General features: G+C 69.6%; 39 protein-coding genes and 2 pseudogenes (1 of these 41 running past the window's edge). 23 read left to right on the plus strand and 18 right to left on the minus strand.

Annotated features, from left to right (window positions below; all coding sequences use genetic code 11):
* Positions 1-100: pseudogene (locus tag ACWCXB_RS04630) on the plus strand (IS481 family transposase); the annotation flags it as partial.
* A gap of 149 nt (positions 101-249) precedes the next feature.
* On the opposite strand, the gene ACWCXB_RS04635 reads toward ACWCXB_RS04630, so the two are convergent.
* Positions 250-696, minus strand: coding sequence for a DUF2785 domain-containing protein (locus tag ACWCXB_RS04635; protein ID WP_450718975.1), 447 nt, complete (start codon positions 694-696; stop codon positions 250-252).
* A gap of 411 nt (positions 697-1,107) precedes the next feature.
* On the opposite strand from ACWCXB_RS04635, the gene xylA reads away from it, so the two are divergent.
* From xylA to ACWCXB_RS04660, 5 genes are all read left to right on the plus strand, one after another.
* A complete protein-coding gene (xylA, locus tag ACWCXB_RS04640; protein WP_450718977.1) occupies positions 1,108-2,280 on the plus strand; it encodes a xylose isomerase in 1,173 nt (390 codons plus the stop codon).
* 161 nt (positions 2,281-2,441) lie between these two features.
* Positions 2,442-3,737 carry an ROK family transcriptional regulator gene (locus ACWCXB_RS04645; protein ID WP_450718979.1) on the plus strand — a complete coding sequence of 432 codons (1,296 nt, stop codon included), beginning with the start codon at positions 2,442-2,444 and terminating at the stop codon, positions 3,735-3,737.
* A gap of 244 nt (positions 3,738-3,981) precedes the next feature.
* Entirely contained in the window at positions 3,982-8,775 is a 4,794-nt protein-coding gene (locus ACWCXB_RS04650) for a DUF6531 domain-containing protein (RefSeq protein WP_450718981.1), read from the plus strand.
* Between the two features lie 33 nt (positions 8,776-8,808).
* A complete protein-coding gene (locus ACWCXB_RS04655) occupies positions 8,809-9,888 on the plus strand; it encodes a hypothetical protein (protein WP_450718983.1) in 1,080 nt (359 codons plus the stop codon).
* Positions 9,889-10,048: 160 nt separating this feature from the next.
* A complete protein-coding gene (locus ACWCXB_RS04660; RefSeq protein WP_450718985.1) occupies positions 10,049-11,419 on the plus strand; it encodes an FAD-binding oxidoreductase in 1,371 nt (456 codons plus the stop codon).
* Positions 11,420-11,503: 84 nt separating this feature from the next.
* On the opposite strand, the gene ACWCXB_RS04665 is transcribed toward ACWCXB_RS04660, so the two are convergent.
* From ACWCXB_RS04665 to ACWCXB_RS04675, 3 genes are all read right to left on the minus strand, one after another.
* Positions 11,504-16,273, minus strand: a complete 4,770-nt coding sequence (locus ACWCXB_RS04665; RefSeq protein ID WP_450718987.1) for an HAD-IC family P-type ATPase — start codon at positions 16,271-16,273, stop codon at positions 11,504-11,506.
* 76 nt (positions 16,274-16,349) lie between these two features.
* Positions 16,350-16,907, minus strand: a complete 558-nt coding sequence (locus ACWCXB_RS04670; RefSeq protein ID WP_450718989.1) for a hypothetical protein — start codon at positions 16,905-16,907, stop codon at positions 16,350-16,352.
* A gap of 347 nt (positions 16,908-17,254) precedes the next feature.
* The gene (locus tag ACWCXB_RS04675; RefSeq protein ID WP_450718991.1) at positions 17,255-17,680 is read right to left on the minus strand and encodes a hypothetical protein; all 426 of its coding nucleotides are present in this window, start codon (positions 17,678-17,680) and stop codon (positions 17,255-17,257) included.
* 88 nt (positions 17,681-17,768) lie between these two features.
* Between ACWCXB_RS04675 and ACWCXB_RS04680 the strand changes: the two genes are divergently transcribed.
* Complete coding sequence (locus tag ACWCXB_RS04680) at positions 17,769-18,440, plus strand: helix-turn-helix transcriptional regulator (RefSeq protein WP_450718993.1); 672 nt, start codon at positions 17,769-17,771, stop codon at positions 18,438-18,440.
* A 287-nt stretch (positions 18,441-18,727) separates the two neighbouring features.
* Here ACWCXB_RS04680 and ACWCXB_RS04685 read toward each other — a convergent pair whose 3' ends face one another.
* Complete coding sequence (locus ACWCXB_RS04685) at positions 18,728-19,327, minus strand: TetR/AcrR family transcriptional regulator (protein ID WP_450718995.1); 600 nt, start codon at positions 19,325-19,327, stop codon at positions 18,728-18,730.
* 217 nt (positions 19,328-19,544) lie between these two features.
* Here ACWCXB_RS04685 and ACWCXB_RS04690 point away from each other — a divergent pair.
* Positions 19,545-20,135, plus strand: a pseudogene (locus tag ACWCXB_RS04690) (ATP-binding protein); the annotation flags it as partial.
* A gap of 533 nt (positions 20,136-20,668) precedes the next feature.
* Here ACWCXB_RS04690 and ACWCXB_RS04695 read toward each other — a convergent pair.
* The gene (locus tag ACWCXB_RS04695) at positions 20,669-20,803 is read right to left on the minus strand and encodes a hypothetical protein (protein WP_450719551.1); all 135 of its coding nucleotides are present in this window, start codon (positions 20,801-20,803) and stop codon (positions 20,669-20,671) included.
* Positions 20,804-20,958: 155 nt separating this feature from the next.
* Positions 20,959-21,255, minus strand: a complete 297-nt coding sequence (locus ACWCXB_RS04700) for a hypothetical protein (protein WP_450718997.1) — start codon at positions 21,253-21,255, stop codon at positions 20,959-20,961.
* A 71-nt stretch (positions 21,256-21,326) separates the two neighbouring features.
* Here ACWCXB_RS04700 and arfA point away from each other — a divergent pair, with 71 nt between their 5' ends.
* Positions 21,327-22,844, plus strand: coding sequence for an arabinosylfuranosidase ArfA (gene arfA, locus ACWCXB_RS04705; RefSeq protein WP_450718999.1), 1,518 nt, complete (start codon positions 21,327-21,329; stop codon positions 22,842-22,844).
* A 127-nt stretch (positions 22,845-22,971) separates the two neighbouring features.
* On the opposite strand, the gene ACWCXB_RS04710 is transcribed toward arfA, so the two are convergent.
* The gene (locus tag ACWCXB_RS04710; RefSeq protein WP_450719001.1) at positions 22,972-24,222 is read right to left on the minus strand and encodes a helix-turn-helix domain-containing protein; all 1,251 of its coding nucleotides are present in this window, start codon (positions 24,220-24,222) and stop codon (positions 22,972-22,974) included.
* Positions 24,223-24,378: 156 nt separating this feature from the next.
* On the opposite strand from ACWCXB_RS04710, the gene ACWCXB_RS04715 reads away from it, so the two are divergent.
* From ACWCXB_RS04715 to ACWCXB_RS04725, 3 genes are all read left to right on the plus strand, one after another.
* Positions 24,379-25,884, plus strand: a complete 1,506-nt coding sequence (locus tag ACWCXB_RS04715) for a class I adenylate-forming enzyme family protein (RefSeq protein WP_450719003.1) — start codon at positions 24,379-24,381, stop codon at positions 25,882-25,884.
* Between the two features lie 103 nt (positions 25,885-25,987).
* Positions 25,988-27,793: a DUF3556 domain-containing protein gene (locus tag ACWCXB_RS04720; RefSeq protein ID WP_450719005.1), complete on the plus strand. Its 1,806-nt coding sequence runs from the start codon at positions 25,988-25,990 to the stop codon at positions 27,791-27,793.
* Positions 27,790-29,217 (plus strand): phytoene desaturase family protein, encoded by a 1,428-nt coding sequence (locus ACWCXB_RS04725; protein ID WP_450719007.1) that lies wholly within the window; start codon positions 27,790-27,792, stop codon positions 29,215-29,217. The genes ACWCXB_RS04720 and ACWCXB_RS04725 overlap by 4 nt, the downstream gene beginning before the upstream one ends.
* Positions 29,218-29,365: 148 nt before the next feature.
* On the opposite strand, the gene ACWCXB_RS04730 is transcribed toward ACWCXB_RS04725, so the two are convergent.
* On the minus strand, positions 29,366-32,209 hold the full coding sequence (locus ACWCXB_RS04730) for a glycoside hydrolase family 3 C-terminal domain-containing protein (RefSeq protein WP_450719009.1): 2,844 nt from the start codon (positions 32,207-32,209) through the stop codon (positions 29,366-29,368).
* Positions 32,210-32,632: 423 nt separating this feature from the next.
* Between ACWCXB_RS04730 and ACWCXB_RS04735 the strand changes: the two genes are divergently transcribed.
* The 7 genes from ACWCXB_RS04735 to ACWCXB_RS04765 all read left to right on the plus strand — a co-directional run bounded on the left by ACWCXB_RS04735 (position 32,633) and on the right by ACWCXB_RS04765 (position 43,604).
* Complete coding sequence (locus ACWCXB_RS04735) at positions 32,633-34,312, plus strand: extracellular solute-binding protein (protein WP_450719011.1); 1,680 nt, start codon at positions 32,633-32,635, stop codon at positions 34,310-34,312.
* On the plus strand, positions 34,312-35,364 hold the full coding sequence (locus ACWCXB_RS04740) for an ABC transporter permease (RefSeq protein WP_450719012.1): 1,053 nt from the start codon (positions 34,312-34,314) through the stop codon (positions 35,362-35,364). The genes ACWCXB_RS04735 and ACWCXB_RS04740 overlap by 1 nt, the downstream gene beginning before the upstream one ends.
* Positions 35,361-36,287 carry a carbohydrate ABC transporter permease gene (locus tag ACWCXB_RS04745; RefSeq protein ID WP_450719013.1) on the plus strand — a complete coding sequence of 309 codons (927 nt, stop codon included), beginning with the start codon at positions 35,361-35,363 and terminating at the stop codon, positions 36,285-36,287. Before ACWCXB_RS04740 ends, ACWCXB_RS04745 begins: the two co-directional genes overlap by 4 nt.
* Before the next feature lie 168 nt (positions 36,288-36,455).
* A complete protein-coding gene (locus tag ACWCXB_RS04750; RefSeq protein WP_450719015.1) occupies positions 36,456-38,681 on the plus strand; it encodes a 1,4-beta-glucanase in 2,226 nt (741 codons plus the stop codon).
* Positions 38,681-40,675: a beta-galactosidase gene (locus ACWCXB_RS04755; RefSeq protein WP_450719017.1), complete on the plus strand. Its 1,995-nt coding sequence runs from the start codon at positions 38,681-38,683 to the stop codon at positions 40,673-40,675. The genes ACWCXB_RS04750 and ACWCXB_RS04755 overlap by 1 nt, the downstream gene beginning before the upstream one ends.
* Positions 40,672-42,855 carry a glycosyl hydrolase family 95 catalytic domain-containing protein gene (locus ACWCXB_RS04760; RefSeq protein WP_450719019.1) on the plus strand — a complete coding sequence of 728 codons (2,184 nt, stop codon included), beginning with the start codon at positions 40,672-40,674 and terminating at the stop codon, positions 42,853-42,855. Before ACWCXB_RS04755 ends, ACWCXB_RS04760 begins: the two co-directional genes overlap by 4 nt.
* Before the next feature lie 35 nt (positions 42,856-42,890).
* Positions 42,891-43,604 carry a glycoside hydrolase family 12 protein gene (locus ACWCXB_RS04765; protein WP_450719021.1) on the plus strand — a complete coding sequence of 238 codons (714 nt, stop codon included), beginning with the start codon at positions 42,891-42,893 and terminating at the stop codon, positions 43,602-43,604.
* Positions 43,605-43,830: 226 nt separating this feature from the next.
* Here ACWCXB_RS04765 and ACWCXB_RS04770 read toward each other — a convergent pair whose 3' ends face one another.
* From ACWCXB_RS04770 to ACWCXB_RS04810, 9 genes are all read right to left on the minus strand, one after another.
* Positions 43,831-45,900 carry a glycoside hydrolase family 31 protein gene (locus ACWCXB_RS04770; protein ID WP_450719023.1) on the minus strand — a complete coding sequence of 690 codons (2,070 nt, stop codon included), beginning with the start codon at positions 45,898-45,900 and terminating at the stop codon, positions 43,831-43,833.
* A 158-nt stretch (positions 45,901-46,058) separates the two neighbouring features.
* The gene (locus ACWCXB_RS04775) at positions 46,059-47,075 is read right to left on the minus strand and encodes a LacI family DNA-binding transcriptional regulator (protein ID WP_450719025.1); all 1,017 of its coding nucleotides are present in this window, start codon (positions 47,073-47,075) and stop codon (positions 46,059-46,061) included.
* Positions 47,076-47,348: 273 nt separating this feature from the next.
* Positions 47,349-48,146, minus strand: a complete 798-nt coding sequence (locus ACWCXB_RS04780) for an ISAs1 family transposase (RefSeq protein WP_450719509.1) — start codon at positions 48,144-48,146, stop codon at positions 47,349-47,351.
* 220 nt (positions 48,147-48,366) lie between these two features.
* Positions 48,367-48,696, minus strand: a complete 330-nt coding sequence (locus tag ACWCXB_RS04785; protein WP_189473819.1) for an OB-fold protein — start codon at positions 48,694-48,696, stop codon at positions 48,367-48,369.
* Between the two features lie 15 nt (positions 48,697-48,711).
* Complete coding sequence (locus ACWCXB_RS04790; RefSeq protein ID WP_450719553.1) at positions 48,712-48,921, minus strand: hypothetical protein; 210 nt, start codon at positions 48,919-48,921, stop codon at positions 48,712-48,714.
* Positions 48,922-49,017: 96 nt separating this feature from the next.
* A complete protein-coding gene (locus ACWCXB_RS04795) occupies positions 49,018-49,881 on the minus strand; it encodes an oxidoreductase (protein WP_450719027.1) in 864 nt (287 codons plus the stop codon).
* A gap of 389 nt (positions 49,882-50,270) precedes the next feature.
* Complete coding sequence (locus tag ACWCXB_RS04800) at positions 50,271-51,383, minus strand: hypothetical protein (protein ID WP_450719029.1); 1,113 nt, start codon at positions 51,381-51,383, stop codon at positions 50,271-50,273.
* A 13-nt stretch (positions 51,384-51,396) separates the two neighbouring features.
* Positions 51,397-52,755, minus strand: a complete 1,359-nt coding sequence (locus ACWCXB_RS04805; protein ID WP_450719031.1) for an FAD-dependent oxidoreductase — start codon at positions 52,753-52,755, stop codon at positions 51,397-51,399.
* A 455-nt stretch (positions 52,756-53,210) separates the two neighbouring features.
* Positions 53,211-54,001, minus strand: a protein-coding gene (locus ACWCXB_RS04810) for an IS5 family transposase (RefSeq protein WP_450719511.1) whose coding sequence is annotated in 2 segments (ribosomal slippage) — positions 53,211-53,686 and positions 53,686-54,001 — 792 coding nt in all. Because the reading frame shifts where the segments join, the coding sequence is not laid out codon by codon here.
* Positions 54,002-54,355: 354 nt separating this feature from the next.
* Between ACWCXB_RS04810 and ACWCXB_RS04815 the strand changes: the two genes are divergently transcribed.
* The 4 genes in view from ACWCXB_RS04815 to ACWCXB_RS04830 are tightly spaced (at most 47 nt apart) and all read left to right on the plus strand, a layout consistent with a single transcriptional unit that may run on beyond the window.
* Positions 54,356-54,865, plus strand: a complete 510-nt coding sequence (locus tag ACWCXB_RS04815; protein WP_450719033.1) for a PhzA/PhzB family protein — start codon at positions 54,356-54,358, stop codon at positions 54,863-54,865.
* A gap of 47 nt (positions 54,866-54,912) precedes the next feature.
* A complete protein-coding gene (locus ACWCXB_RS04820; protein ID WP_450719035.1) occupies positions 54,913-56,079 on the plus strand; it encodes a 3-deoxy-7-phosphoheptulonate synthase in 1,167 nt (388 codons plus the stop codon).
* A gap of 24 nt (positions 56,080-56,103) precedes the next feature.
* The gene (locus ACWCXB_RS04825; protein ID WP_450719037.1) at positions 56,104-56,727 is read left to right on the plus strand and encodes an isochorismatase family protein; all 624 of its coding nucleotides are present in this window, start codon (positions 56,104-56,106) and stop codon (positions 56,725-56,727) included.
* Positions 56,724-57,671: the 5' portion of an anthranilate synthase family protein gene (locus tag ACWCXB_RS04830; RefSeq protein WP_450719039.1), read on the plus strand. It continues 918 nt past the right edge of the window; 948 of the gene's 1,866 nt are visible here — the first part of the coding sequence; its start codon is at positions 56,724-56,726; its stop codon lies beyond the right edge, outside the window. Before ACWCXB_RS04825 ends, ACWCXB_RS04830 begins: the two co-directional genes overlap by 4 nt.

Below are 57,671 nucleotides of genomic sequence, written 5' to 3' on the forward strand. Positions count from 1 at the left end.
AGACTTCCTCCACACCTACAACCACCACCGCTGCCACACCGCAATCGGAGGGCAACCTCCGATCAGCCGCGTCAACAACGCTGCGGGTCAATACACCTAGGGCCTGTCCGGCGGAGGTTGTGGCCGATCCGGGCCCGCGGATCGCTGCCGGCATAGGGCCGGGGTCTCGCTCGGCCGGCGGTAGTGGTTGCCGCCTGTTGCCGTCCGGAGGGACCCCCGGAGCTGGCCGGCACGTTGGTGACGGAAGGATCAACCCTTGATCGGGAAGTCCTTGACCGGTGGGTGCCCGAAGACGAGTGCGAGCACTTCGGCGAGCCGGATCTTGACCGCCTCACGGTGCGTGACGGGGTGCGGCGGCCCGAAGGGAATCCGCGGGGCACCCTGATCGGCCAGCAGGTAGAGCATCCGAAGCGTCCGCATCGCATTGGACACGTACACCGGCATCATCGACCTGCGGCCGACCACGTCGAAGTCGGCCTCGACCACGTCGAGCCATGACGTCGACGTCTGCACGGTCAGGTCCGGGCGAGTCAGAACTCGGGCGATGGCACCGGCGAGGCGGTCGTCCTCCTGCTGGTCATAGACGTAGCTGGTGCGTGTCAGCATGCGCCTGGCCGCAAGGTCCAGCATGCTGCCCGGGTCGACCTGCGGTAGCTGCCCGAAGGTTCCCAGCAGGTCGGCTCCATGGGCGACCATCGGGACCGCCTCACCTCACCCATGCGTCCCTCGATCGTTGAGCGACAGGCTCAGCGCGCCGCCCGCGCCAAGCACCCGCCCGCATCGCCGAGTACCGCCTCGATCCGGTCCCACTCGCCCGTCCCGGCGGCCACCGCGATCAGGGAGCCGGGGGCCGGTCGGGGCCGCTTCGAGCATCTGAGCCCGGTCCTTTTGGTCATACGAACAACAAAATATGTCCACGTCGGGGCGGGACCGTCAAGACGCCGCCAATCAGCTGAATGCCTGGCGTCGACAGGGGATCGTGGCGTGCTCCCAGGGGCTCTCGGGGGCTCTCAGGGGCTTCGTCAGGAGCTTGGCGGGACATCTTCCATGAGGTATTGGTTAGAGGGCAAACAAATTCCGAGCCGCCGTCACCCAAGGGGCCGCACCATGCCGGAGCAGTTCACTCCCACCTCGCAGGACAAGTTCACGTTCGGTCTGTGGACCGTCGGCTGGCAGGGCCGCGACCCCTTCGGCGAGGCCACCCGCCCGGCCCTCGACCCGGTCGAGTCCGTCGAGCGCCTGGCCGGGCTCGGTGCGTACGGCGTGACCTTCCACGACGACGACCTGATCCCGTTCGGCTCCTCGGACGCCCAGCGCGAGACGGCCGTCAAGCGCTTCAAGGACGCGCTGGAGCGCACCGGTCTCAAGGTGCCGATGGCGACCACCAACCTCTTCACGCACCCGGTCTTCAAGGACGGCGCCTTCACCGCCAACGACCGCGACGTGCGCCGGTACGCCCTGCGCAAGACCATCCGCAACATCGACCTGGCCGTCGAGCTGGGCGCCACCACCTATGTCGCCTGGGGCGGCCGCGAGGGCGCGGAGTCCGGTGCCGCCAAGGACGTGCGGGTCGCGCTCGACCGGATGAAGGAGGCCTTCGACCTCCTCGGCGACTACGTCACCGAGCAGGGCTACGATCTGCGCTTCGCCATCGAGCCGAAGCCCAACGAGCCCCGCGGCGACATCCTCCTGCCGACGATCGGCCACGCCCTCGCCTTCATCGAGCGCCTGGAGCGCCCCGAGCTGGTCGGCGTCAACCCGGAGACCGGCCATGAGCAGATGGCGGGCCTGAACTTCCCGCACGGCATCGCCCAGGCACTGTGGGCGGGCAAGCTCTACCACATCGACCTCAACGGCCAGTCCGGCATCAAGTACGACCAGGACTTCCGCTTCGGCGCGGGCGACCTGCGGCAGGCGTTCTGGCTCGTCGACCTGCTGGAGACGGCCGGCTACGAGGGCCCGCGCCACTTCGACTTCAAGCCCGTGCGCACCGACGGCTTCGACGGCGTGTGGGAGTCCGCGAAGAACTGCATGCGCAACTACTTGATCCTCAAGGAGCGCGCCGCCGCCTTCCGTGCCGACGCCGAGGTCCAGGAGGCACTGGTCGCGTCCCGGCTCGACGAGCTCGCTCTGCCGACGGCTGCCGACGGCCTCAAGGGGCTGCTCGCCGACGCCTCCGCCTACGAGGACTTCGACGTGCAGGCCGCGGCTGAGCGCTCGATGGCCTTCGAGCGCCTCGACCAGCTCGCCATGGAGCACCTGCTCGGGGTGCGCCGCTGACCGGCGGATAGGTTGGCCTGTCGTCTCTGACCGGTCGTCCTTGTCCTGTGGTCCTTGACGTTCAGTCGTTGGCCCTCGTCGTCGGCCCCTCGTCGATCGGGAGCCGCGATCCCCCCCGGTCGGTCCGTCCGGTCAGGCGAGAGCAGTTAGGGAGTGAGTACGTGCCACTGAGCGCCGCCGAATCGGCTCGCTCCCACGAGCCGGCCCCCGCCGACCAGGTGGCGGTCCGCCGCGGCAACCTCGTGCGCGTGCTGCGCGAGGTCCGTACGGCCGGACCGCTGTCCCGGGCGACCGTCGCCCGGCACACCGGGCTGACCCGTGCCACGGTCTCCAGCCTCGTCGCCGAACTGATCGAGCGCCGGCTGCTGCGGGAAACCGACTACCAGCAGAACGGCACGGTCGGGCGCCCGGGACGGCGGCTGGAGATCGACGGCAGGGGAGTGGCGGCCCTCGGCCTGGAGGTCAACTCCCGCTATCTGGCGGCCTGGTCGACGGACCTCGCGGGCCGGCGGTTGCAGGAGCGGCGCCTTGTGCACGACGCGACGCACCAGGACGCCGAGCACACGATCCGCACGCTCGCCGGGCTCGCCGCCGAGCTGATCGACGGCGCCCGCCGGGCCGGGGCCCACACGGCGGGGATCGGTGTCGCCGTACCGGGCCCCGTGGACATCGCCACCGGCTTCGTACGCTCCGCGCCGAACCTGCACTGGCGGGACGTACCGGCCGCGGGGCTGCTGCGCGATCTGCTCGCCCTGCCGGACGAGGTGAGCGTCGTCGTCGACAACGAGGCCAACCTGGCCGCCCTGGCCGAACACGGCCACGGCCGGTCGAGCGCCGCCGACCTGGTCTATGTGACCGGGGAGGCGGGTATCGGCGCTGGCATCGTCGCGGGCGGCAGGCTGCTGCGCGGCGCCGGCGGCTTCAGCGGTGAACTCGGGCATCTCCAGGTCGACCCCGCCGGCGAGCGCTGCGCCTGCGGGCGCATCGGCTGCCTGGAGACCAAGGTCGGGCTGCCCGCCGCGATGCGTCTCGCCGCCCCGGACCTGGCGGAGGGAGCGGCGGCGGGCGGCACGGCGGAGGGCGGAACGATGGCGGGCGCCGCGTCCCACGACCCCCAGGAGCAGGCCGGGGAGCTGCTGCGCCGCGCCACGGCGGGCGACCCGCGGGCGCTGACCGGTCTGGACGAGATCGGCCGCTGGCTCGGCATCGGCCTGTCGATCCCGGTCAATCTGCTCAATCCGGATGCGATCGTGCTGGGTGGCTACTTCGCCGCGGTCGCCCCCTACCTCCTGCCGGCCGCCATGCGCGAACTGCGCGAGCGGGCCGTGGCGGGCGACGCGGCGGTGTGCCGGGTGACCGGCTCGGCCCTGGGCTTCACAGCAGCGGTGCGCGGCGCGGCGGACATCATCGTGGAGGAGATCTTCGCCGACCCGGGCCGTGTGTCCGTCCCGGCATAAGATCCCCGGGATCCCCGTGGTCCTCGAAAGCCCATCGAAACTCCTTACGCAGTACGCGAGTTGAGTTGCGCCCCAAGTACCGCTGTACGTCCGGGAGTTGTCGAGCTTCCCTGCCGGACCGTCGCCGCACGGCAGCCGCCCGCTCACGCCCTGCATGGCAACCCCCTAAGTGATCACCAGTCAGTCGAGGGTGATACGAATGTTCGAAGGTGATTGGTTGCTTCTGCACGGGGGTTGACATCGCATGGCCGTCACGGTGCCCGATTGGGCGGACACGCTGCTGGATCTCATAGGCGTCGCTTGGCCGAACGTCGATGAGGACGCGTACCGTGACATGGCGGATGCTCTGCGGGAGTTCGCCGATGACCTGGAGGACGACGGGCAACTCGCCAACAACCACTTCGAAAGGCTGCTTTCCTCCGGCCAGGGCGAATCGCTGACCGCGCTCGATGAGCACTGGAACAGGGTCAAGGGCAAGCACATCAAGGACATCGCCGGTGCCGCCCGTACCATTGCCGGTGCCCTGGACCTCGCCGCCACCGCGATCGAGGGCATGAAGGCCGCGGCTCTCGTGCAGTTGGGGTACCTCGCCTCCGAGGCCGGGATCGCGCTCTCCCTCATTCCGGTCACGGGCGGTTTGTCGGCGCTCATCGGCGCCGGCGCGATGCGAGCCACCCAGGAAGTCGTCAAGCGACTCATCAAGGAATGCGTCGAGGAGGCAGTCGGCTACGTGGTCTCGGCGATGACCGAGCCGGCCGTCGCCGCGCTGGAGGGCATGGCCGCCGACCTCGTCGTCCAACTCGGCGCCGTCGCCATCGGACTGCAGGACGGCGTCGACCTCGACCAGACGAAGGACGCCGGGAAGGAAGGCTTCAAGGACGGCGTGCAGTCCGGCAAGGACGCCATGCACCTGGCCTCCGCGGGCGGCGGGCAGCGGGGCGGCAGCGGCCTGAAGGACCTGCACATCGAGCATGCCGAGCACGACCACGCCTCCACCCAGCTCGACGGCGTCAGCGTCGGCATCCACGGCAGGACGGCCGGAAAGCTCACCAAGGCGAAGACCGCACACGGCCGTACCCGGGGCCGCGACTCCATCGCCGATGCCATCGACCCGGTCGCCGACAAGGCGCTCGAAGCCCTCATCAAGGCCACGCGCACCATGGGTGACCACGTCGGCAAGACCCTCCCCAAGGCCGTCAAGCAGATATCCGTCGACCACAAGAACACGGACGACGACCTGCGTGACCGCTTCGCCCGCCAGCGCAAGGGCGACTACGACAACCACGGTGGGAAGGCGCCGGGCGGCGGTCCGAACGACAGGTCTAAGGGGGAGGACGCGCGTACGAGGCCCAACTCCGTGCAGGACGCCAAGGGCGATCCTCGCGCGAACGGCGTCTCCTTGGACAAGACGGTCTGCAAGAACGACCCGGTCGACGTCGCCACGGGCAAGATGCTGCTGCCGCAGACGGACCTCACGCTGCCCGGCGTGCTTCCCCTCGTGCTGCGCCGCACCCATGTCTCGACCTATCGATACGGCCACTGGTTCGGCCGGAGCTGGGCCTCCACCCTCGACGAACGCATCGAGACCGACCCGGTCGGCGGCGGCGCGATCTGGGCCCGCGAGGACGGCTCGCTACTGATCTACCCGAGCCTGCCCCGGCCCGACGGCGAGCCCGTCCTTCCGCTCGAGGGCGACCGGCTCCCGTTGGTCCACGGCGGCGTGGCCGGGGACGAGGTCTCGTACGAGATCCGCGATCCGCGCAGCGGTCTGATACGCGCCTTCACCGGTAGCCCCTATCGCACCTCCACCGCGTTCTGGCTGTCTGCGGTCGAGGACCGCAACGGCAACCGCGTCACCTTCTCGCGCCGCCCCGACGGTGCACCGACGGCCCTTGCGCACTCGGGTGGTTACGTCGTCCAGATCTCCGCCGACGTCTCGCGGGTGACCGCCCTCGCCGTACGCGGCCCGGAGGGGCCGGTCACGGTCGTCGGCTACGGCTACGACGCGGCCGGCCACCTCACCGCCCTGACTGGCCCAGAGGGTCCGGACGGGCCGGCCATGCGCTTCACCTACGACGCCGACAGCCGTGTGACGTCCTGGACCGATCGCAACGGCGCCACGTTCCGGTACGTGTACGACGGCGACGGCCGGGTCGCCCGCACGATCGGCCCCGACGGCATCCTGTCCTCCCGCTTCGCCTACGACGTCCACCCTGCCACGGGGCATCGCGTCACCCGCTACACCGATTCCACCGGCGCGACCACTGTCCTGCACCTCAACGACCGTCTCCAGGTCGTCGCCGAGACCGACCCCCTGGGCAACACCACCCACCTGACCTGGGACCCCTACGACCGCCCACTCACCCGCACCGACCCGCTCGGCCACACCACCGAGCTCACTTGGGACGAGGCCGGCAACCTCACCGCGGTACGACTGCCCGACGGCAGTGTTGCCACCGCCCGCTACGACGAGCGGAACCTGCCGCTGGAGGTGACCGCCGCCGACGGCACCGTATGGCGGCAGACCTTCGACGAACTGGGCAACTGCGACGGCACCGTGGCGGCGGACGGGTCGGTGACCCGCTTCACCCACGACCGCACCGGCGCGGTCGCGTCCGTGACCGACGCCCTGGGGGCGACGATCCGGATCCGCTCCGACCTCGCCGGACTGCCGCTGGAGATCACCGGTGCCGAGGGCGGGCTGACCCGTGTGGAGCGCGACCACCGCGGCCGACCCACCCGGATCACCGATCCCGCCGGTGGCAGCGAGCAGTTCGTCTGGGACGACGAGGACCGCCTGCGGACCCGTGTCGCCGCCGACGGTACCCGCGAGTCGTGGACCTGGGACCCGGAGGGCAACTGCCTGTCGCACACCGACGCCGCGGGCGGCGCCTGGGCCACGGAGTACGGCCCCTTCGACAAGCCGGTGGCGCGCGTCGCACCGGACGGCGCCCGCCACGAACTGCGCTACGACACCGAACTGCGGCTGCTGGAGGTGACCAACCCCCTCGGCCAGAGCTGGCATTACCACTACGACGCGGCCGGCCGGCTGGTCTCCGAGACCGACTTCGACAGCCGGTCCACAACGTACGCCTACGACGCGGCGAACCGGCTGACCGCACGCACCACCGCACTCGGCCGCACCGTCACCTACACCTGGGACTCGATGGACCGGCTGGTGGAACGTGACGCCGACGGGGCCCTCACCCGGTACTCCTACGACCGCGCCGGCGCGCTCACCGAGGCCCGCACCGCCACCTCCACCCTGACCATGGAGCGTGACGAAGTCGGCCGGCTCGTCGCCGAGACCGTCGACGGACGCACCGTCCGCTACGCCTACGACGCGGTCGGCCGCCGCACCTCGCGCACCACGCCCACCGGAGCGGTGAGCCGTCTCGCGTACAACGCGGCCGGTGACCGCGTGTCCCTCACCACGGACGGCCACGCGCTCGCATTCACCCACGACGCCCTTGGCCGGGAGCTGTCCCGTACCTGGTCGTCCCAGGGCTCCGCCACCTCCCTGACCACGGTCTGGGACCGGCTGAGCAGGCCGGTGGCCCAGTCGCTGACCACACCAGGATCGACGGACCCGCTGCGTACCCGTGACTACGTCTACCGCGCCGACGGGTATCCGGTCTCCCTCGGTGAACGGGCGGCGGGCGGCGAACGCCGGGACAAGCAGATCACGCTCGACCCGGTGGGCAGGCCGCTGACCGTGGCGGCGCCGGGCTGGGAGGAGAGCTACGCCTACGACGGCGCCGGCAACCAGACAGCGGCGGACTGGCCTTCGACCGCAGGGCACGCCGCGGCCCGCGGCCCGCGCGTCTACGACGGCGGACGGCTGGTCGCGGCCGGCGCCGTCCACTACGAGCACGACGCCGCGGGCCGGGTCGTCGTCCGCCGCCGTTCGCGCATCTCACGCAAACCCGACGTCTGGCGGTACGCGTACGACGCCGAGGACCGCCTGGTGTCGTGCACCACGCCGGACGGCACCCTCTGGACATACTCCTACGATCCGCTGGGCCGCCGCAGCGCCAAGCACCGCATGGACGCCGACGGGCGGACCGCCGTCGAGACGGTCCACTTCACCTGGGACGGTCCGCTGCTCGTGGAGCAGTACGACGAGACCGCCGGTACCGCACTCACCTGGGAGTACGAGGGCCACCGCCCGCTGTCCCAGTACGAGCGCAGGACGCTGAGGACCGACGAGGTCGACGCCCGCTTCTTCGCCATCGTCACAGACCTGGTCGGTACGCCCACCGAACTCGTCTCGGCGGAAGGCGAGACGGCCTGGCGCGGGCGTTCCACGTGCTGGGGCACCACGGGCTGGAACACCTCCGCCACCGCCTACACCCCACTGCGCTTCCCCGGGCAGTACGCCGACCCCGAGACCGGGCTCCACTACAACTACTTCCGCCACTACGATCCCGACACTGCCCGGTTCACCAGCCCGGACCCGCTGGGCCTGGCCCCGGCGCCCAACCCCTCGACGTACGTCCTCAACCCGTGGGTGTGGACCGATCCGCTGGGTCTTGCGCCCAAGCGGTGCCAGATGGACGCCTACGACTGGGGCGGGTCGATCCGCTACGGCCGCCTGGACCATCTGGGCCGTCCCACGGGTGTCTACGCATGCCTTCGCCCGGAGATCATCGACGCGAAGAAGGGCACGGAGGCGGGCAAACTCAAGCCGCCGGGCTGGCGGGGCGACGGCAACGCGTTCAACGAGGCCCGCGGTCATCTGCTCGCCGACCGTCTGGGCGGTGCCGGCAAGGGGAGACTCGCCTGGCACAACCTGGTGACGCAGACCCAGAACCCCACCAACTCACCGGACCAGCGCGACCAGGTGGAACAGGTCATCTTCGACCAGGTGACGAAGCACAAAGAGGTCGTGCAGTACCACATCAAGCCGGTCTACGAAGGCACCAACCCGATCCCGATCAGGCTGGAGTTCACGGCCTTCGGCAACAAGGGCTTCACCTTCTCGCACAGCCTGGAGAACCCCGCCGGCTATGTCAGGACCGGTGTGCCCCGGATATAGCATCGACGTCGAACCGCCTTGGAGGACCAGCGCATGACCCGCACCACGCCCCCACGCCCCGTCGACGTCGAAGCGGTCTTCCCCGCACTCGCCGCCCACCGCCGCACGGCGACCCGGCTGCACCCCCGTCAGGGCATGCCGAAGGCGGAGGAGAGTTCGGTGGCGGGGCCGCTACTGTGGCCGGCCGACGAGCCGTGGCCGGTGTGCACCGCCGTGCACCCGAAGGGAACGGGCCACCTGCTCTCCGACGTGCGGCTCAGGCGACGCATCCAGGACGCGGCACGGGGGCGCGACTTCACGGAGGAGGAGCGACGACTCCTCGACGGCATGGAGCGCGGCCGGCACGCGCCGGAGCTCCGGGACGAGGATCCGCTGCCGATGCTGGCCGTCGCCCAGCTGTACACCCGGGACTTCCCTGACCTCGTGGGGCCGGAGGGCCACGACCTGCTCCAGGTGTTCTGGTGCCCCTTCGAGGTGCACGGCCCCGATCGCACGATCGACGTGGTGCTGCGGTGGCGGCGGTCGGCCGAGGTCGGCACGGTCCTGACGGAACAGCCGGAACCACCGGTGGCGGGCCGCGAGGAGTGCGTCCCCACCGTCTGCGTCGTGCACCCGGAGCAGGTGGTGGAACACGAGTTCCTGGGCCTGCTCAGCGAGGAGCTGCAGGAGGCGATCTCCGACTGGGAGGAGAGCCTCCTCGACGAGGACGAGGACGACGCGTACGACTCGTCCGCACCGACCGGTTACGCGACGTACGAGGAGTACGAGGCGGCCATGGCCGCGGCCCGGGCCGAGGAGGAGTACGAGGTCGACTACATGGGCGACCTGTCGATCGCCCCGGGCTGGAAGGTCGGTGGCTTCGTCTCATGGCACCTCACGGGCCCCGCTCCCGTCGACTGCGCGATGTGTGGGACACCGATGCCTCCCCTGCTGACGGTCGACAAGTGGGAGTGCGACGGCAGTTCGAGGAGCTGGGTCCCCGTCGAGGACCGCGATGCCGCCGATGACCCGCGCGTCAACGACCCGGTCGGTGTCTACCTCGGCCGGGGAGAGATGCGCGTGCACACCTGTCCGGCCGACCCCTCGCACCCGCACCGGCTGAGCTTCCAGTAGTTCCGGCCGCCCGGAGTGACCCGCACGTACACCTCCGGAAGCAGCTGTCGCAGGAGAACGAGGACGCGTCGAGTCGTGGAGTTGAGGCTTCGCCCCATCGGCGTAGCCTGGAACAAAGCCGGGGCGGGACTCCAAGAGCGACGCACGAGGAGCGATGGCCATGGGCAAGCCCTCGGTGGAACAGTTGCGTGAGCGCGTACGCGGGGCGGTCATCACCCCCGACGGCGATGCCTACGACGAGGCACGCAAGGTCCACAACGCCATGATCGACCGCCGTCCGGCGGTCGTCGTGCGGTGCGCCAACGCCGGAGACGTCATGGCCGCGGTCGACTTCGCACGCGAGGCCGGGCTCGATCTGGCGGTGCGCGGTGGCGGCCACAGCGTGCCCGGCTTCGGTACCTGCGACGACGGCGTGGTGGCCGACCTGTCCGGCATGCGCGGGGTCCGGGTCGATCCCGGGCGACGGACAGCGCGCGCGGACGGCGGAGCGACCTGGGGCGACTTCAACGCGGCGACCCACGCGTTCGGCCTGGCCACCACCGGCGGGATCATCTCCACGACCGGTGTCGGGGGGCTCACGCTCGGCGGTGGCATCGGGTACCTGGCCAGGGGTCTTGGCCTGAGCTGCGACAACCTGGTCTCGGCCGACGTGGTGACCGCGGACGGCCGGTTCCTCGTCGCGAGCGAGGAGGAACACGACGACCTGTTCTGGGCCCTCCGCGGCGGCGGCGGCAACTTCGGGGCGGTGACCTCCTTCGAGTTCCGGCTCAGTCCGGTCAAGGACATCTACGGCGGACCGATCCTCTACGAACTGGGCGACGCCGGCGCTGTTCTGCGTGCCTACCGCGAACTCATCGCCGAGGCGCCGGAGGAACTCGGCGGATTCCCCGGCTTCCAGATCGCCCCACCCCTGCCGTTCATCCCGGAGAACCGGCACGGCGAGCCGTTCATCCTGATCGTCGCGTGCTGGGCCGGACCCCTCGATCAGGGAGAGCGCGCCGTCAAGGTGTTCCGTGACATGGCACCGGTGGTCGCCGAACACGTCGGCCCCATGCCGTATCCCGCGCTCAACAGTGCGTTCGACGCGCTCTACCCCCCTGGCCTGCAGCACTACTGGAAGGCCAACTTCGTGACCGAGCTCGACGACGAGGCGATCGCGGCGCACCTCGAGCACGGGCCGCGCGTGCCTGTCGTCAATTCGACGGCCCACATCTACCCCATCAACGGCGCCTGCCACCGCGTGGCACCGGAAGCGACGGCCTTCGCGTACCGGAACGCCACGTTCGCCACGGTCGTCGCCGGCATGTGGCCGGACCCGGCGGACAACGAGGCCAACATCGCCTGGGTGCGCGACTACTACGAGGCGACCGCACCGCACTCGGAGGAGGGCGGCTACATCAACTTCATGGCCGAGGACGACCAGGCCCGGATCAGGGCCAACTACAAGGGCAATTACGACCGTCTCGTCGAGGTCAAGAGGGTGTACGACCCGGGCAACCTGTTCCATGTGAACCAGAACATCAAGCCGTAGCCCGCGCTCCGAGGGCGCGCATCCGGATCGGCATCCTCAGTGCACGAACCGGTCGGTGCACGATCCGGTCGGTGCACGAACCGGTCAGTGCACGAACCGTACGACTGGACGAACCCGCGAGGTGAGATCGGCCAGGAGACGGTCTGCCTGCGGCAGTACGTACGGCCCGAGTGAGGCGGTGCCGACGGCGAAGGCCACACCGGTCCAGGCCAGCGGGCCGAGCGGCGTGCACCCGAAGAAGTGGCTGACCACGGGAGTCTGCACGAGGGCGACGAGCACGGCGGCGGTGCCGAGGACGGTCACCAGGACCAGCGGGCTGTGGCGGCGTCCGACGACGGTCTGGGTGAGCTGGGCACCGACCACCCCGCACAGCGCCATCGTGCTGGTGCGTCGCGCCGAGCCCGGAGTGAGGCTGCCGATGAGCCATGCGACGGCCGCGCCGATCCCGGTGATCAGGCCACGGTGCCGGATCTGACGTGTCAGCGGCCGGCCGAGGACGGCGAGGCCCACGGGCGTGCCGTCGGCTGCGGCGGCCTCACCGGCGGGTTCCGGGGCGTGGGGGGTCACCGCGACCGCCATCGCCGGGAACATGTCGGTGAGCAGATTGACCAGCAGCAGCTGACGCGTCGACAGCGGCGACGTACCGGACAGCAGGGTGCCCAGTACGGAGAAGCCGACCTCGCCGGCGTTCCCGCCGAGCAGGATGCTGATGGCGTCGGCCACGCTGCGCCACAGGGCGCGGCCTTCGCCGATGGCGTCGATGAGGACCGACAGTTCGTCGTTGGTGATCACGAGGTCCGCGGCGTTGCGCGCGGCTGCCGATCCGCGCGCCGCGATGCCGACCCCGACATCGGCGGCGCGGATGGCGGCGGCGTCGTTGGCGCCGTCCCCGACCATGCCCACGACGCGTCCCGCCTCCCGGAGCGCCTCGACGACCTGCAGCTTCTGTTCGGGGGCGACGCGGGCGACGACGCCGCAGTCCCGGAGCAGACGGGCCCGGCCCGCCCGGTCCAGTGCGGCCAGATCGTCACCCGTGACGACCGTGACATCCGGTGGCCAGCCGAGGGCGACCGCCACGGAGCGGGCGGTCTCAGGGTGGTCGCCGGTGAGCATGACAGGTCGTACGCCGGCCTCGCCGAGCCCCGCCACGAGCGGGGCGGAGCTGGCGCGAGGGGTGTCGGCCAGTGCCACGAACCCGATGAGTTCCAGCAGTTCGAGGGGTTTGTCCAGTGCCTCGGTCGCCTCGTCCACGGCGAGGCGGCGCTGGGCGACGGCCAGCAGCCGCAGGCCCTGGGAGGCGAGGGCTTGCGCCGTCTCGACAGCTGCCGGATCCGCGTCGATGCAGCAGGGGAGTACGACTTCCGGCGCGCCCTTGACGACCAGCAAGTCCTCGCCGCCGCGGGACGAGCCGCGGTGGCCGTCGCCGTCAGCGGTTCGTCCGTCAGCGGTTCGTCCGGCGGCGGTTCGTGCGTCAGCGGTTCGTGCGTCAGTGGCTCGTCCGGCGGCGGCCGCATAGCCGCGGCTCGCCTCGAACGGCTGGGCCCGTACGGTGGTCCACCCGGTCTCGCGCGGGGCGGCGGCCAGCACGGCCTCGTCGGTGGCGTGGGCGTGGAAGCCCACCTGTTCGACGACGCGGGGGCATGCCCGGGCGGCGATGCGGAGGACCGGCTCCGCGTCGGCATCGGACGCCAGGTGCTCGGCGCCGGCGGCGACCACGCGGACGACCCGCAACCGGTTCTCGGTGAGCGTCCCGGTCTTGTCGAAGCACATCGTGTCCACGCGTCCCAGCGCCTCCAGGCTGCGCGGTGTGCGTACCAGGACCCCGAGCCTGCTGAGCCGCCGTGCCGCGGCCATCTGCGCCACCGTCGCCACCAAGGGCATGCCCTCGGGCACGGCGGCCACCGCGACCGCCAGTCCGCCCTGGAGCGCGGTGCGTACCGGGCGGCCGCGCAGCAGGGACAGACCGGCCACCGTGGCGCCGCCGGCGAGGGTGAGCGGCAGGACCCGGCGGGTCAGCTGGTGCAGTCGTGCCTGGACCCCCGCCGAGGTGGGGACCCGCGCGGCGAGGGAGGCCGCGCGGCCCGCTTCGGTCTGGTCGCCGGTGCCCACCACGACCGCCCGGGCGTGGCCCGCCACCACCGTGGTGCCCTCGAACACCATGCAGCTGCGGTCGGCGACGGACGCCTGCGGTACGGCGGCCAGTTGTTTACGGGTGGGCAGCGATTCGCCGGTCAGTGAGGACTCGTCCACCTCGAAGCCGCTGACCTCCAACAGGCGTGCGTCGGCCGGCACCACGTCGTTGGTGCGCAGCTCGATCACGTCGCCGAGCGCCAGTCGTTCGGCCTCGACGAGGGACGCCTCATCCGCCGACGCGTCGGCGAGGCGCCGGGCCGTCCGCCGCTGCCCGGTGACCAGCGTGGACAGCGCACGCTCGGCGCGCAGCCGCTGCACCCCGCCGACCAGGGCGTTCACCGCCACGGCACCGATGACGAGGAAGGCGTCCACGGCGGATCCCAGCAGCGCCGACGCGGTGGCACCGACCACCAGGACGGGGGTGAACGGGTCGTCGAGTTCGGCCCACACGGCTCCTGCCAGCCGCGCGCCCAACCGCGCCGGTGCGAAAGCGGGGTGCGTGACCGCGGCGTCCGCCACATGGCCGGCCCGGCCCCGTACCACCGCCCATGCGGTCGGCGCGGCCCGCGACGCCCTCGCCAGCCGGGCCATGACCTCCTCCGGATGAAGGGCGTGCCAGGGCACCCGCGGCCTGGGGTGCGGGGTCGTACCGGCGGCGACACCCAGCGCGGTGAACCAGCCCGACACCAGGGCCGCGGCGGTGGCGATGTTGACGGGGCTGAGCCGCAGTTCGAGCGGGAAGGGGACCCGCTGCGACCGCGCCCCGCGGGTGAGCACCAGGAGCTCGGAGAGCGTGGCGCCCGCCTCGGCGAGGAACTTGGACCGTCGGCTGACCGCGCGCGCCGCGGGTACGGCGGACAGCAACCGCCATGTGCCCTCGAGCCCGCGCAGGGGCAGAATGTCCGCGCCCCAGACGACAGCGCTGCGCTCGTCGGTGACGGCGACGGCGATGTCACTGCGGAGCAGCCCGTCGAGCACGTCGCGGGCGGCCGTGCTCAACTCCCGTTCGGATGCGGCCCTTTCGTGCGGTACTCGCGCCACCGTGAGGACGGTCCGGCCGTCGCTCTGCAGGTCGGCCACCACCTCGGCCAACGGGCGCTCGGCGGATTGGTCGGCCAGGGTCCCGAACTCGCCGAGCGAGTGGTCGTCCACCACCACGACGTGCAGGCCGGCCCGGCGCGCCGCGTCCAGCGCCGCCTCGGCCATCGGGTCGACCTCCCAGCCGACCAGGACGGTGCCGACGTCCGCGCCGCGCACTGACGCGATCATCAGACCCGTGTCCACCGGTCCCGTGTCCGCCGGTCCCGTCTCCGGCACGCCCGTGCACGAGGGCGTCTCATCGGGCACCGGTCGCAGGCCGAGTCGCGGCCCCTCGGACGGCGCCGCACCGTCCTCGGGCATTGGTCTGTCCTCGGGCGTTGCTCCATCCTCGGGCGTTGCTCCGTCCTCGGGCGTACTCAAAGCCGCGGTGGCTTCCAGCCACAACCGGTGGTGATCCCAGCCGGGCATGCTGGGGTGGACCTCGAGCACGGTACGCCGAGTGCTGCGCAGCGCCGCGGGATGCAGGACCACGGTGTCCACGAGTTCCAGTCGGCGCAGCCGCTCGGGATCGCGGACCAGGACGTCCTCCCGGGCCAGGACACTGCCGAGTGCCGCGGTGAAGGCCGCCGGGCCGTAGCGTGCCGCCTTGGGCGAACCGGCCAGCACGGTCTCGGCCGCCTCGTCGAGGTTGCGGGTGAACAGGAGTGTGGTGGCGGCGCCGCCCAGCATCCCGTTGATCGCGGCGTCGGCGTAGCCCTCGCCGGGGCATGAGCGCAGCGGCGGACGTACGACATCGCCTCCCGCCACCGAGAGCCGCCGTGGATCGCACAGTGTGTCGTGTACGGCGTCGAACGTCTCGAGCTGGGCCAGGGACTCCATCAACTGGGCGGTCCGCAGGGCCGCGTCGAGCAGCAGCGGACTCGGCGACTGGCCGATCCCGCAGACGGCGGCATGGGCCGCGGCCAGCACCAGGTCGGCCGCGTCCGGGCCCAGCGCGCGGCCCAGCACCGCGCGAACCCGCGAGTCCTCACGCAGCACCACGACCGCGGCCACCATGATCTCCGGCGCGCGCCGCAGAAACGTCGTCCGTGCCGCGAAGGCGGTGGCGATGCCCGCTGCGTCGCACGCCAGGGCGAGGGCGCCTGCGCGTACACCCCCGGCGGCGCCAGGGTGCGCGTGTTCCAGCGTCTGTTCGCCGACGTGCACCAGTCCATGTCCGGCGGCCAGTTCGGACACCCTGTCCGCCAACTCCTCGCCGATCGCGTCCTCGGTGGTCTGCACGACCAGCCGCCCCAGGCCGCCGTCCCAGTAGGCGAGCAGTACGTCAGGGTGCTCGGCCAGCTCGACGGCCACCTTCCTGGCGGCGGCCTCGAGCCGTTCCACAGTGGGCGCGGGCACGTCCGGATGGTGCTGGAGGGCGAGGTGCATCCGGGCCCCGGCGCGCCAGTAACCGACCTGCGGAGTCATCGCGTTACGGGCAACCCTGCCGACCCGTAGCGCGGTCGCCGACACCGCCGCCGCGCCCCTCGCGGCGCCGCGCGCACCGGCGTGCACGAGCTCGGCGGCCATCCGTGCCGTGTCCGTGGTCGGCGTCGCGATCCGGCGTGTGGCCTCGACGGGGACGGCCAAGGCGCTCTGGAGGGCCACGGCGGGCAGCCCGGTCAGCAAGCGGAGCAGCATCTCTCACCTTCGCGGGCCTGCCGCACGGGCCGGGGGTGGAATAGTCGTCACATGGGATGGAAGGCCGGTGTCGGCGTCAGGGCTTCTTCTGCCCGCCGGTCTTGGTGCGGGACGCACTCGTGGCGCTTGTGGCGGCGCGCTTGGACGAGCGGGCCTTCGCCGTGCCCGACGTGCTCGTCGACTTCGTGGGGCGGGTCTTCGCCGACCCCGACGTGGCTTTGGCCGGGCGGGACTTCGCCTTTCCCGTGGCCTTCGACGCCTTCGCCGACCTGGCGGCCTGCTTCGCCCGCAGGCCTTCGGTGCGGGCCCCGCCGGCTTCCTCGGCCGCCGCGACATCCTTGGGCCGCGGCTGGGTGAGCCACACCACCGCGGCGCCCGCAACGGCCACCGGCCACTCGACCACACCGGCCACTCCGAGCAGCCCGGCGCCGGTGTACGCCGCGACGCGCCGCGCATGCGGCGAGACGATCCCGACGGAGTCCAGAACGCCGTCGAAGATCTCCTTGACCCTGTCGATGCCGGGGACCTTCTCCACTGCCGTCGTCACCGTCTGCACGGGGTGCGCCAGTGTCTCCTGGACGGGATGCTGCACCTTCGTGTCCCCCGAGCCAGGCGCACGGGAACTGTCGGTCATGGTCGCTCTCCCTCCGTAGGGCAGGCGAGGCATACGGCCCTGGGCCGCGACGGCTCTCACCTTTCACCAACCTTGACAAGATCGCGCAACTCCGGCAAGCCTGGGCATATCCATCTGCCGCCGAGTGGGGTAAGCAGCGGTGGACGCCTCAGGCCCGGGGCTCGGCGGCCCGCCCTCGGCGGCCGTCCTGAGCGCGCCGAGCTCGGCCTCGCTGTTGGTGTCGACGCCGACGGCCTTCAGGTCGCGTCCTCGGCGCGCGGTTCCGGGACATCCCCACCGAAGGCGGGTGGCGCGGCGTGGCGCTCACCCGCCAGGGTGCGTTCAGTGCAGCCGAGTCCTCGGAGTGGCTACTGCTTGCCGTGGTAGCGCTCGGCGAGCCTCGCGAGCGCGACTGCGCCGAGGAGTAGTCCGAAGTCACGAAGCGCGATGTCGTAGTGGCCCGGGATGCTCAACAGGTTGACGATGATGCCTGCGAGCCATCCGGCCACCAGCCAGCCCCCGAAGCGCGGGGCGAGGGCGACGACGACGCCTGCCACGATCTCGATCACACCGACCGCGTACATGGCGGTCTGGGCGCTTCCCGGGACGAGGTCGTTGATCCACGGCGCGAGGTAGGTCGGCCAGTCCACAAGCAGGTTGGTGAACTTGTCCAGGCCGAACAGGATCGGGGCCACGGTGAATCCGGTGCGCAGGATCAGGAAGGCCTGGTAGCCCGGGTCGGTGAGCATGGCCCGCCGGGTGGTGGCGGACGTGGAAGTGGTTGCGGACGACATGGCGTCCTCCTTCTAACGACAACTTTCATTAACGATAGAAGCCCTTGTTCTCTCTTTAGTCAATGGCTGTGGGTTTTACACTGGCTTCGTGGACCACCCGAAGGACGCTCAGGACGCCGACCTCTCCGCCGTCGCTGCTCTCGACGAGCCGACGCGCAGGAGGCTGTACGACCATGTGGTGCGTCAGCCGGGGCCGGTCAGCCGGGACGAGGCGGCAGCGGCCCTCGGTCTTGCCCGACAGACCGCGGCATTCCATTTGGACCGGCTGGCCGACGAATCGCTGCTCGACGTGGTCTACGAGCGGCGCAGCGGGCGCGCAGGACCGGGTGCGGGCAGGCCGGCCAAGCTCTACCGGCGCTCGGCTAGGCAGGTGTCCGTCAGCCTGCCGCAGCGGCACTACGAGCTCGCCGGGCGGCTGCTCGCCCAGGCCGTCGAGGAGTCCGAGGCGACCGGTGAGCCGGCGCGGACCGTGCTGCACCGCAGGGCCCAGGACCTGGGCAACCATGTGGGCAGGCAGGACGGCGCCGGCGTCATCGACCTGCTGGAGCAGTACGGGTTCGAGCCGCGGCACGATGGCGATGCCATTGTTCTGGCCAACTGTCCCTTCCATGCGCTGGCCCGTGAGTGCACCGAGACGGTGTGCAGCATGAACCTCCACCTGCTGCGCGGTGTCCTTCAAGGGCTGGGCGACAGCGGGTATGAGGCGTGCCTGGCGCCTGTTCCCGGCCGGTGCTGCGTCCGTCTGGACCCGGCCGCCTGATCCGAAACCCACGGCTGGTCGATACGGCGGGCGTCTTTGCGCCGGGACAATACGACGCCCGCGCCGCCCGCCTCCTGAACCAGTTCAACACCGGCACCTCATCCGCTCCGGCGAGGCGTTCTCGTCAGTGCTCAACTCCACGACGGCCGGATCCACCGGCGGTTCAGCGGGCGGGGGGCGAAGCGAAACGGATTCTGTCCGAAGGGCGGCGGTTCTCGGCCGCAACCGCACTGGCGTGCGGGCCGTTTGGGGCCGCCACGCGCGGGCGGGGCGGTGGCGATGACTGCTCACCGGGTGGTGTGCCAGCAGGGTTCGAGGCGGTCGAGGAGGGTGTGGAAGGCCGCGTCGGCCCGGTCCCAGTCGCCGTCGGCCAGTGGCGCGAAGAGCAGACCGAAGGAGGCGTCGACCAGGAGGGTGGCCTCGTTCCGGGCACGTTCGTCCGGCATGTCGAGGTCGAGGAAGACGGCTGTGAGCAGGTCCGTCCACTCGGTGAGCGCATCGCGCATGAGCGGCCCGTACCTGTCGGGGTGGTGCAGGCCGGCAGCCATCACCTCCAGGTAGAGGGGGAGCACGGCGCGCCGCTCAGGGGTGGTGAACTGTCGCCACAGCTCCTCCATGAAGCGACGCAGCCCTGCTGCGTCCGCGGGGGAGCCGACCGTCTCGAGCATGCCGCGGACGCGCAGGAGCGGCCGCCTCTCGTCGAGGGCGAGCGCCTCGGCGACCAGGCGTTCCTTGGTGCCGAAGTAGTACAGGAGCATGCGGTCACTGGTGCCCAGCGCCCGGGCCAGCGGGCGCAGGGACAGGTCGGCAAGGCCGTTGCGGATCACGTACTCGCGGACCCGGTTCAGCAGGTCTCGTCGTTTGGCCGGGTCGGTCGGGCGCGGCATGGAGGCTCCCAGCTGCTGTCACGGGGCGGGATTGTTCCCGCACGCCTGTTCTCACAGCTTTTGTCTGCTATTTACTGTAGCGGGTGCTACATGTATCTTATTCATGTAGCAGGTGCTACATGAGCGGAACGGTCCGGGGCGTATCCGGCTCGACCGCCACCGGACACAGTCGCCTTGCGCGATCAGGTCGCCAGCAGTTCAGAAGGGACTGATCCCCATGGCCTTCCTGGCCAAGGGCCTCACCAAGACCGCTTACGCCGGATGGTTCGCCGGGCTTCGGCCCCGTCGACCCGGAAGGCCGGGGGAGCTCAGCGAGCCGTCCTGTGCTCCCCGAACGGAGATCGCCCCGGAGTCATGGTCCGCCCGGCATCTGGCCATGTGGTCACGCACCCTGGAACCTCTGCGGCCGCTGGACGCACCCCGTGGCCGGGCAATCGCCCGGGACGCCTCCTGGCCCTTGGCTCGCGATCTGACCTCGGTCCGCGAGGCCCGGCGAGTGGTGATCGAGCGCCTGGGTGATTGGGGTCTGAGCGAGCTGACCGACACCGCCGAGCTGCTGACCAGCGAGTTGGTCACCAACGCCCTGCGTCACACGCGCGGCGCTCTGCGGCTCAACCTATGGGTGTGCGGCTCGCGCCTGCGGTGCGAGGTCGAGGACACCAACCCCTCCCGTCCGGTACGCCGCGCCGCCGGCCCCGATGCGGAGGGCGGGCGCGGTGCCGAACTCCTCGACCTGCTCGCGGAGGCCTGGGGCAGTTTCCCTACTGCCACGGGCAAGACCGCATGGTTCGAACTGCCCGCCCCCACGACCTCACACACCGCCTCGTGCGGGAGTCCGAGAGCACAGCACGGTGCGTCCCGGCGGCGGTCGACGAACCGGCCGGCGGATGGCGGACAGCACTGCTGTGAATGTCGGCATCCCCGACCGACCCCGATAGCGGCGGACGGCGGCAGCACCGGGCTGCCCTCCACGGAGATCGCACTCCGAGGCGGAACCGCCCTGGCCGCCGTCTGAACGAGCCAGGCAGGTGCCCGCATAGGCGCACGTGCCCGATCGAGGGGTCTGCCGCGGCCAATCGGTGCGCGTAAAGCGCCAGGCGCCCCGACAGGCTCAGTGCTGTTGTGTGCCCGATCGTCCGCCGGTGACCAGTCGTCGACCATGGTCTCGCTCATGGTGAGCATCCCGGCCGACCGGTCGCCCCCGCGAGCACGAATCACTGGGCCCGATGCCCCCAGCCGCAGGGGTTGGGCCTGGTCAATAGTCCCCTTTCACAGGCGTGTTGGAAGCAGGATTGCGTCTGCTACTCGAGTGCGGCGTCGTCGGTGCGGCGGCTGGAGGTCTCACAGTGGCATGCTCACGATCGATTCGACCTCGGCGGCGACGGCGGCCGCGACGGCCTTGTCATCGCCGGTGAGCAGGATCGGCGTCAGGCCCAGGCCGCGCAGTCGGTGGATCGCCCCCGGGCCGTGATGCACGCCCCCGCTGACCGTGTTGCAGTACTCCCGGCTGTGAGCCGATCCGTGCCCCGAGTGGACGCGGTTGTGTGCAGGTCCCCGCCCTTGACGCTTCCTCTCAGGGCGCTTTAGTGTCACGGCCACCAACATGCGGCCTCAGTGGCATCCCCTCCGATTCAAACCATCGCGAGACATGGCGGTTTGCAGGCGCGAGGCCCGCTGCCTGCCGGGGATCCCTTGGGGGGCGCGCCACTTGCGAAGAGCATGAGCAGATGGTCGTCGGTCTTGAGCGCGGTCGTCGTCGGAGTCCTCACGGCCGCCGTCGTCGTGCCGACGTCCGAGGTCAGTGCCGAGGACACACAGGGCGGCCGTACTACGTCCTGGGCGGCCGACTCCGCCGTCCCGTCGAAGACGAACGGGCACTGGGTGGGCAGCTGGATGTCGATGCCGCAACTGACAGAGCCCCACAACATGCCTGCGCCCTTGACCCAGGACCATCTGGTCCTGGCCGACAGTGGCTGTTCGCATCTTCCCAAGGAGGGACATGACCCGCACCGCGCGCTTCACCCTTGACCCGGCATTCACCGTCGGCGACGTCAACCCCCGCCTCTTCGGCTCTTTCGTCGAACACCTCGGCCGCTGTGTCTACACCGGCATCTTCGAGCCGGGGCATCCGGCCGCCGACGAGTCCGGGCTGCGGACGGATGTCCTGGAGCTGATTCGCGAACTCGGCGTCACAGCCGTCCGCTATCCCGGCGGCAACTTCGTCTCCGGGTACAAGTGGGAGGACGGCGTCGGTCCGGCCGAGCAGCGACCGCGCCGACTCGATCTCGCCTGGCGCTCCACCGAGACGAATCGTTTCGGGCTCAGCGAGTACATCGGCTTCGTGAAGAAGATCGGCGACCAGGCCGAGCCCATGATGGCCGTCAACCTGGGCACACGCGGCGTCGCCGAGGCGCTGGAGCTCCAGGAGTACGCCAACCACCCGGCCGGTACCGAACTCGCCGACCGCCGCGTCGCCCATGGGGACAAGGATCCGTTCGGCATCCGGCTGTGGTGCCTGGGGAACGAGATGGACGGGCCGTGGCAGACCGGACACAAGACCGCCCACGAGTACGGACGGCTGGCCGCCGAGACCGCCCGTGCGATGCGGCAGATCGACCCGTCGGTCGAACTCGTCGCCTGTGGCAGCTCCAACCAGTCGATGCCCACCTTCGCCGCCTGGGAGGCGACGGTCCTTCAGGAGGCCTACGACGCCGTCGACTACATCTCCCTGCATGCCTATTACGAGGAGACCGAAGGCGACCGTGACTCCTTCCTGGCCTCGGCCGTGGACATGGAGGCCTACATCGAGAACGTCATCGCCACCTGCGACCACGTGGGCGCGCGACTCAAGTCGCCGAAGAGGATCAACCTCTCCTTCGACGAGTGGAACGTCTGGTACGTGAGCCGCTTCCAGGAGGAGTCAGAGGCGAGCCCCCTTCAGTGGCCCGAGGCCCCACGTCTGTTGGAGGACAACTACTCCGTCACCGATGCCGTCGTGTTCGGCTCGCTGCTCATCGCGCTGCTGCGGCACGCCGACCGGGTGACCGTCGCCTGCCTCGCCCAGCTGGTCAACGTCATCGCCCCGATCATGACCGAGCCGGGCGGCGCGGCCTGGCGGCAGACCACGTTCTTCCCGTTCGCGCAGGCGTCCCGGTACGGTCGCGGCCAGGTCCTCGACGTACGTGTCGAATCGCCCACGTACGACACGGCGAAGTACGGCGAGGTCGCCCTGCTGCACGCCACGGCGGTCCGCGACCCGCAGTCGGGCGCGGTCACCGTCTTCGCCGTCAACCGCAGCCAGACAGAGGCCCTGCCGCTCGAAGTCGCCCTGCACGGCCTGGACGTGACGGAGATCGTCGAACACTGCGCACTGTCCGATGCCGACCCGGAGGCTCGCAACACCCTGGACGAACCGGACCGTGTCACGCCGCACCCGGCCGAGGGAACCTCGGTGCGGGCCGGCGTGCTCGAAGCCGTCCTGGAGCCGATGTCCTGGAACGTGATCCGGCTGGCCTGAGCCGCCGACGCCGAGCGCCCTGCACCGACGGTGAGAGGTCCGCTCCGCTGGACGGAGGTGGGCGCCGGGGTGCGGGCGTTCGCGCCGCACGACGACCTGCGTTGGCCCGAACGGCCGTCGCAACGTGTCAGGACGCGCTGCGACGACGAGCGGCGTCGACGAGTCCGAGTTGCGCGCAGGCCAGTAGGGCAACCTCGATGTCCAGCCGGTTCTCGGTGAGCGGGTGTCCGAGGATCTCCTCCGCCTTGCGCACGCGGTAGTGGACCGTGTTCTTGTGGACGTGCATGCGTGCGGCGGCGTCGGTGAAGCTGCCCCGTGCGTCCAGGAACACCTGTACGGTCTCGCGCAGTCGGGCCGTCGCGTCGTCGTCGTGCATGAGGTCGCCGAGGACGCGTCCGGCCCAGGCTTCGACGTCGGTGAGGTGATCGACGAGGAGTCCGGCGAGGGCGACCCGGGAGTGGACGACGAGTGCGCAGCCGGGGGCGGCTCCCGCTACAGCGACCGTGCGGGCACGCTGCGCGTCCCGGAACGTCTGGCGGAATCCTTCGAGGCCGGGGGAGATGTCACCGAGGGCGATGCGCAGTGCCGGGTGCTTGTGGAGCTCGTTCTCCAGCAGATCGAGGTCGAGGGCCGGCCTGCCGGTGGAGGACATCCAGGCCCAGTACGTCCGTTCGTCGGCGGAGATCGTCAGGGGGGCTCTGCCGGTGGCTGCGGCGAGCATCGCCGCGCCGGCGCGCAGTTGAGCCGCGTCCGGATCGGCCGAGCCGGGCTGCGTCCAGATGATCGCGGCGAGATGCCATCCACGCAGGGACGTCGACAGCATCTCCTCGGCAGCGGCGAGGTCGAGCCCGTCGGTGTCGAGCACGGCGCGGACCTGGGCGGCGCGGGCGGCGTCGGACCGCGCGTCCCACCGTCTGCGCTCGTCCTCGTAGATGTCGACGAGACCCTCGACAACCTGGTCGATGTATGTGTTCGCCAGGTGCACGATTCGGCTTGTCGCGGCCAGGGCTTCGTCGGTGGACAGGTCGAGCTGGTGCAGGACGGTCATCGCCCGCTGCACGAACATGTGCTCGCCGAGGCGATAGGCGCGCAGCAGCGCCTCCAGTGACAGGCCGTGCTGGGCGAAGCGGCGGGCGTACTCGGCCGCGGCCGGCGGGACGGTGATGTCGTCGACGGAGATGTTCAGCGCCAGCATGTCGAGGATCGCGGCGAGGTTCGACGACGTGCTGGCGACCATCAGCCGCCGCACGGCGTCGTCGTGGCGGAACTCGGGGATGACGTCGACGAACATCGAGGTCATCTCGGTGGTGAGGTGCTCCAGATCGCCCTGGATGCGCTTGGCGGCTTCCTGGACGGTCCCGTCGACACTGACACTCATGGCGGGAAGGTACCCGACACGTCGCGTCCCGACAGTACGGCCGACGCCTGCATCTCGATGTCCGCGTCCTGCTTTGTGCCGACGGCACAAAGGTCGGGGTCCGTACTGGAGTGCAAGCCCGTATCCGGACACGTGCCCCGTGCCTACCTTGCAGCTATGACCGCCGTCACGCTGCTACTCAATGGTGAGGAAATCGTGCAGCACATAGCTGAACTTCCGGATGTCCGGGCCGGCCGGAGTCCCACCGGACCCTGTATCGCGGATGATCGCGAGCAGCTGGACAACGACGCTTTCCTGAGACGGGTCCGATCCGCGGCGGCCGTGCTCGGCGCGCACGGAATTCGCGCCGGAGATGTGGTCGCGGTGTCGTTGCCGAATCGATTGGAACTGGTCGTCATCATGTTCGCGGCCTGGCGACTGGGCGCCGCGGTCACGCCGCTGAATCCCGCGCTCACCGAAGCCGAGGCCCGCCATCAGATCCAGGACTCCGGTGCGAAGGCGGTGATCGCCGAGGCGGGGGCCGGGAGCTTCGGGACACTCGACGCGGCCGCCGTGGCGGGTGCTTCGGTGAGGGGGTCCGAGGCCTTGGCGCCGGACGCCGTCGCACTTGCCCCCGAATCGCTGGCCCTGATCATCTACACCAGCGGGACCACGGGCCGCCCGAAGGGCGTGATGCTCGACCACGCGAACATCGCCGCGATGTGCCGGATGGTCATCGACGCCATCGGCCTGGACGAGACCGACCACAGCCTGCTGGTCCTGCCGCTGTTCCATGTCAACGGGATCGTGGTGAGCGTGCTGTCTCCGCTGCTGGCGGGCGCGCGGGCGACGATCGCCGGCCGGTTCAGCGCGTCGACGTTCTTCGACACGGTCGACGCCGTCGGGCCGACGTACTTCTCGGCCGTACCGGCGATCTACGCGATGCTGGTGTCGCTGCCCGACGAGGTGCGTCCGGACACGTCGTCGCTGCGCCGGGCGATCTGCGGGGCCGCGCCGATGCCCGCCGAACTGATCGCCCGGTTCGAGAACCGGTTCCACGTGCCGGTCGTCGAGGGCTACGGTCTGTCCGAGGGCACCTGCGCCTCGACGCTGAATCCGCCCGCCGGCTTGCGCAAGCCCGGGACGGTCGGGCTCCCGCTGCCCGGACAGACCGTCGCCGTGATGGACGCCGAGGGCAATCTTCTCGACGGCGGATCGGTCGGCGAGGTAGTGGTCCGGGGCCCGAACGTCATGCGCGGCTACCTCGGGCTGCCCGACGAGACGGCCAGGACCGTCGTCGACGGCTGGCTGCACACCGGCGACGTCGGGCGCTTCGACGCGGACGGCTATCTCATCCTGGTCGACCGGATCAAGGACATGATCATCCGCGGCGGGGAGAACATCTACCCCAAGGAGATCGAGAACGTCCTGCACACCCACGCGGCGGTGCTCGAAGCGGCGGTGGTCGGCAGGCCCGACCCCGTGCTCGGTGAGGTTCCGGTCGCATACGTCGCACTGCTTCCGGACGCGAAGGCCGCCCCCGAGGAACTCGTCGAGCACTGCCGCGGCTCACTGGCCCGCATCAAGGTACCGGTGTCGGTCCTCGTCACCGAGGCGTTGCCGAAGAATTCGGTGGGAAAGATCGACAAACTTCTCCTTCGTAGCTCAGCCGTGAGCGCGTAGAGAATCCGCGCTCAGTACACGGCATTCACCCGAACACTCGCACCGGAGATTTCCGGGCGCGGAGCCGCACGCTCAAAAACCGTTGTACGAAGGGGCGAGAACAATGGGTTTCACGACGGGTGACTTCCCGCCGGTCGACCAGGAGACGTTCCTTGAGAAACCGCTCATGGAACGCGTGAAAGAGCTGGCTCTGCACTGGGTGGAGTACGGTTTCGGTTCGCCGAAGGTGATTCCGACGACGTACGTGGTCAAGCTGCTCCTCCTTTACGTCGTCGCCGGGACGGCCCTGGTGACCTGGACCTCGGGCATCGGCCCGTTCTGGGAGGTCCAGCGCTGGTGGGACCAACCGGTCGCCTATCAGAAACTGGTGCTCTGGACGGTCTTTCTGGAGGCGGTCGGGGTGGCGGGGTCCTGGGGCCCGATTGCCGGCAAGTTCAGGCCGATGACCGGCGGGATCCTGTTCTGGGCCCGGCCGGGCACCATCCGGCTGCGCCCGTGGAAGCGCGTGCCCTTCACCGGCGGCGATCGCCGCACGGCGGCCGACGTGGCGCTCTTCCTGGCCTTCCTGGCGTCGCTGCTCACGGCGATCTTGCTGCCCGGCGAGAAGAGCGCGTCGCTCGTCGAGGTCCTGCCGGACAACACCTCGGGGCTGGTGCGCCCGGCGCTGATGATCGCACCGATCGTGCTGTACATCGTGTGCGGCCTGCGGGACAAGACACTCTTCCTGGCCGCGCGGGGCGAGCAGTACCTGCCCGCGCTGGTGTTCTTCGCCGTGCTGCCGTTCATCGACATGATCGTCGCGGCCAAGCTGCTGATCTGTGCCGTGTGGATCGGCGCCGGGGTGTCGAAGTTCGGGCTGCACTTCACCAACGTGGTGCCGCCGATGGTCTCCAACAGCCCCTGCGTGCCGGCGAAGTGGCTCAGGCGGCTGCACTACCGCGACTTCCCCCACGACATTCGCCCGTCGAAGGTCGCGGGCTTCATGGCACACGTCGGCGGCACCACCGTCGAGATCATCACCCCGCTGGTACTGCTGTTCTCCACGAACCGCTGGCTCACCCTCGCCGGCGTGGTGCTGATGGTCGTCTTCCACCTCTTCATCACGTCGACGTTCCCGCTGGCGGTGCTGGAGTGGAACATCCTGTTCGCGTACCTGACGGTCTTCCTGTTCCTCGGCTTCCCGGCCTGGGACGGCTACGGCGTCGGCGACATGTCCTCGCCCTGGCTGGCTGCCGGGATCGCCGCCGCTCTGGCGTTCTTCCCCGTCCTGGGCAATCTGCGCCCGGACCTGGTGTCGTTCCTGCCCTCGATGCGGCAGTACGCGGGCAATTGGGCCTCCGCGCTGTGGGCCTTCGCGCCGGGTGCGGAGGAGAAGCTGAACTCGCTGCGGCACCGTCCGACCCGCAACCAGGTCGACCAGCTCAAGGCGTTGGGCTACCCGCCGGTGGTCGCCGAGATCACCATGCAGCAGACGATCGCTTGGCGGTCGATGCACAGCCAGGGCCGCGGCCTGCTCTCCGTGCTCCTGAAGAACCTGCCCGATCTTGAGCAACGCACAGTGCGCGAGGCCGAGTTCGGGTGCAACTCGCTGATCGGGTTCAACTTCGGCGACGGCCATCTGCACAACCTCGACCTGATCAACGCCGTGCAGTCCCGCGTCGGGTTCGCCCCGGGGGAGTGGATCGTCGTCTGGGTGGAGTCGCAGGCCATCCACAGCTCCGTCCAGCGCTACCAGGTGATCGACGCCGCGCTCGGCGTGATCGAGCGGGGCACGTGGAAGGTCGCCGACGCGGTCCGGGAGCAGCCGTGGCTGCCGAACGGCCCGATCCCGCTCGACGTGATCTGGACCCGCGCCCAGTCGTCCTCGCAGGTTGGGGCGCAAGGCACGGTGGAAAGCATGACGACATGAGTACGGCAACGGTGATCGGCGCCGGTCCCAACGGACTCGCCGCCGCCATCGCCCTGGCCCGGGCGGGTGTGCAGGTCACGGTGCTGGAAGGGGCCGATGAGATCGGCGGCGGCGCCCGCTCCGGTGAGGCGATCCTTCCCGGACTGCTGCACGACCACTGCTCGGCCGTCCACCCGATGGCGGTCGGGTCGTCGTTCCTGCGCGGCCTCGGTCTGGAGCGCTACGGGCTGACCTGGGCGTGGCCGGAGATCGACTGCGTGCATCCGCTCGACGGCGGCTCGGCGGGCGTCCTGCACCGCTCGGTCACCGAGACCGCCACCGGTCTCGGCGCCGACGGCCGACGCTGGCGCCTGCTGTTCGAGCGGCCGTCAAAGGGCTACGACACCTTGAGCGACGACATCCTCGGCCCGCTGCTGCGCATCCCGCGCCACCCTCTTCGCCTGGCACGCTTCGGTGTCCCCGCGCTCGCCCCCGCGTCGCTGCTGGCGAAGACGTTCGTCACCGAGGAAGCGCGGGCGCTGTGGGGCGGTGTGGCCGCACATGCCTTCCACCCCCTGCACCGGCCGCTGAGCGCCAGCATCGGACTCGGCATCCTCACCGCGGGACACCGGCACGGCTGGGCCGTGGCCGTCGGCGGAACGGGCCGTATCACAGCCGCCATGGCCGCCCTGTTGACCGACCTGGGAGGAAAGATCGAGACCGGCGTACAGGTCCGGTCGGCTTCCGACCTGCCACCCGCGGACGCGACCGTCTGGGACGTGGCCCCCACCGCCCTGGCGGACATCATGGGCGACCGGCTGCCGCCCCGTGTCGCCCGCGCCTACCGGAGGTTCCGGTACGGACCCGGAGCGTTCAAGGCCGACTTCGCGGTCGAAGGCGGAGTCCCCTGGACCGCCGAAGCAGCGCGGCGGGCCGGCACGGTACACGTCGGCGGCACGTACGCCGAGATCGCCGCCACCGAGCGGGACATCCACGCCGGACGGATGCCGGCCCGGCCGTTCGTCCTGGTCGGCCAGCAGTATCTGGCCGATCCGCAGCGCTCGGTCGGAGACGTGCATCCGGTGTGGACCTACGCCCACGTACCGGCCGGCTACTCCGGCGACGCCACGGAGGCGATCACCGCCCAGATCGAGCGGTTCGCCCCGGGATTCCGGGACCGCATCGTCGGCACCGCCGTGCGCACCACACCCGGATTCGCCGCATACAACCCCAACTACGTCGGCGGCAACATCATGACCGGAGCCAAGGACATCCCCCAGTTGCTGTTCGGCCCCCGGCCCACCCTCCATCCGTACGACACCGGCCTGCCGGGCCACTACCTGTGCTCCGCGGCGACCCCGCCCGGTCCCGGCGCGCACGGAATGTGCGGCGCTCACGCCGCCGCACGAGCCCTGCGCCACCTGGGAGATCCCGCAAGGCGATGACGAGCCCGCAGCGGGCTCCCCAGGGAAGGCCGGTCGTATCGGCCCGACGTGAGGTGCCGTGATCCACATGATCAGCAAGGGGCAAGCAGGTGGGCACCCGGCACCGACGCACCGCGAGTGCGTCCGGTGCCGGGCCCCTTCCGGAACCTCAGCGGGAGAAGCCGACGTGCGTGAGCCGCAAGGGGCCGCGCAGCCCGATCCGCAGGTCCCGCACGCCGGTGGCCGCGAACTCGGCGCGGACGGTGGTGTACTCGTACGGGCCGCCGGTCGCCGTGACGTCGAGCGAGGCGAGGACCGGTCCCCCGGGCAGGGAGAGCTCGACCGTGCCCGCGCCGGCCGCCTCGACGGACACGCCCGTGACGCCGTCGCCGAAGTCGCAGCGGCGGAAGACCAGTTCGCCCGCCTCGCCGTCCGCCGGTGTCACCGCGTCGCCCGACGTCCTGCTGCGGTCGACGATGGTGGTGGCGAGGTGGTCGTCGTAGTCGGCGGCCTCCAGCCCGCGCTCGACGACGGGGCGCGGGCCCGCCGCGGGGCCGTCGATCCGGAGGGTCTCGCGCAGCCGGACGTCCGCGCTGGACGCCCCCGCCAGCAGTTCGTACGGGCCCGGCTCGACCCACCAGCGGCCGTGGGCGACATCCCAGAACCCGAGTCCCGCGACGGGGAGTTCGAAGCCCAGTTCCGCCGAGGCGCCGGGCGTCAGGTGGACCCGGCGGTACGCGGCCAGTTGGCGGCGCGGGCGGGGGATCGCGGGATCGACGGCCCGGGTGTAGAGCTGGGCGACCTCGTCGGCGGGGACGTCACCCGTGTTGGTGACGGTGAAGGAGATGCGGAGCAGTTCTCCGTCGCGCCGAACCGCAAGGTTCTCGTACGCAAAGGACGTATACGACAGGCCGTGGCCGAAGGGGAAGAGCGGGGTGCCCTCGAAGTACAGATACGTCTGGCGGCCGCCGATCACGTCGTAGTCCAGGAGGTCCGGCAGGTCGTCGTCCGAGGCGTACCAGGTCTGCGGCAGCCGGCCGGCCGGGGAGACGTCGCCGGCCAGCACGCGGGCGAGTGCCGTGCCCGCCGCCTGGCCGCCGTGCGCGGTCCACAGCAGGGCCGGGAGGTCCTCGTGACCGACGGCGTACGGGTAGGCGGAGACGAGGGTGAGCGCCGTGCGCGGGTTCGCGGCGCGGGCGGCGCGGAGCAGGCGCTCCTGGTGGGTGGGGAGGCGCAGGGTCGTGCGGTCCTCGGTCTCGCGGCCGTTGATGTGCGGGTCGTTGCCCGCGACCACGATCACCACGTCCGCCGCGTCCGCCGCGCGGCTCACCGCTTCCTCGCCGCGCTCGGTGACCATCACGGCGAAGACTTCCGCGTCCGCGGGGTCTTCCGCGGCGACCTTCACGCCGTCGGCGGCGACAGAGACGTACCGGCCCGTGCCGATGTGCTTGAGGAGGTGGCCGCTCTCGTGGGTCTCGTGCGCTTCGAGGCGGAACGTCTCCTGGACGACCCAGCCGCCGGGCTGGTCGGCGGAGGCGCGGACGAAACCGTCCTCGGCGACCGAGAGATAGCGGCCGCCGGCGGCGCGCAGCGTGAGCACGCCGTCGCCCCAGTCGATCAGCGCGAGTTCGGTCCCGGTGCCGTCGGCGGTCAGCGGCGGCAGGTCCGTGCGACCCGCGAGCAGCGCCGGGTCCAGGGCGCCCTCCGCGCCGCGCACCTCGTCGGCCGTCCCTGCGGCCTCGGGGACCGCCAGGTACGTACCGGACGAGGTCCTCAGGCGTACGCGGTCCACGCCTTCCGCGAAGGTCACGCGGTCGGCGCCGAACCGCTCGCACAGGCCCTGCAGAGGGGTCGAGCGGTGCAGCAGCGTGCCGCTGTACCAGTCGAGCTTGCACTCGTCGGCGAGCAGGCCGACCACGGCGACCCGGGTGCCGGCGGGCAGGGGCAGCAGGCCGTCGTTCTTGAGCAGGACGACTGCCTGCTCGGCGGCCTCCTGGGCGAGGGCGCGGTGGGCCGGGGTGTCGAAGTCCTTGGTGCCGGCGTACGGGTCGAGCCCCGGGTCGAACTCGCCGAGCGAGAAACGGACCGACAGCTGGCGGCGTACCGCTGTGTCGATGTCGGCCGCGGACAGCAGTCCGCGCTCCAGCGCGCCACGCACCCGCGCCACGATTGTCGAACTGTCCGTGCCGTGGTCGGTGAAGCTGTCCACTCCGGCCGCCAGCGCCGCCGCGGTCGCCTCTTCGTGCGTGTCGAAGTAGTGCTCGGAGTCGACCAGGCTGGACGGCGCGCCCGCGTCCGAACAGACCAGCAGTTCGCGTTCCGTCCAGGCGCGCAGATGCTCGCGCAGGTACGGCGACACGTGGTTGGGGCGGCCGTTGACCAGGTTGTACGCGGGCATCACCCCGGCGACCGCGCCTGCCTCGACCGTCTCGCGGAAGGCGCGCAGGTCGTACTCGTGCAGCACGCGCGGGCGGACCGAGGAGGACGAAGTGTCGCGGTCCGTCTCGTTGTTGTGGGCGAGCCAGTGCTTGAGTACGGGTGCGGTGCGCCAGTACGTGGGGTGATCGCCGCGCAGGCCGCGGGTGTAGGCGGTCGCGATGGCCGAAGTCAGCTTCGGGTCTTCGGAGTAGCCCTCCTCGCCCCGGCCCCACAGGGGATGGCGCAGCAGGTTCACCGTGGGGGACCAGACGTTGAGGCCGACCCGGTCATCACGGGCGCGCATGGCGCGCGCCTCGGTGGACACCGCCTCGCCGACCCTGCGTACGAGGTTGTCGTTCCAGGTCGCGCCCAACCCCACCGCCTGCGGGAACACGGTCGCCGGACCCATCCAGGCCACGCCGTGCAACGCCTCCTGCCCGGCGCGGAACGCGGCGACGTCCAGCCGCTCCACGGCGGGGGCGAACTGGTGCAGCATCGCGATCCGCTCGTCGAGTGTGAGCCGAGCCAGCAGATCGTCCACGCGCTCGTCGAACGGCAGATGCGGATCGCGGAAGGGTGGCGGATGTGCGGTCACGTGGGAATCCCCTTGCGGTGGAGCGCGGTGAGCGGCGTTGACGGTGGTGGGGGAGCCGGGGTTCGGGCGGCCGGGCCAGGGCGGGTGTTGAAGCGCTTCGATGCTCTGGTCGTGGAGTGGTGAGTGTCAAGACATGTCACGGCAACAACTCGGCAGACAAAAGGACTTGTGGGCGACGGGCGCGGATCCCGGAGGGGATGAGGAATATGGAAACCGACTCTTGTGTGCCTCCCTTGGTTCACTTAACCTCGCAGCAACATCGAAGCGCTTCGACTAGGGGACCTGCCGCCGGCAGCGCTGTTGTCCCGGCGCAGTCCCCCGAGGACCGAAGGGAACCGCTTCGGCTCAGCCAGTTCCACTCAAGACACCGCAGCCGACGGCCCCACCGCCGGGTGTTCTGGTGCGCCACGAAGGGTTGACGCAATGACGCCGAACGCCGCTTCCGCCTCCTCCGCCCCGAGCCGGAGAAGCTTCCTCGCCTCCACGGCGGTCGCCGCTGCAGCGGTGGCCGGTGGGATGCCGCTGCTCGCCGCCTGCAGCGATTCGGACAGCGGCTCGCGTGAGGGCACCACGTCGGGCAAGGCCGCGGACAAGCTGCTTCCGACGTACGTCGCCAGCACGGTCGCCGAGCCGGACCTTCCGTCGAAGAACGGTTCGGCGGCCGGATACACCGGCAAGGTCGACCTCTCGGCCCTCTCCACCTCGGTCCCGGACAAGCTCGGCACCGGCGCCGCCCTCAAGGTCATGTCCCCGTTCTGGGGCGCCCCGCCGAAGCCCGGATGCGCCTACTACACGGCACTCGACGCCGCGGCGGGCACCAAGATCACCTGGCAGAACCAGGACGGCAACACCTACGGCCAGAAGCTCGGCGCTGTCCTCGCCTCCAGCTCCATACCCGACATGGTGGTCGTGCCCAACTGGGAACTGGTCGGCAAGATCTCGAATGCGGTCACTGCGAAGTTCATGGACCTGGGCCCCTACCTGGCGGGCGACAAGGTCAAGAAGTACCCGAACCTGGCCGCGATCCCCTCCGACGCCTGGCGCATGGGCATCTTCGGCGGCGCGCTGCGCGGCATACCGATGCCCTCCGCCACCGCGAACTTCATCGTGCCCTACTACCGCAAGGACATCTTCGACAAGAAGGGCTACTCCGTACCCAAGTCAGCGGACGAGTTCCTCAGCTGGGCCAAGGAGGCCACCAGCGCCAAGGCCAAGGTGTATGCCTGCGGCGACATGTCCTGGGTCTCCGCCAGCATCTTCGGCGTCCGCCCTTCCGGGACGCTCGGCTGGAACATCGGGGCCGACGGCAAGCTGACGTACCGCATCGAGCAGCCCGAGTACCTCGAGGCCCTGGAGTGGACCCGCAAGCTGTTCGACGCGGGCGTGGTCCATCCCGACGACAAGGCGCGCTCGGGCGACGCGGGCCAGCGGTTCACCGCCGGGCAAATCCTGGTCTTCAACAACGACGTCTCCCACTGGTACGGCAAGACCGCCGAACAGGCCCAGTCCAACCCGGACTTCGAGATCGACGGTATGGACATCTTCGGCGCCGACGGCGGCGACCCGACCCCGTACGCCTCCCAGCCCGCCACCATCTGGTCGATGATCCGCAAGGGCGCCTCGAAGACGACCGTGGAGAACGCGCTGGCCGCCGCCAACTTCTCGGCGGCGCCCTACGGCACCAAGGAGCGGATGCTCGTCGACTACGGCGTCGAGGGCACCCACTACACGGTCAAGGACGGTGTCCCGGTCAAGACCGACCAGGGCAACACCGAGGTGATCAACGCCTGGGTGATGCTGGCCGCACCGGCCGCCTACTACGCCCACCCCGACTTCCCCGACATCGCCCGCAAGCAGGTCGAGTGGCAGCAGCGGATGGGTGCCTTCGTGAAGAAGACGTCCACGTACGGCATGAACATCGTCGAGCCGACTCGCTACGCGAACCTCTCCAGTCAGTTCGAGCAGCTGGAGATCGACTACGTGCGCGGCAACAAGAAGCTGTCCGACGTGCAGGCAGCCATCTCCACCTGGAAGTCCTCCGGCGGCGACAAGCTGCGTGACTGGTACAAGCAGCTTCTCGACAAGAACGGCAGCGGCAACTGATGTCTCTCATGGCCGAGAGCAGGGCCGATGGGAGTCGTCCCCCCGCGGCCGTCGAGGAACCGATGGCCGCGGTCGCCACAGCCGCGGCGAAGGAGCGGGTGCCGCGCAGGGCGAGCAAGGCGGGCAAGGTTCCCTACCGGATCCGGCTGCGCCGCGACCGCACGCTCATCCTGATGACGTTGCCCGTCATCGCCCTGCTCCTGCTCTTCAACTACGTCCCGCTGCTCGGCAACGTCGTCGCCTTCCAGGACTACGACCCGTACGTCTCCAGCAACGGTGTCACGGCGATCTTCCACAGTCCCTGGGTCGGGGTGGAGCAGTTCTCGCGGATGGTCGACGACCCGCTGTTCTGGAGCGCGGCGAAGAACACCATCGTGCTGTTCGTGCTCCAACTGGTGCTGTTCTTCCCGATCCCCATCGCCCTCGCGCTGCTCATCAACAGCGTGATCCGGCCCCGGGTCCGGGCCGTGGCGCAGGCGATCATGTATCTGCCGCACTTCTTCTCGTGGGTCCTCGTGGTCACCGTGTTCCAGCAGGTCTTCGGCGGCGCGGGCATCATCGCGCAGAGCCTCGAGGACCATGGGTGGAGCGGCTTCGACCTGATGACCGACGCGAGCCTCTTCAAGTACCTGGTCACCGCGCAGGCCGTTTGGAAGGACGCCGGCTGGGGGATCATCGTCTTCCTCGCCGCGCTGGCCGCGGTGAGCACCGATCTGTACGAGGCCGCCGCCATGGACGGTGCGGGGCGCTGGCGGCGCATGTGGCACGTGACGCTGCCCGCGCTACGTCCGGTGATCGCGCTGCTGCTGGTCCTGCGGGTGGGCGACGCGCTGAGCGTCGGATTCGAGCAGTTCCTGCTCCAGCGGGACGCGGTCGGCGTGGGGGCCAGCGAGGTCCTCGACACGTACGTGTGGAACATGGGTATCCAGAACGGCGACTTCAGCTACGCGGCCGCGGTCGGCCTCGTCAAGGGAGTCATCGGAGTGTGCCTCGTCGTGGGCGCGAACAAGTTCGCGCACCTGCTCGGCGAGCAGGGGGTGTACCAGAAGTGAGCCTCAACACGCAGCTCATCCGCAGCCTCAGGGCTCCCGCCCGCCCTGTGTGGGAGGAGCAGCCCAGCAAGACCGGACTCACCGCGAAAGGCGGCCTCCTCGCGCTCTGCTGCCTGGGGGTGCTCGGTCCGCTGTGGATCGTGATCGTCACCAGCCTCTCTCCCAAATCCGTGATCGACCGGGTCGGCGGCCTCGTCGTGATCCCCCAGGGCATCACCTTCGTCAACTACACGGAGCTGCTCAGCGGCGGCCAGGTCAGCCGGGCGATCACGGTCTCGGTCGGCGTCACGCTCTTCGGCACACTGTTCTCGATGACGGTGTCGGTGCTCGCGGCCTACGGCCTGTCCCGGCCGGGCAGTCTGGGCCACCGGTTCCTGCTGATGACCATCATGGCGACCATGTTCTTCGGGGCCGGCCTCATCCCGACGTACCTTCTGGTGCAGTCGCTGGGCCTCACCGACACCTATCTGTCCCTGATCCTGCCCAGCGCGGTCAGCGTCTTCAACATCCTCGTCCTGCGGGCCTTCTTCATGGGGATCTCCCCCGAACTCACCGAGTCCGCCCGCATCGACGGGGCCGGCGACCTGCGCATCCTGCTGACCATCATCATGCCGCTGTCGCGGGCGGTGCTGGCCGTCATCTCCCTGTTCTACGCGGTCGGGTACTGGAGCGCCTGGTTCAACGCCTCGATCTACCTGACCGACCAGCAGATGATGCCGCTGCAGAACGTGCTCATCCAACTGGTCCAGAAGAACACCGAGGCGCCGACCGGCCTCCAGCAGGCGGTCCGCACCGGTCAACTCTCCGCCCTGGGGCTGCAGATGGCGGTCGTGGTCCTTGCCCTGATCCCCGTCGCGATCGCATCCCCCGTCGTCCAGCGGCACTTCAAGAAGGGCATGCTCACCGGCGCGGTGAAGGGCTGACCGTTCGCCTACTGGGCAGGGTGCTTCGACCGTCCGGCGGCTGTCGGGTTGTCTGTGGCTGATCGCGCCCACGCGGCGGAGCCGCATATCGATACAGCCCTGCGCTCCTTGAGCCTCTCCACTCCCCTCTCTCGTAGAACTCCTCACTTGTAGAACGAGGTATCTGTCATGTATGCGTCCAGCCTGAGCAGACGTGCCGTTCTCGCCGGGACCGCGGCCGCCGCCGCGCTCACCGCCGTCCCTTCCCTCCCGGGGCGCGCGGCAGCCGCGGAGCCCACGGCCACGTCCGCGCCCGCCTACCGCTGGCGCAACGCCGTCATCGGCGGCACCGGCTTCGTCACCGGCGTCCTCTTCCACCCCTCCGTGCGCGGCCTCGCCTATGCGCGCACGGACATCGGGGGTGCCTACCGGTGGGACGACGGCGCCGCGCGCTGGACCCCGCTCACCGATCACCTCGGCTGGGACGACTGGAACCTCCTCGGGGCGGAGGCGGTGGCCGTCGACCCCGCGTACCCCGACCGCCTCTACCTCGCCCTCGGCACCTACTCCCAGCCCTGGGCCGGCAACGGAGCCGTCCTCCGTTCCGAGGACCGCGGCGCCACCTGGACCCGCACCGACCTCACCGTGAAGCTCGGCGCCAACGAGGACGGCCGGGGGACCGGCGAGCGGCTGCTCGTCGATCCGCGGGACAGTGACACGCTGTGGCTCGGCACCCGGCACGACGGACTGCTCAAGTCCACCGACCGGGGCGCCTCCTGGGCGCCCGCCACCGGATTCCCCGCGAACGCCAGCCCCTCCGGACAGGGCGTCACCCTCCTCGTCGCCGCCGGGCGGGCGGTCTACGCCGGCTGGGGTGACGCCGACGGCACCACAGGCTCCGTCAACCTCTACCGCACCACCGACGGCAAAACCTGGCGTCCCGTCCCCGGTCAACCCACCGGCACCTCCGCCAAGGTCCCGATCCGCGCCGCCTACGACCGTGACACCGGGGCGCTGTATGTGACGTACGCCAATGCACCCGGGCCCAACGGCCAGTCCGACGGCAGCGTGCACAAGTTGGCCACCAGCACCGGCAAGTGGACCGACGTCACGCCCGTGAAGCCGGGCGGGACCGCCCCCGACGGTTCCACCGACAACTTCGGCTACGGCGGGGTCGCCGTCGACGCCCGTAGGCCCGGTACCGTCGTCGTCTCCACCAACAACCGCTGGGCCGCCATCGACACGCTCTACCGGTCGACGGACGGTGGGCGCAGCTGGGCGTCCCTCAAGGACACCGCTGTCCTCGACGTGTCCGAGACTCCCTTCCTCAAGTGGGGTGGTGACCAGCCGAAGTTCGGCTGGTGGATCCAGGCGGTCGCCCTCGACCCGTACGACTCCTGCCACATCGTCTACGGCACCGGCGCCACCCTCTACGGCACCCGCGACCTCACCCACTGGGCCCCGCAGATCCGCGGCCTGGAGGAGACGTCCGTGCGTCAGCTGCTCTCGCCCCCGGTCGGAGAGGCGCATCTGATCAGCGCAAACGGGGACATCGGCGTGATGTACCACGAGCGGCTCACGGCGTCTCCGTCGCGCGGCATGGCGACGAACCCCGTGTTCGCGTCGGCGACGGGACTCGCGCAGGCCGCGGGCAGGCCGGCGTACGTCGTGCGCACCGGCTGGGGCGATCACGGCAACGGTGCCTACTCGAACGACGGCGGGCAGACCTGGGCGCCCTTCATGGCCCAGCCCGACATCGCCAAGAGCGCACCGGGGCCGGTGGCCACCAACGCCGACGGCAGCGTGCTGCTGTGGTCCTTCGTGCACTGGGACGGCACGAAGTACGCGGCGCATCGCTCCGCCGACAACGGCGCGACCTGGTCCGAGGTCTCCTCCTTCCCGAAGGGCGCCACTCCGGTCGCCGACCCGGCCGACCCGACGCTCTTCTACGCGTACGACTCCGACACGGGAACGCTGTACGCCAGCAGTGACAGTGGCCTTTCCTTCGCCGCCCGTGCGGCCGGACTACCCTCCGGCGACAGCCAGTTCAAGCTGGTCGCGGCGCCGGGGCGGTCCGGTGACCTGTGGCTGAGCACGAAGTGGAACGGGCTCCACCGCTCCACCGACGGCGGCGCGAGCTTCTCGAAGGTCGACAGCTGCTGGGCCTCGTACACCCTCGGCTTCGGCAAGGCCGCGGACGGCGCCGACTACCCGGCGATCTACCAGGTCGGTGCCACCGAGAACATCACCGCCGTGTATCGCTCCGACGACGAGGCCAGGACCTGGGTGCGGATCAACGACGACGCCCACCAGTGGGGCTGGACCGGCGAGGTCATCATCGGCGACCCGCGCGTGTACGGGCGGGTGTACCTGGCCACCAACGGGCGCGGGATCCAGTACGGGGAGCTCATCTGATGGCCGCGACCGACAAGCCCTCCCTCGCAGACGCCGCCCGCGGCCGTCTCCTCTTCGGCGGCGACTACAACCCCGAGCAGTGGCCCGAGGAGACCTGGCACGAGGACGTCCGCCTCATGCAGGACGCCGGCGTCAACTCCGTCACCCTCGGCGTGTTCGCCTGGGCGAAACTCGAACCCCGTCCCGGGGCACGGGAATTCGGCTGGCTCGACCGGCTCATGGACCTGATGCACGCGGGCGGCATCGGCGTCGTCCTCGCCACCCCCACCGCCTCGCCGCCCCCATGGATGGGTCGTCTCCACCCCGAGACCCTCCCGCGGGACGAGGACGGCCGCACCGAGTGGTGGGGCTCCCGTCAGCACTTCTCGCACTCCAGCGCAACCTACCGGCGCTACGCCGCCGCCATCTCCGAGGACCTCGCCGCCCGCTACGCCGGCCACCCCGCCCTCACCATGTGGCACATCAACAACGAGTACTGCACCTACGACTGGGGCGACGAGTCCGCGGCCGCCTTCCGCCGCTGGCTCCAGGACAAGTACGGCGCGCTCGACGCCCTCAACGAGGCCTGGGGAACCGCCTTCTGGGGCCAGGGCTATGGCGACTGGCACGAAATCCTGCCGCCGCGCCGCGCGCACTACATGAAGAACCCCACTCAGGTCCTGGACTTCAAGCGGTTCACCTCCGACATGCTCCTGGAGTGCTACCTCGCCGAACGCGACATCGTCGCCCGGCACACCCCGCACATCCCGGTGACGACCAACTTCATGCCGTTCTGGCAGGGCCAGGACGCCTGGACCTGGGCCGAGCAGGAGGACGTGGTCTCGGTCGACAGCTACCCGGACCCGCACGACCCCTTCGGCGGTCAGCACGGGGCGTTGCTCCACGACATGACCCGCTCGCAGGCCCGCGGCGGCCCCTGGATGCTCATGGAGCAGGCGGCCGGGTCGGTCAACTGGCGCGGGGTCAACCGTCCCAGGCCCGCCGGCCTCAACCGGCTCTGGTCCCTGCAGGCAGTGGCGCGCGGCGCCGACGCCATCTGCTACTTCCAGTGGCGGCAGTCCCGGCAGGGCTCGGAGAAGTTCCACTCCGGCATGGTCAGTCATGCGGGGGAGCACGGCCGTACCTTCCAGGAGGTCAAGCGAATCGGCGCCGAACTCGCCCTGTTGGGCGAGAAGGTGCCGGGCACGAAGGTGGACGCCCCCGAAGTCGCCGTACTCCTCGACTGGAACGCCTGGTGGGCGAGCGGGCAGGACGGGCGGCTCTCCTGCGAAGTCGACTACCCGCAGATCGTCCGCGTCTGGCACCGCGCCCTGTGGGAGGCGCACACCACCGCCGACTTCGCGCACCCCGAGCACGACCTGTCGGCGTACAAGCTGGTCGTCGTCCCGCAGCTGTACGTGATGACGGACGCGGCGATCGACAACCTGACCTCCTACGTCGAGAACGGCGGAACCCTCGTCGCCGGCTTCCAGACCGGCACCGCCGACGAGGACGACCGCGTACGCCCCGGCGGCATGGACGCCCGGCTGCGTGAGCTGTTCGGGATCCGTGTCCTGCACGAGTGGTGGCCGCTGGACGCGGGCGAGACGGTCGACATCGAGGGCTTCCGCGGCACCCTGTGGTCCGAGGAGATCGAGGCCGCGGACGGCATCACGGAGACGACGCCCTACAAGGGCGGCGAACTCGACGGTCTCCCCGCCGTCCTGCGCAACGGCCGCGCCTGGTACGTCTCCACCCTCCCCGAGCCGCACGCCCTGCGCACGCTGCTCGCCGGCATCGCCGCCGACGCGGGCGCAGGGCCGACCCTCACCGGACTCCCGGCGCGCGTGGAGGCCGTACGCCGGGGAGGGCTGCTGTTCCTGCTCAACCATGGGCGCGACGCCGTCACCGTCCCGGTACCCGGCCGCCACCGCGACTTGCTGACGGGCGCGGACGTCACCGACGGTGTGCAGCTGGGCCGTTACGGAGTCGCCGTACTGGAGGCCGCACCATGACCGGGCCGGTCCACGGAACCTGGGAGCCCGCCCCCGCCGCCCGCTGGGAGGACGCTTTCCTGACCGGCAACGGCCACCATGGCGCCCTTGTGTTCGGGGATCCGAACGACGACCGTGTCATCGTCACCCACCACACCCTCGTCCGGCCCAACGGCGGCGAACACGCCCGGCCACCGCAGCTCGCCGCCGAACTCCCCGTCCTCCAGGCCCGGTTGCTCGGCGGCGACCCGACCGCCGCCGAGGGCTTCACCGACGGCCGCCCGCTCCAATGGGTGCAGCCGTTCCACCCCGCCTTCCAGGTGCGGCTGCGGCGGCCGTCCGGCGACGGACACGGCTACCGGCGCGACGTCGACTTCGCCACCGGCGTCGTGCGGGCGGCCCGCGGCGGCTTCAGCAGCCGCGTCTTCGTCTCCCGCGCCGACGACGTGATCGTGCAGCACGTCACCGCCCCGGCCCTCACCCTCGACGTCTCCCTGGATCACCGGCTCCCCGGCGCCCCCGCCGCGCTGGGCGTCGGCCATGGAACCGTCCTCGTCCCCGAGGGCGCACTGCTCAGCCTGCGCGCCCGCTACCCGGACAGCGACCGCGCCTACACCGGCGTCACCCTGGTCGCCGTCACGGGCGGCAGGACGACGCTCGAGCCCCCCGGCGTGCACGTCGAGGGCGCCCAAGCCGTCCTGCTGCTGACCCGGGTGCGCCGGCACACCGGTGAGCTGGACGTCGTCTCGGAGGGCCGCGCCCTGCGCGATCTGCTCGCGGTGTCCGACGACCTCCTCGACCGCCACCTGCCCCTGCACCGCACCGCTTACCAGCGCGTCACCCTCGACCTCGCCGCCGACCCGGCCGATCGCGCCCTCCCCGGCTCCGAGCTGCTCCGACGCCCCCAGAGCCCGGCCCTCCTCGAACGCCTTTTCGCCGCCGGCCGCTACCACCTCCTGTCCGCCTCCGGTCTGCTCCCGCCCCGCCTGACAGGCCTGTGGACCGGCGACTGGAACACCGCCTGGTCCGGCGCGTTCACCACGAACGCCAACCTCAACCTCCAGACGGCGTCCGCCGCTGCCGCTGCGCTCCCCGAGGTAACCGAGGCCCACGCCGCCCTGATCCACCGGCAGCTTCCGCACTGGCGGGACAACGCCCGCGCGATCTTCGGCGCCCGTGGCATCGCCGCGCCCACCCACACCGACGGCGAGTCCGGGTACACGTACCACTTCTCCCGCGAATACCCCCTGCATCTGTGGACCGCCGGCGCCGACTGGCTGCTCAAACCCCTCGTCGACCACGACGAGACGCGCGGTGAGCGCGACCCCCGCACCGCCGCCGTGCTCGCCGAAGTCGCCTTGTTCTACGAGGACTTCCTCACCCGGAGCGACGCCGACGGCCACCTGGTCGTCGTCCCCTCCTACTCGCCGGAGAACCGGCCCGCGAACGCGAGCTGGGGCGCGATCAACGCGGCCATGGACCTCTCGGCGGCCCGGCACGCCCTGCGCACGGCCGCCGACCACCACCCGGAGCACGCCGACCGCTGGCGCGCCCTGGCCGACCGCCTCCCACCGCACCGCGTCAACGCCGACGGCGCCCTCGCCGAATGGGCCTGGCCGGGCCTGCAGGACAGCTACGACCATCGCCACCTCAGCCACCTCTACGGCGTCTGGCCGCTCGACGAGATCAACCCGTACGACACCCCCGACCTGGCCGAGGCGGCCCACCGGGCCCTCGCACTGCGCGGCGCCGAGAACGACTCCGCGCACGGCCACCTCCACCGCGCCCTGATCGCGGCCCGGCTCCGGGACGGCGAGCGGGTCGCGCAGGCGGTCACGCATGTCATGAACGGCGACTTCTTCCATGCCTCCTTGATGAGCGCGCACTACCCGAAGCGCGACGTCTACAACGCCGACGCCGCCCACGCCCTGCCCGCCGTACTGATCGAGATGCTCGTCCAGTCGACGCCCGACCGCCTCGTCCTCCTCCCCGCGCTGCCGGCCGCCCTCCCCACAGGCGAACTCCGCGGGGTGCGCACCCGGTTCGGGGCCGAGCTCGACCTCAGCTGGACGCCCGACAGCGCCACCGCCGTGCTGAGACCGAGCCGCACCCTCCGCGTCGACCTCCGGACTTTCTCCGGCACCCGGCCGCTCGACCTCGTCGCCGGAGAAGACCGCGTCCTCTCTCTGGAGGCGCGGTAATCCCCGCAATTCCCCCCACCCATGGAAGGGACACCATGGCAAGACGCACGCTCGGCAAGGTCACCAAGGCCCTGCTGGCCCCGGTCCTCGCGCTCGGCGCCACCATCGGCCTCGCCTCCGCACCCGCCCACGCCGCCGTCTGGTACTCCTGGGACCAGTGGGGCAACACCAACCTGGGCGGCTACACGCTCTACAACAACATCTGGGGCTCCGGCGCCGGCAGCCAGCTCATCTGGGCCAACTCCGGCACCAACTGGGGCGTCTGGGCCGACCACCCCAACACCGGCGGCATCAAGTCCTACCCCAACTCCAAGAAGGTGATCAACAAGTCGATCACCTCGCTGCGCTCGCTCACCAGCAACTACAACGTCACCGTCCCGTGGTCCGGCGCGTACAACACGTCGTACGACATCTGGGACACCGACCACGACTACGAGATCATGCTCTGGGTGAACTACACCGGGGCGGTCGGCCCGCTGGGCACCTGGCAGGCCAACGTCACCCTCGGCGGACACAACTGGAACGTCTACAAGGGCAACAACGGCGCCAACGAGGTCTTCTCGTTCCTGCGCACGTCCAACTCCAGCTCCGGCAGCGTCGACATCCTCCCCGTCCTGAGGTGGATCAAGGACACCAAGCACTGGATGGGCGACGAGACCATCGGTGACGTGCAGTTCGGCTACGAGATCACCTCCTCGTCCGGCGGTATGGACTTCCGCACCGACAACCTGACGGTCAGCAGCAGCTGACCGGCCGTCCGGGCCGGTTCCGCACCTCGGGGGCCGGCCCGGACCCGCAGAACCCACAGCATGGCCACCGCGTCCCGCACGAGCCCGATCTGGTGCTACGAGCCGGAAGCCGGACCGCGTCGGTCGCCATTACCGGCCGGCGCGTGAGCTGATCCAGGACGACCTCGGCCACCGGGACCTCCCCGGCGGCCGAGGTCGTCGTCCCCCGACCGGCGTGCCGCCGCCGCTACTCGGCGATCGGCAGCGAGGCTCCGTCCCGCAGGAACAGCGGGATGCGGTCCAGCGGTGCGTCGACGGTGACGACCTCGCCGCCCTCGTACGTCTCACCGGTCCACGCGTCGGTCCACCGGGCACCCGCCGGGAGATACGTCATCCACGTCCTCGCGCCGGACTCCAGAACCGGGGCGACCAGCAGATCCGGCCCGAACATGTACACGTGCTCGAAGCGCCAGGCAAGCTCGTCCTGCGGGAACTCCAGGAACAGTGGCCGCATCACCGGCAGGCCCTCCTCGTGGGCCTCCCGCATGACGTTCAGGACATACGGCTTCAGGCGCTCGCGCAGCCGCAAATACTGCTCGAGGATCGCGCCGGTCTCCTCGCCGTACGACCACACCTCGTTGGGACCGCCCGTCATCTCCGGGCCGAGCGGCATGCCCGGGTCGCGGAAGCCGTGCAGGCGCATCAGCGGGGACAGCGCGCCGAACTGGAACCAGCGGACCATCACCTCGCGGTACGCCGGGTCGTCAGGGTCGCCGCCGTGGAAGCCGCCGATGTCGGTGTTCCACCAGGGGATGCCGGAGAGGGCTGTGTTGAGGCCGGCCGCGATCTGTCGACGCAGGGTCGGGAAGTCGGTGCCGATGTCACCGGACCACAGAGCGGCGCCGTAGCGCTGGCTGCCCGCCCACGCCGAGCGGTTGAGGGTGATGATGTCCTCCTCGCCGGCGGCCAGCAGGCCTTCGTAGAAGGTGCGGGCGTTCTCGGCCGGGTAGATGTTGCCGACCTCCAGGCCGGGGCCCGCCCAGTAGCGCAGATTCTCCTGGAAGCCCGGCTTCAGCTCCGGCTCGCAGGCGTCCAGCCAGAAGGCCTTGATGCCGTACGGGGTGAGGTAGTTGTCGCGAACGCGCGACCACACGAACGTACGGGCGTCCGGGTTCGTGGCGTCGTAGAAGGCCACCTGAACGGTCGACGCGACCTCCTTGTCCGGCCAGTCGGCGTGCGCCATCGGGCCGTACTGGGTGCCGATGAAGTAGCCGCGCTGTTCCATGACCGGGTGGTTCTCCGACAGCGGGGAGACCGACGGCCACACGGAGACGACGAGCTTGATGCCGAGCTCGTCCAGCTCGCGGACCATCGCCGCCGGGTCCGGCCACTCCATCGGGTCGAACTTCCACTCGCCCAGATGCGTCCAGTGGAAGAAGTCGCAGACGATCGCGGAGATCGGCAGGCCGCGCCGCCTGTACTCCCGTGCCACGGCCAGCAGTTCGTCCTGGGTGCGATAGCGCAGCTTGCACTGCCAGAAGCCGGCGGCCCACTCGGGCAGCATGGGCGTACGGCCCGTCACGGCGCTGTAGCGGCGCTGGGCGTCGGCCGGGGTGCCCGCTGTGATCCAGTAGTCGATCTGGCGGGCGGAGTCGGCGACCCAACGGGTGCCGTTGTCCGCCAGCTCGACGCGGCCGATCGCGGGGCTGTTCCACAGCAGCGTGTAACCACGGCTGGAGGTGAGCACCGGAATGGTCACCTCGGCGTTGCGCTGCACCAGGTCCAGGACGGTGCCCTTCTGGTCCAGTCGCCCGTGCTGGTGCTGGCCGAGGCCGTAGAGCTTCTCGCCCTCGTACGCACAGAAGCGCTGCTCCAGGCGGTGGTGGCCGTTGCCGGTCGGCGTGTACAGACGCGGGCCCGGCCACCAGAAGTGGGCCCGTTCCTCGGTGAGCAGTTCGGTGCCGTCGTCGGTGCGGACGAACCGGATCAGGCCCTCCGAACTGACCAGGACGGTGATCGCGCCTACGGTCAACTGCCCCTGGCCTTCCTCGATCTTGACCGTCGAGGCGGGGGCGGTCCGCGGGTCATCGAGGAGCGCGCCGGGCAGTCCCTCGAGGACCGGGCCGCCGAGCCGGGCCCGTACACGGACCGCGTCCGGGCCCCAGGGCTCGATGCGTACGATCTCCTGGCGGCCGGTCCACTCCAGCGCGCCGTCGCGTTCGTGGAATGTGCCAACGGTGGGCGACGACTGGGCCAGGCTGGGGGAGTCCTCTCCGGGCTGGTTCGCGCCCGACTGGTTCACGGCAGACAGATTCACGCGGGTGCTCCTGAAGGAGTGGTGTATCGACTGGTGTGGTGACAGGTCCGGTCCGGCGGGAGCCGTGCCGGGGGAGGGACAAAGGTGCCCGGGTGCCCGTGGTGGGGCAGAGGGCGCCGGGTCGGCGTACGGCCCTGCGCAGGGCGGAGCACCGCGGCTCAGCTCTCGCCCGCCCGGGCCGGGCCGGAACTGGCCCGCACGGTCAGTTCCGGCGGGAGCAGCACCACCTCGTCCGTGCCACAGCCCTTGAGCTTGGCGACCAGGAGTTCCACGGCGCGCCGGCCCATCTCCTGGGCGGGGATGGCGACCGAGGTGAGGCGTAGCGAGGCATGTGTGGCGAGCTCGTCCGGGCAGATCGCGACCACCGACACGTCCTCGGGGACCGCTCGGCCCTGCTGACGCAGCAGCGCGAGAAGCGGCTCGACCGCGGACTCGTTCTGCACGACGAACCCCGTGGTTACCGGGCGCTCGTCGAAGATCCGGGCCAGGGTCACGGACATCGCGTCGTAGCCGCCCTCGCAGGGCCGGTGCAGCACACGCACCCCGAGCTCGCGGGAGCGGGAGCGCACGCCGTCCAGGGTGCGCTCCGCGAAGCCCGTGTGCCGCTCGTACACTGCGGGGGCTTCGCCGACGACAGCGATGTCACGGTGGCCGAACGTGGCCAGGTGTTCGACGCACAGAGCGCCGGTCGCGGTGAAGTCGAGGTCGACGCAGGTGAGACCGGACGTGTCGGCGGGCAGCCCGATGAGCACGGAGGGCTGGTCGGTGCTGCGCAGCAACGGCAGCCGCTCGTCGTGGAGTTCGACGTCCATCATGATCATCGCCTCGGCGAGCCCGCTGCCGGTGACGCGTCGGACTGCGTCGGGTCCTTCCTCGCCGGTGAGCAGCAGCACGTCGTATCCGTGCGCGCGGGCCGTGGTCGCCACCGCGATGGCGATCTGCATCATCACGGGCATATACATGTCGGTGCGCAGCGGAATCATCAGTGCGATGATGTTCGACCGGCTGCTGGCCAGGGCCCGGGCCCCTGCGTTGGGATGGTAGCCGAGCTCCGCGATGCTCCGCTCGACCCGCTGTCGGGTGTCCGCGGAGATGGACCGCTTGCCGCTGAGGACATAGCTCACCGTGCTGGCCGAGACTCCGGCGTGCTGGGCAACCTCGGCCAGGGTGACCATCCAGCTCTCTCCAAGCGTGATGTGAAGCGCTTCGACTGTGCTTCGACGTGTGTTTTCGAAGGGACTTCGCGAAGGCTCTGCTGCGGATAATAAGGGTTGAGGGTGATCCGACAGTAGCCTCACGGCGCGGGGGTGTCCATAGCTCGTTGAAGCGCTTCGACTGGTGTCGTCGACGGGGTAACACCAGGGTCTCGGGTCGCCGGTTCGCCGCAACGCGGGCACTGGCAGGAGGGGGCCAGTGGGACACCGGGCGACACGCGAGGAGACGGCGCGTCAACCTTCCGGCGCGCCCGGCCCCGCTCGAAGCGGGCTGTAGGCGATCCGCCACAGACTGGCCGACCTGTCCCTGGCGTGGGGGAAGTCCAGGCCGAGATCGATGACGGTGAGGGCCCTGGTCACTCGGGTTTCCCTGCGGCCGTGGCCGATCTCGCGGTCGTAGCGGCGTGCGGTGACGGCCTTCCACGGCAACATCCCTAGCCGGCGGCGGAGTTCGGGCTGGTTGGCCTTGACCACCAGCAGGTAGTGTGCCTTCTTCTCCTCCACCAGGAAGCGCGCGTGTGCGCGCTGGGTGTGCAGGGCGTCGGCTGTGACAGTGACCCCGGTCAGGTCGAAGGGCGCCAGCAGCGCGGCGAAGCAGGTGATTTCGTTGGTCTTGTCGGGACCCCGCGGTTGGGTGACGGTGCGGCCGTCGCCGGTCATCGCGGCCAGCAGGTGGGCAGCGGGCAGCTCGCCGTGCCGGGAGCCTCGGGCGGCCTTGCCGTCGACGGCCACCGAGTCCGATCCGGCAGGATCAGCGCCGGTCAGGTCGGCCAGGCCGCCGGGGCAGACCAGGCCGACAAACCGCCGGATCGTGGCGGCACTCGGTGCGACCCGCACACCCAACGCCCCGACGACCCGGGCACCGAGGCGGGCCAGGGCGTGCTGAGGAGCATTCCCGGACCACTGGCCGATGGCCGCGCACGAGCGCGCGCCGGCAAGCACCGCCGAGGCGGCGACCAGCAGCACCGCCACGAACGGGTGACGAACCCCCCGACGCCGCCGCGGATCGGGCAGCACCCGCGACCGCTCCACCAGCGGCAATCCCGTCACGCTGCCCAGAGCGGGCGACTTGGTCAGGCAGACGGTGGCAGACTGGCGGCACCTCGAAGCTCCGGCGGTTCAGGGCGACTTGGGAAGGTCACCCCGTTCAACCGGAGCTTCGTTGCATTCGTGACGGCCCGACCCGCACTTCTCGCACCATCGCGACCTGCGGACTCACGTGATCACCGGGACTTTGAAACGCCCCTGGGACTCATGGGGTGAGGAGTTCGCACTGCTTGATGACCAGCACTGTTCCGTCCTCGCTGAAGACCCGACATTCTCCCTTGACGGTGACGGTGACGCCCAGGGGGACGCTTCGCACAAGCCGGAATGATTCCTTAATTCGGTGGTCAAACGGCAGCACGAAGATGGCGAGGTGGGGGCCTCCGGGGACATCTGACACATCCACCACCGGCGTACCATATTGGCTTTCGCCCGTTCGGATTGAGATTCCCTCGAGAGTGAGGAATTTCCCATAGTAGGCACGCTCGGCGGCGGCGCGGTCCGCGGTGAATTCGTTGTGGAGGTCTCGAATTTTCATTGGTTGCCGCCTTCTCTAGTGTCGCGTGATCCTGCTGGTCTTATTCGAGTTGTCGTCGACTAGTGCTCCGCGCTTGAGATCTGCGGCACGCGCCACCACACGGATCCCGCCGTGTCCCAGCGCCCGCGCACCCGCGCCGAGTACCAGACGCCGACGTCGCTCATCCAGATGCGGCAGCAACCGTGCGAACTTCTCCACCAGCGCCGCCTCGATCCCCTCCATCACACCGGGATCCTACGACCCAACCACCCTACAGAACACCGAAGTTATTAATCGTCAGCTCCCTGCCAATGCCCTGCGCCGGAATAAGGGCCCACAGGGTCACTGCCCGATGGTGTTGAGTTCGGCGATCGCCTCGTCGGGCAGTTGCAGGTCAGCCGCGGCGATGTTCTCCCGCAGGTGAGCGACGGAGGAGGTTCCGGGGATCAGCACCGTCGACGGCGAGCGCTGCAGCAGCCAGGCGAGCGCCACCTGCTGCTCGGAGGCGCCAAGGCGGCGGGCGACGTCGCGCAGGATCCGTGACCGCAGTGGGTGGAATCCGCCGCCAAGGGGGAAGAACGCGGCGTAGGCGATGTTCTCCTCGGCGCAGCGAGCGACGAGGTCGTCGTCGGCGCGGTCGACCAGGTTGTACCGGTTCTGCACGGTGACCACGGGGGCGATGGCCTGGGCCTGGGTGAGCTGGGCGTCGGTGATCCCGCTGAGGCCGAGGTGACGGATCAGGCCCTGCTCACGCAGGCCGGCCAAGGTGCCGAACGGCTCGGCGATGGAGGACCCGTCACCGTCGAATGCGGCCGTGCGCAGGTTGACCACGTCCAGGGTCTCCAGGCCGAGGTGTCGGAGATTCTCGTGGACCTGGGCCTTGAGGTCGGCGGGGTCCAGGGAGGTGATCCAGCCGCCGTTGGCGCTGCGGCGGACGCCGACCTTGGTGACGATGTGCAGACCGGCCGGGTAGGGGTGCAGGGCCTCCTTGATCAGTTCATTGACGATAGCCGGCCCGTAGAAGTCGCTGGTGTCGATGTGGGTGATGCCGAGCTCGACCGCTGCGCGCAGCACGGCGATCGCCTGAGTGCGATTCTTGGGCGGTCCGAAGACACCGGGACCGGTCAGCTGCATCGCGCCGTATCCCATCCGAGTGATGCTCAGGTCGTCGGCGAGGGTTAGCGTCTGCAGGGCGGGGATACTCATCGGAAGGCCTCTCGGGTCTGTTCGCGGCATCGTTGCGGATCGCTCGGCGCGTCCATTGGGTAAGTTTCCATATTTGCGGCGGAGGCAGGGACGCGGTTCGGGTGGCCAGGGGCGCGAGCCCCTGGCCACCCGACTGGTAGAAGACGAGCGGGCCTTGATTGTTCGTGAAATCTTCGAGTTTTTCACAAATAATCAATTTATTTACTCTGAGGTCGAGCCTCAGACCCCTCGTTCCTGCACGTCACCGCCGCTTCCTCGGCTGAACTCGACGGGAGTTCAGCCAAGGAAGCTCGCCGTGAGGCACGGCGAGCGCCGCACCCGATGCATTCACGGCCGCGCCCAAACCTCCTGAAGCAGCATGCAGCTACTAGCGGCACACCGGCGGTTCATCATGCGACGGACGCTGCCGGATTGTCTCCGATAGCCGCCTTGACGGCGTCATCCTGCGGGGAAGTTCGCCGGACCGTCGCAAAGTTGAACGCCTTGTCGCGAATGCTGATCGTCCACGAGAGTCCAGACCGCTCGCCCACGGTAAGTCCCAACACGATGAGCGGCATATGCCACTCGTACTTCACGAGCGTGCCTTGGTCCGCATGGGCGTCCGAGCCGTCGTGCGCCGATACATTGCCGTAGTTGTTGACGGCAAAGACGTCGGGCGTGGCAATCATCTGCCCGATTCGAGCCTGGCCGGCTTCAATGAAGTCTTCTCGCCGCTCGATGCGAGACAGTGCGTCTATCTGCCGCTGCTCCTCGGCGCGATAGTAGTCACGGATCTGGATTCCCGTGCTCTGCTCGATTACGCTTCGCGGCACCGTCAGAAACCGAAGCGTGTTGCCAAGGGGCAGGTTCGGCGAGTAAAGGCTGTTCTTGAGGACGAACATGTTTGCGCTGTCGCGGTCAAGGAAATCCGCCCTCATCTTTTCCAAGAAGGGGCCGATCTTGACCGGCGAGGCAGAGCCTTCGGCGAACGTGACGGGGAGTTCTTTGCTCGCACCGGAGGGCGAAGTCTCAGCGGGCGGCACGAACTCTGCCAGCTCATCAGCCCGGATCCCCAGCTCTGCGAGGCCTTCGGCGATCCGGAAGCCGTCCTGCCGAGTCTTCAGGGTCTTCATCAGCGCCTGGTGGAATCGGAAAACCTTGTATCCGTCCTGCAGCGGAAACGGTATGCATGTAAAGATGCCCTGCAGGTGCGGGTCGGAGCGATAGGTGACGGAGGCGAGCAGGAAGCTGTCGTAGTAGCTTTCGTACTTTTCCGCAAGGAGTCCCTGGAAGGACGAGAGGGGGAAATCCTCGGGAGTGTCGAAGGTCAGCTCCACCAGGTGGCACTTGGAGAAGAGCGGATTCTCCCGGAAGAAGTGCGTCATGGCCTCCTCGAACTCGGCGAGCTCGAACGCCCTGTCAACCTTGTACGTGGAGAGCGACGGAAAGAACTGTGACGCATCTATGAACGGGAACGTGGTCAGGGAGAGCCGAAGGATTTTGTCGGCGATGGAGACGGGCATTTGGTTACCTCCATTAACTGGTGTGCGCCGGGACGCGCCGCCGGCGATTTCTCGCCAAAACGCGCCACATGATGCCCGGGGTGCACAATGTTGTCGGCGGTTCAAGCAAGTACTGGACTTTCAGGAATTTCTCGGTCACGACCATGTCCGTTTCGGCTGCGGCGAGCACCTTGTCCATGTAGGAGTTGATGAGCCGCACGGGAAGTGGCCTCGGGCCTTCGATCTGAGGGAGGGCCAGGTCACTGCCGGTGGCCATCTTCCAGGCGACGCCGATGGGCTTGGCGGCCTTGCGGAAGAATCGTTGCGCGACCTGATCCAGGTCACCGCTCAGTGAGTCACGCAGCGCCATCGCCTGGAGCGAGGCCACCGTCATCCCCTGGGCGTAGATGGGGTTGAAGCTGGATATCGCATCGCCCACCACCAGCAGCCTGCGCGGGAATCGGGTCAGCTTCTCATAGCGACGGCGCACGCTCGCCGGGAACCGGTGCGCGGAAATCTCGCTGAGCGGCTCAGCGTCGCGGATCGCCGCGAAGACGTGTTCGGGAACCAACGGCCTGGCGAACTCCACCCACCCGGCCGGGTCGGTCGGCGGATGGTGGTCGCGGTAACCGATCAGCGTCAGGACCCAGCGGCCGTCCTCTTCCTCCAGGAATTCCGCGCCCATGGGGCTCCCCGGTGCGTGCCCGATGATCACGACCTTCTCACGGCCCATCGAACCAGGGGCCGGCCGCAGATACCGGCTGGTGTACATGATGTCGACGTCGATACGCTCCTCGAGCGGCGGCTCGTATCCCATCTCGACCAGCCACTTGGTGGTCCGTCCGGACCGGCCGGTTGCGTCCACCACCAGATCGGCGGGGATCACATCCTCGGAGCCGCTGCCCACGTACCTGACACGCACACCGGTGACAGTGACATTGTCCGAGGTGGTCTCGAGGCCGGTGACCTGGCACTCGTCGATGAGCTTGATCTTCGCAAGATCCCCGATCCGGGCGCGGAGCCGACTCTCCAAATGCGGCCGGCTCGGCTGGTAGGTGCGGGACAGATCGGCGTACTCGCCGTCCATGCACAACAAGTGCCCGCCCAAGCTCATCCGCAGCTCGGCAGGTCCGTCGATGACGGGCGCGCCACCGGCAACGAAGTCGTCGAGTATCCCGGGGAACAGCTCCTCGAAGATCTTCGCACCCTTGGAGAGCAGGCCATGAGCGTGGCGGCCCTGCGGCACACCTCGCCGCTGAGTCCGCTGCCCCTCCGGCAGCTGGTCACGCTCTATCACCGTTACCCGGTCGAATGCCTCGGAGAGCACCCGGGCGGCAAGCAGACCCGAGATACTCGCTCCCAGCACCACCGCATGTTCACCGATACGCTTCACTGGAATTCCTTCTGGTTGGGCAAGTGTCTTGTGTGGGGTATGTCATGCGATATATGGGTGATCGCGGCCGATGCTCGGGCGATAGTTTCCCGAATCCTTCGATATGGAAATCATCGAGGTGTGAGGTGCGCACCGCGAACATAAGTGCCCCATAGGTTTGGCCACCGCACGTGGCGCAGTATTGGCTTGTTCGTTCCATCGAGCGCGGCTCGCGTGGCCGAAATTCACGTCGGATGCGAGGCTCCAGCGCGCGCCGGCGACCAGGCCGGCGGCACGTGTCCGGGCACCGGTGCCGGGCCGGAGCTCCGGGCTGCCGGTAGTAGTAGTCGCGGGCGTCCCTCGGCACAGGGGATAGGAGTGCAGGCCGGCCGGCAGGCGGGCCGACTTCCGGACGGTCGACTGGCCGTCGCTCTGAGCCCCGATCGGTGGATCGGGGCTCAGAGCTCGTAACACGATCACGGTGTCGGCTTGTTGATCCTTCGCCAGTAGATGAGGGCGCATGCGAGTGAGACGAGTGAGACGTGGAGGTCGAGGCGTCGTTCCCAGCGGGTGGCGAGGCGCTTGAACTGGTGGAGCGGGGCGAAGGTCCGCTCGATGACGTAGCGGAGCTTGCCGAGGCCGCGGATGTCGGGCTCGCCTCGACGGGAGATGACAGGCAGGATCCGACGCCGGGTCAGCTCGCGTCGGACGTGCCGACTGTCGTCACCCTTGTCACCGAAAAGGGACTCGGGCCGCGTGCGTGGCCGACCCGGTCGCCCGGCCACGGACGGGACGCCGTCGACCAGGGCGAGGGCCTGGGTGATGTAGGGGACGTTGCCGCCGGTCGTGATCACTTTCAGCGGCGTGCCGCTGCCGTCGCGGATCAGGTGGTGTTCGCTGCCCGACTTGCCGCGATCGACCGGCGACGGGCCAACCCCGGCACCCCTCTTTTCGCCCGCACGTGGGAGGAGTCCACGCAGGCGCGCGTCCAGTCGATCCGCCGGGCCGCGTTCAACTCCGCGAGCAGTATCCGGTGGACCTGGTCGAACACTCCCGCTTCCGTCCACCGGCACAGCCGGCGCCAGCAGGTCTGCCCCGAGCCGAAGCCCAGTTCAGGCGGCAACTGCTGCCACGTGATGCCCGTGAACAGCACGAACAGGATCCCCTGCAGGCACAGCCGGTCGTCCACCGGCCGCGGTCCCGGGGAGCGCTCCGGCCACGGCGGCAGGACCGGCTCGATCAGCGCCCACAGCTCGTCATCGACCATCCACGGTGCACTCACACCACCACAACGGACGAATCGTCACACCGGACACGGCCCACCAGCCCACAGCCACAAGATCGTGTTACGAGTACTCAGGCAGAGTCGCGCCCGCCATGGAGCAGATCCATCAGACGGTGATACCGGCTGGAATTTTTCGGCCAGACAGCGGTGATCGGCTTCCCGAACCAGCCACGGTATGAACAAGATTCCGCCTACCCGCCGAGCGCGGGAGGGGGGTTCAACAGAAATCTCATGAACCAATGCATGATTGTGCTCTTTCGGCGTCGTCATGACTTGTTGGGTCTGCCCTTGTGCGCGCGGTGATCCCGCTTTACTCCGGCACTACAGGGAGAGCCAATGGTCGACATCACCGGCACCGCTGAAACCACCGATACGCTGTCGAGGTCCAGCAGCGAAGCGGAACTGCGAGCGAGCAACCGTGCGATCGTGGAGCAGTACATGAATACCCGCGGGGAGGATCGCCTGCGTCGGCACCTTCTGTTCACCGAAGACGGCACCGGTGGTCTCTGGACGACCGAAACCGGAGAGCCGATCGTCATCACGGGCAGGGATCGACTGGGTGACCACGGCCAATGGTCGCTCAAGTGCTTCCCCGACTGGGCCTGGACGAACATCGAGATCTTCGACACGCAGGACCCCAACCAGTTTTGGGTCGAATGCGACGGCGAGGGAACGATCCGCTTCCCCGACTATCCCGACGGCCACTACCGCAATCACTTCCTGCACTCCTTCCTGTTCGAGAACGGGAAGATCAAGCGCCAGCGCGAGTTCATGAACCCCTGCCAGCAGTTCAGGGCGCTGGGCATCGCCGTCCCTCAGGTCAAGCGGGCCGACATACCGACCTGAACGCCGTTCGCCGGGCGTCTTCTTATCAATCAATGGAGAAGGTCGTTATGGGAAACATCCTTGCCGACATCGATAGGGCCCAGGCGCGCCACCAGCCCGAATGGGAAAATCCCTCACAGGTCGAGCTCGTACGAGCGATGCTGTCATCCGTCACACCGCTGGTGACCGCGGCGCAGGTGGAGAACCTCCGCTCCCACCTGGCCCGCGTCGCCACCGGCGAGATGCAGGTGCTACAGGCCGGGGATTGCGCGGAAGACCCGGCCGAGTGCACCGCTGGGCACATTCAAGCCAAGACCGGACTCATCGATCTGCTCGCCCAGAACCTGGAGACCGCCACCGGCAAGCAGACGCTGCGGGTCGGGCGGATCGCAGGGCAGTTCTCCAAGCCCCGCTCCAGCCAGGTCGAAAAGATCGGCGATGACGAACTGCCGTCCTTCTTCGGGCACATGATCAACGGGCCGGAGCCCACCCACGAGAGCAGGCGTCCCGATCCACTGCGCATGCTCACGGGCTACATGGCGGCGCGGGAGATCATGACGCAGCTCGGGTGGGTCGGGTCAGCACCTCGGCTTGACGGATCTGCTGTCCGGACCAGCCATGAAGCGCTGCTCCTGGACTACGAGATGTCGATGCTCCGAGAGCTCGACGGCGGTCGGCCCTTGCTCAGCTCCACCCACTGGCCGTGGATCGGCGAGCGGACCCGGCAGATCGACGGCCCGCACGTCGCACTGCTCGCCCAGGTGGTCAACCCGGTTGCCTGCAAGGTCGGCCCGTCGATGACCGCCGGCGAGATCGTCGAGCTGTGCGACCGGTTGGACCCGGAGCGGGAGCCGGGCCGGCTTTCACTCATCGTGCGCATGGGCGCCGACCTCGTCGCTGACAGGCTGCCCCGGCTCGTCGAGGCTGTGCAGTCGGCCGGGCACCCGGTGGTCTGGCTCAGCGACCCGATGCACGGGAACACCGATTGCGCGGCTGACGGCACCAAGTACCGGCTCGTGGAAACCGTCGCCCGGGAAGTCCGTGGCTTCCGGCGGGTCCTGGACCTGGCCGGGGTTCCGGCCGGGGGGCTTCACCTCGAGGCGACCCCCGACGACGTGACCGAGTGCGTGCTGGACACGGCCGAGCTGGGGTCGGGCCCCGTCACCAGCCTGTGTGATCCGCGACTCAACACCCCCCAGGCCATCAAGGTGGTCTCGGCGTGGTCCGAGTATTGAGATTCCTAGAGAGGGAGGCTTTTGATGACGGGAATACCGCCGATCGCGCCTTACAGACTGCCGCCGAGGGATGCGCTGCCGGAAAACACCGTGCGCTGGACCGTCGACCCGGATCGGGCGGTGCTCCTCATCCACGACATGCAGAGCTATTTCCTCAAGCCCTTTGAGGACGGCATGCGCAGCGAATTGGTCAGTAACATCGTCGACCTCAAGAAACGCTGCGGAGCGCTGGGGGTGCCGGTGGCCTACACCGCCCAGCCCGGCCGGATGACGGACCAGCAGCGTGGGCTCCTGAAGGACTTCTGGGGCCCCGGCATGCGCACTGACGAGACCGAACGCGCGGTCGTTCCCGAACTCGAACCCGACGCGGACGACTGGATGAGCACGAAATGGCGCTACAGTGCGTTCTTCGGGTCGGAGCTGCTGCAGCGCATGCGCGCGCTACAGCGTGACCAGTTGATCATTTGCGGCGTCTACGCGCACATCGGTGTGCTGTCGACCGCTTTGGAGGCGTTCTCCAACGACATCCAGCCCTTCCTGGTCGCCGACGCGCTCGGCGACTTCTCCGAAGCCCGCCACAAAATGACCCTCGAATACGCGGCACGGTGCTGCGCCATGGTGGTCCGAACCGAGGACGTGCTCGCATGAGCGCCCTGCTTGAGCAGGTTCTCGCGCTGGAACTACCCGCCTTCGCAATCATCCACCGTCCCGAAAGCGGCTCCCCCGGCACGCTGGACATCCTGACCGGCCAGATGACCGAGTACAAGTCGCTGGACGACATCCCGTTGGCCGACGACTCCGGGCCGGGTCCCGCGCTCGACACGCTGGTGCTCGTCCCCTACCGGCAGCTGGCCGACCGCGGCTTCGCCGCGCGAGACGACGCCACGCCCCTGCTCGCGATGAGCCTCACCGCTCGCGACACGGTGCCGGTTGCCGAAGCGCTCGCCGGCTTCCCGCAGGTCCCGACGGAATTGACCGACGGACACTTCGACGTGGACGACGACGCCTATGCGCAGATGGTGCGGCAGATCGTCACCGAGGAGATCGGCACCGGCGAGGGTGCCAACTTCGTGATGAAGCGCTCGTTCGTCGCGGACATCGGCGACTACTCGCTGACCAGCGCCCTGTCGTTCTTCCGGCGGCTGTTGGAGCGCGAGGAGAAGGCCTACTGGACCTTCATCATCCACACCGGCCGCAACACTCTCGTCGGTGCGACACCGGAGCGCCACATCTCGCTCGCCGGCGGCACAGCGGTCATGAACCCGATCAGCGGCACGTACCGGTATCCGTCCGGTGGCCCCACCTTGCAGGGGGTCATGGAGTTCCTCGCCGACACCAAGGAGACCGACGAGCTCTACATGGTCCTCGACGAGGAACTGAAGATGATGGCCCGGCTGTGCGATGACGGGGGGCGCGTCCACGGGCCGTACCTGAAAGAAATGGCGCGGCTGGCGCACACCGAATACCTGATCGAAGGCAGGACCAGCCGCGATGTGCGCGAGGTTCTGTTCGAGACGATGTTCGCCCCGACTGTCACCGGAAGCCCGCTGGAAAGCGCCGCCAAGGTCATCTCGCGCTACGAGCCGAAAGGA

It is taken from the genome of Streptomyces sp. NPDC001514, assembly GCF_053597075.1.

Coding starts and splice junctions, on each gene's coding strand:
- ACWCXB_RS04635 (WP_450718975.1), bottom strand. CDS start 696: ATGGTCGCCCATGGAGCCGACCTGCTGGGAACCTTCGGGCAGCTACCG.
- xylA (WP_450718977.1), top strand. CDS start 1,108: ATGCCGGAGCAGTTCACTCCCACCTCGCAGGACAAGTTCACGTTCGGT.
- ACWCXB_RS04650 (WP_450718981.1), top strand. CDS start 3,982: ATGGCCGTCACGGTGCCCGATTGGGCGGACACGCTGCTGGATCTCATA.
- ACWCXB_RS04655 (WP_450718983.1), top strand. CDS start 8,809: ATGACCCGCACCACGCCCCCACGCCCCGTCGACGTCGAAGCGGTCTTC.
- ACWCXB_RS04660 (WP_450718985.1), top strand. CDS start 10,049: ATGGGCAAGCCCTCGGTGGAACAGTTGCGTGAGCGCGTACGCGGGGCG.
- ACWCXB_RS04665 (WP_450718987.1), bottom strand. CDS start 16,273: ATGCTGCTCCGCTTGCTGACCGGGCTGCCCGCCGTGGCCCTCCAGAGC.
- ACWCXB_RS04670 (WP_450718989.1), bottom strand. CDS start 16,907: ATGACCGACAGTTCCCGTGCGCCTGGCTCGGGGGACACGAAGGTGCAG.
- ACWCXB_RS04675 (WP_450718991.1), bottom strand. CDS start 17,680: ATGTCGTCCGCAACCACTTCCACGTCCGCCACCACCCGGCGGGCCATG.
- ACWCXB_RS04685 (WP_450718995.1), bottom strand. CDS start 19,327: ATGCCGCGCCCGACCGACCCGGCCAAACGACGAGACCTGCTGAACCGG.
- ACWCXB_RS04700 (WP_450718997.1), bottom strand. CDS start 21,255: ATGTTGTGGGGCTCTGTCAGTTGCGGCATCGACATCCAGCTGCCCACC.
- arfA (WP_450718999.1), top strand. CDS start 21,327: ATGACCCGCACCGCGCGCTTCACCCTTGACCCGGCATTCACCGTCGGC.
- ACWCXB_RS04710 (WP_450719001.1), bottom strand. CDS start 24,222: ATGAGTGTCAGTGTCGACGGGACCGTCCAGGAAGCCGCCAAGCGCATC.
- ACWCXB_RS04715 (WP_450719003.1), top strand. CDS start 24,379: ATGACCGCCGTCACGCTGCTACTCAATGGTGAGGAAATCGTGCAGCAC.
- ACWCXB_RS04720 (WP_450719005.1), top strand. CDS start 25,988: ATGGGTTTCACGACGGGTGACTTCCCGCCGGTCGACCAGGAGACGTTC.
- ACWCXB_RS04725 (WP_450719007.1), top strand. CDS start 27,790: ATGAGTACGGCAACGGTGATCGGCGCCGGTCCCAACGGACTCGCCGCC.
- ACWCXB_RS04735 (WP_450719011.1), top strand. CDS start 32,633: ATGACGCCGAACGCCGCTTCCGCCTCCTCCGCCCCGAGCCGGAGAAGC.
- ACWCXB_RS04740 (WP_450719012.1), top strand. CDS start 34,312: ATGTCTCTCATGGCCGAGAGCAGGGCCGATGGGAGTCGTCCCCCCGCG.
- ACWCXB_RS04750 (WP_450719015.1), top strand. CDS start 36,456: ATGTATGCGTCCAGCCTGAGCAGACGTGCCGTTCTCGCCGGGACCGCG.
- ACWCXB_RS04755 (WP_450719017.1), top strand. CDS start 38,681: ATGGCCGCGACCGACAAGCCCTCCCTCGCAGACGCCGCCCGCGGCCGT.
- ACWCXB_RS04760 (WP_450719019.1), top strand. CDS start 40,672: ATGACCGGGCCGGTCCACGGAACCTGGGAGCCCGCCCCCGCCGCCCGC.
- ACWCXB_RS04765 (WP_450719021.1), top strand. CDS start 42,891: ATGGCAAGACGCACGCTCGGCAAGGTCACCAAGGCCCTGCTGGCCCCG.
- ACWCXB_RS04775 (WP_450719025.1), bottom strand. CDS start 47,075: ATGGTCACCCTGGCCGAGGTTGCCCAGCACGCCGGAGTCTCGGCCAGC.
- ACWCXB_RS04785 (WP_189473819.1), bottom strand. CDS start 48,696: ATGAAAATTCGAGACCTCCACAACGAATTCACCGCGGACCGCGCCGCC.
- ACWCXB_RS04795 (WP_450719027.1), bottom strand. CDS start 49,881: ATGAGTATCCCCGCCCTGCAGACGCTAACCCTCGCCGACGACCTGAGC.
- ACWCXB_RS04800 (WP_450719029.1), bottom strand. CDS start 51,383: ATGCCCGTCTCCATCGCCGACAAAATCCTTCGGCTCTCCCTGACCACG.
- ACWCXB_RS04815 (WP_450719033.1), top strand. CDS start 54,356: ATGGTCGACATCACCGGCACCGCTGAAACCACCGATACGCTGTCGAGG.
- ACWCXB_RS04820 (WP_450719035.1), top strand. CDS start 54,913: ATGGGAAACATCCTTGCCGACATCGATAGGGCCCAGGCGCGCCACCAG.
- ACWCXB_RS04825 (WP_450719037.1), top strand. CDS start 56,104: ATGACGGGAATACCGCCGATCGCGCCTTACAGACTGCCGCCGAGGGAT.